The sequence below is a fragment of the Amycolatopsis sacchari genome, assembly GCF_900114035.1.
GTDB lineage: Bacteria > Actinomycetota > Actinomycetes > Mycobacteriales > Pseudonocardiaceae > Amycolatopsis_E > Amycolatopsis_E sacchari.
On the sequence record NZ_FORP01000006.1, the window covers coordinates 1 to 54,619 of the forward strand.

At 71.1% G+C, this 54,619-nt stretch carries 57 protein-coding genes (1 of these 57 cut by a window edge); 26 read left to right on the forward strand and 31 right to left on the reverse strand.

The window, feature by feature from the left end; all coding sequences use genetic code 11:
* Positions 1 to 216 precede the first annotated feature (216 nt).
* The gene (locus tag BMZ92_RS12100; RefSeq protein WP_091506275.1) at positions 217 to 1,947 is read right to left on the reverse strand and encodes an ABC transporter ATP-binding protein; all 1,731 of its coding nucleotides are present in this window, start codon (positions 1,945 to 1,947) and stop codon (positions 217 to 219) included.
* Entirely contained in the window at positions 1,938 to 3,512 is a 1,575-nt protein-coding gene (locus BMZ92_RS12105; RefSeq protein ID WP_091506277.1) for an ABC transporter transmembrane domain-containing protein, read from the reverse strand. The genes BMZ92_RS12100 and BMZ92_RS12105 overlap by 10 nt, the downstream gene beginning before the upstream one ends.
* A 66-nt stretch (positions 3,513 to 3,578) precedes the next feature.
* On the opposite strand from BMZ92_RS12105, the gene purL reads away from it, so the two are divergent.
* Positions 3,579 to 5,867 carry a phosphoribosylformylglycinamidine synthase subunit PurL gene (gene purL / locus BMZ92_RS12110; protein ID WP_245783020.1) on the forward strand — a complete coding sequence of 763 codons (2,289 nt, stop codon included), beginning with the start codon at positions 3,579 to 3,581 and terminating at the stop codon, positions 5,865 to 5,867.
* Here purL and BMZ92_RS12115 read toward each other — a convergent pair whose 3' ends face one another.
* A complete protein-coding gene (locus BMZ92_RS12115) occupies positions 5,868 to 6,398 on the reverse strand; it encodes a GNAT family N-acetyltransferase (protein WP_091506281.1) in 531 nt (176 codons plus the stop codon).
* Here BMZ92_RS12115 and BMZ92_RS12120 point away from each other — a divergent pair.
* Positions 6,397 to 6,981, forward strand: a complete 585-nt coding sequence (locus BMZ92_RS12120; protein ID WP_091506283.1) for a helix-turn-helix domain-containing protein — start codon at positions 6,397 to 6,399, stop codon at positions 6,979 to 6,981. The two genes, BMZ92_RS12115 and BMZ92_RS12120, sit on opposite strands and share 2 nt — an antisense overlap.
* On the opposite strand, the gene BMZ92_RS12125 is transcribed toward BMZ92_RS12120, so the two are convergent.
* The 4 genes from BMZ92_RS12125 to BMZ92_RS12140 form a co-directional block, all read right to left on the reverse strand.
* Positions 6,975 to 8,078, reverse strand: coding sequence for a hypothetical protein (locus BMZ92_RS12125; RefSeq protein WP_091506286.1), 1,104 nt, complete (start codon positions 8,076 to 8,078; stop codon positions 6,975 to 6,977). The two genes, BMZ92_RS12120 and BMZ92_RS12125, sit on opposite strands and share 7 nt — an antisense overlap.
* A 126-nt stretch (positions 8,079 to 8,204) precedes the next feature.
* Positions 8,205 to 9,068: a lysozyme gene (locus BMZ92_RS12130; RefSeq protein ID WP_091506289.1), complete on the reverse strand. Its 864-nt coding sequence runs from the start codon at positions 9,066 to 9,068 to the stop codon at positions 8,205 to 8,207.
* 207 nt (positions 9,069 to 9,275) lie between these two features.
* Positions 9,276 to 10,061 carry a lysozyme gene (locus BMZ92_RS12135; RefSeq protein WP_091507026.1) on the reverse strand — a complete coding sequence of 262 codons (786 nt, stop codon included), beginning with the start codon at positions 10,059 to 10,061 and terminating at the stop codon, positions 9,276 to 9,278.
* Positions 10,062 to 10,187: 126 nt separating this feature from the next.
* Positions 10,188 to 10,811 carry a type VII secretion system-associated protein gene (locus BMZ92_RS12140; RefSeq protein WP_143249854.1) on the reverse strand — a complete coding sequence of 208 codons (624 nt, stop codon included), beginning with the start codon at positions 10,809 to 10,811 and terminating at the stop codon, positions 10,188 to 10,190.
* Positions 10,812 to 10,866: 55 nt separating this feature from the next.
* Between BMZ92_RS12140 and BMZ92_RS12145 the strand changes: the two genes are divergently transcribed.
* Positions 10,867 to 11,247: a sterol carrier family protein gene (locus BMZ92_RS12145; protein WP_091506290.1), complete on the forward strand. Its 381-nt coding sequence runs from the start codon at positions 10,867 to 10,869 to the stop codon at positions 11,245 to 11,247.
* Here BMZ92_RS12145 and BMZ92_RS12150 read toward each other — a convergent pair.
* Entirely contained in the window at positions 11,244 to 12,077 is an 834-nt protein-coding gene (locus BMZ92_RS12150) for an SAM-dependent methyltransferase (protein WP_091506293.1), read from the reverse strand. The genes BMZ92_RS12145 and BMZ92_RS12150 overlap by 4 nt on opposite strands.
* A gap of 171 nt (positions 12,078 to 12,248) precedes the next feature.
* On the opposite strand from BMZ92_RS12150, the gene BMZ92_RS12155 reads away from it, so the two are divergent.
* The 6 genes from BMZ92_RS12155 to arfB all read left to right on the forward strand — a co-directional run bounded on the left by BMZ92_RS12155 (position 12,249) and on the right by arfB (position 17,124).
* Complete coding sequence (locus tag BMZ92_RS12155; RefSeq protein ID WP_091506296.1) at positions 12,249 to 13,127, forward strand: helix-turn-helix domain-containing protein; 879 nt, start codon at positions 12,249 to 12,251, stop codon at positions 13,125 to 13,127.
* Positions 13,128 to 13,363: 236 nt separating this feature from the next.
* On the forward strand, positions 13,364 to 13,603 hold the full coding sequence (locus tag BMZ92_RS12160) for a DUF397 domain-containing protein (RefSeq protein ID WP_091506298.1): 240 nt from the start codon (positions 13,364 to 13,366) through the stop codon (positions 13,601 to 13,603).
* A complete protein-coding gene (locus BMZ92_RS12165) occupies positions 13,587 to 13,964 on the forward strand; it encodes a hypothetical protein (protein WP_091506300.1) in 378 nt (125 codons plus the stop codon). Before BMZ92_RS12160 ends, BMZ92_RS12165 begins: the two co-directional genes overlap by 17 nt.
* A 92-nt stretch (positions 13,965 to 14,056) precedes the next feature.
* Positions 14,057 to 15,583 carry an amidophosphoribosyltransferase gene (purF, locus tag BMZ92_RS12170; protein ID WP_091506302.1) on the forward strand — a complete coding sequence of 509 codons (1,527 nt, stop codon included), beginning with the start codon at positions 14,057 to 14,059 and terminating at the stop codon, positions 15,581 to 15,583.
* Positions 15,584 to 15,613: 30 nt separating this feature from the next.
* Positions 15,614 to 16,684 carry a phosphoribosylformylglycinamidine cyclo-ligase gene (purM, locus tag BMZ92_RS12175; RefSeq protein ID WP_091506305.1) on the forward strand — a complete coding sequence of 357 codons (1,071 nt, stop codon included), beginning with the start codon at positions 15,614 to 15,616 and terminating at the stop codon, positions 16,682 to 16,684.
* Positions 16,685 to 16,689: 5 nt separating this feature from the next.
* Positions 16,690 to 17,124, forward strand: coding sequence for an alternative ribosome rescue aminoacyl-tRNA hydrolase ArfB (arfB, locus tag BMZ92_RS12180; RefSeq protein WP_091506308.1), 435 nt, complete (start codon positions 16,690 to 16,692; stop codon positions 17,122 to 17,124).
* A 3-nt stretch (positions 17,125 to 17,127) separates the two neighbouring features.
* Here arfB and BMZ92_RS12185 read toward each other — a convergent pair whose 3' ends face one another.
* Positions 17,128 to 18,018 (reverse strand): RNA polymerase sigma-70 factor, encoded by an 891-nt coding sequence (locus BMZ92_RS12185; protein ID WP_091506311.1) that lies wholly within the window; start codon positions 18,016 to 18,018, stop codon positions 17,128 to 17,130.
* Positions 18,019 to 18,146: 128 nt separating this feature from the next.
* Between BMZ92_RS12185 and BMZ92_RS12190 the strand changes: the two genes are divergently transcribed.
* Positions 18,147 to 18,632: a carboxymuconolactone decarboxylase family protein gene (locus BMZ92_RS12190; RefSeq protein ID WP_091506313.1), complete on the forward strand. Its 486-nt coding sequence runs from the start codon at positions 18,147 to 18,149 to the stop codon at positions 18,630 to 18,632.
* A 25-nt stretch (positions 18,633 to 18,657) separates the two neighbouring features.
* Here the strand turns inward: BMZ92_RS12190 and BMZ92_RS12195 are convergent, their stop codons facing one another.
* The 3 genes from BMZ92_RS12195 to BMZ92_RS12205 form a co-directional block, all read right to left on the reverse strand.
* Positions 18,658 to 19,548 (reverse strand): Gfo/Idh/MocA family protein, encoded by an 891-nt coding sequence (locus BMZ92_RS12195; RefSeq protein ID WP_091506315.1) that lies wholly within the window; start codon positions 19,546 to 19,548, stop codon positions 18,658 to 18,660.
* Positions 19,549 to 19,550: 2 nt separating this feature from the next.
* The gene (locus BMZ92_RS12200) at positions 19,551 to 20,411 is read right to left on the reverse strand and encodes a 3-hydroxybutyryl-CoA dehydrogenase (RefSeq protein WP_091506318.1); all 861 of its coding nucleotides are present in this window, start codon (positions 20,409 to 20,411) and stop codon (positions 19,551 to 19,553) included.
* A 132-nt stretch (positions 20,412 to 20,543) separates the two neighbouring features.
* A complete protein-coding gene (locus tag BMZ92_RS12205; protein ID WP_091506319.1) occupies positions 20,544 to 20,729 on the reverse strand; it encodes a DUF3073 domain-containing protein in 186 nt (61 codons plus the stop codon).
* 196 nt (positions 20,730 to 20,925) lie between these two features.
* On the opposite strand from BMZ92_RS12205, the gene BMZ92_RS12210 reads away from it, so the two are divergent.
* A complete protein-coding gene (locus tag BMZ92_RS12210; protein ID WP_091506322.1) occupies positions 20,926 to 21,819 on the forward strand; it encodes a DUF8083 family protein in 894 nt (297 codons plus the stop codon).
* Positions 21,820 to 21,863: 44 nt separating this feature from the next.
* Here BMZ92_RS12210 and BMZ92_RS12215 read toward each other — a convergent pair whose 3' ends face one another.
* Positions 21,864 to 22,427 carry an RsiG family protein gene (locus BMZ92_RS12215; protein WP_091507031.1) on the reverse strand — a complete coding sequence of 188 codons (564 nt, stop codon included), beginning with the start codon at positions 22,425 to 22,427 and terminating at the stop codon, positions 21,864 to 21,866.
* Positions 22,428 to 22,469: 42 nt separating this feature from the next.
* Positions 22,470 to 23,597, reverse strand: a complete 1,128-nt coding sequence (gene ygfZ, locus BMZ92_RS12220) for a CAF17-like 4Fe-4S cluster assembly/insertion protein YgfZ (protein WP_091506323.1) — start codon at positions 23,595 to 23,597, stop codon at positions 22,470 to 22,472.
* Positions 23,598 to 23,628: 31 nt separating this feature from the next.
* Between ygfZ and BMZ92_RS12225 the strand changes: the two genes are divergently transcribed.
* Positions 23,629 to 24,477 (forward strand): aminodeoxychorismate lyase, encoded by an 849-nt coding sequence (locus tag BMZ92_RS12225; protein WP_091506326.1) that lies wholly within the window; start codon positions 23,629 to 23,631, stop codon positions 24,475 to 24,477.
* Here BMZ92_RS12225 and BMZ92_RS12230 read toward each other — a convergent pair.
* The 4 genes from BMZ92_RS12230 to BMZ92_RS12245 all read right to left on the reverse strand — a co-directional run bounded on the left by BMZ92_RS12230 (position 24,468) and on the right by BMZ92_RS12245 (position 27,998).
* Positions 24,468 to 25,319 (reverse strand): 5-oxoprolinase subunit C family protein, encoded by an 852-nt coding sequence (locus tag BMZ92_RS12230; RefSeq protein WP_245783022.1) that lies wholly within the window; start codon positions 25,317 to 25,319, stop codon positions 24,468 to 24,470. The genes BMZ92_RS12225 and BMZ92_RS12230 overlap by 10 nt on opposite strands.
* Complete coding sequence (pxpB, locus tag BMZ92_RS12235; RefSeq protein ID WP_091506329.1) at positions 25,316 to 25,927, reverse strand: 5-oxoprolinase subunit PxpB; 612 nt, start codon at positions 25,925 to 25,927, stop codon at positions 25,316 to 25,318. Before pxpB ends, BMZ92_RS12230 begins: the two co-directional genes overlap by 4 nt.
* Positions 25,927 to 26,541, reverse strand: coding sequence for a heme-binding beta-barrel domain-containing protein (locus BMZ92_RS12240; protein WP_091506332.1), 615 nt, complete (start codon positions 26,539 to 26,541; stop codon positions 25,927 to 25,929). The genes pxpB and BMZ92_RS12240 overlap by 1 nt, the downstream gene beginning before the upstream one ends.
* 137 nt (positions 26,542 to 26,678) lie before the next feature.
* Entirely contained in the window at positions 26,679 to 27,998 is a 1,320-nt protein-coding gene (locus BMZ92_RS12245) for a DHA2 family efflux MFS transporter permease subunit (RefSeq protein ID WP_091506347.1), read from the reverse strand.
* A gap of 45 nt (positions 27,999 to 28,043) precedes the next feature.
* On the opposite strand from BMZ92_RS12245, the gene BMZ92_RS12250 reads away from it, so the two are divergent.
* Positions 28,044 to 28,460 (forward strand): MerR family transcriptional regulator, encoded by a 417-nt coding sequence (locus tag BMZ92_RS12250; RefSeq protein ID WP_091506349.1) that lies wholly within the window; start codon positions 28,044 to 28,046, stop codon positions 28,458 to 28,460.
* Between the two features lie 3 nt (positions 28,461 to 28,463).
* On the opposite strand, the gene BMZ92_RS12255 is transcribed toward BMZ92_RS12250, so the two are convergent.
* The 5 genes from BMZ92_RS12255 to BMZ92_RS12275 all read right to left on the reverse strand — a co-directional run bounded on the left by BMZ92_RS12255 (position 28,464) and on the right by BMZ92_RS12275 (position 31,580).
* Entirely contained in the window at positions 28,464 to 28,772 is a 309-nt protein-coding gene (locus BMZ92_RS12255; protein WP_091506352.1) for a DUF1416 domain-containing protein, read from the reverse strand.
* 2 nt (positions 28,773 to 28,774) lie between these two features.
* Positions 28,775 to 29,614 carry a sulfurtransferase gene (locus BMZ92_RS12260; RefSeq protein WP_091506354.1) on the reverse strand — a complete coding sequence of 280 codons (840 nt, stop codon included), beginning with the start codon at positions 29,612 to 29,614 and terminating at the stop codon, positions 28,775 to 28,777.
* A gap of 38 nt (positions 29,615 to 29,652) precedes the next feature.
* Positions 29,653 to 30,090, reverse strand: coding sequence for a DUF4395 domain-containing protein (locus tag BMZ92_RS12265; RefSeq protein ID WP_091506356.1), 438 nt, complete (start codon positions 30,088 to 30,090; stop codon positions 29,653 to 29,655).
* Between the two features lie 205 nt (positions 30,091 to 30,295).
* Positions 30,296 to 30,736, reverse strand: coding sequence for a TlpA family protein disulfide reductase (locus BMZ92_RS12270; RefSeq protein ID WP_091506359.1), 441 nt, complete (start codon positions 30,734 to 30,736; stop codon positions 30,296 to 30,298).
* Between the two features lie 4 nt (positions 30,737 to 30,740).
* Positions 30,741 to 31,580: an LmeA family phospholipid-binding protein gene (locus BMZ92_RS12275; RefSeq protein ID WP_245783023.1), complete on the reverse strand. Its 840-nt coding sequence runs from the start codon at positions 31,578 to 31,580 to the stop codon at positions 30,741 to 30,743.
* A gap of 210 nt (positions 31,581 to 31,790) precedes the next feature.
* Here BMZ92_RS12275 and BMZ92_RS12280 point away from each other — a divergent pair, with 210 nt between their 5' ends.
* From BMZ92_RS12280 to BMZ92_RS12315, 8 genes are all read left to right on the forward strand, one after another.
* Entirely contained in the window at positions 31,791 to 32,543 is a 753-nt protein-coding gene (locus tag BMZ92_RS12280) for a response regulator transcription factor (RefSeq protein WP_091506361.1), read from the forward strand.
* Positions 32,544 to 32,556: 13 nt separating this feature from the next.
* Entirely contained in the window at positions 32,557 to 33,456 is a 900-nt protein-coding gene (gene mshD, locus BMZ92_RS12285) for a mycothiol synthase (protein WP_091506363.1), read from the forward strand.
* 210 nt (positions 33,457 to 33,666) lie between these two features.
* Positions 33,667 to 34,794 (forward strand): phosphate ABC transporter substrate-binding protein PstS, encoded by a 1,128-nt coding sequence (pstS, locus tag BMZ92_RS12290; protein ID WP_091506365.1) that lies wholly within the window; start codon positions 33,667 to 33,669, stop codon positions 34,792 to 34,794.
* Positions 34,795 to 34,926: 132 nt separating this feature from the next.
* Entirely contained in the window at positions 34,927 to 35,871 is a 945-nt protein-coding gene (pstC, locus tag BMZ92_RS12295; RefSeq protein ID WP_091506367.1) for a phosphate ABC transporter permease subunit PstC, read from the forward strand.
* Between the two features lie 3 nt (positions 35,872 to 35,874).
* Complete coding sequence (pstA, locus tag BMZ92_RS12300) at positions 35,875 to 36,801, forward strand: phosphate ABC transporter permease PstA (protein ID WP_091506369.1); 927 nt, start codon at positions 35,875 to 35,877, stop codon at positions 36,799 to 36,801.
* Positions 36,802 to 36,812: 11 nt separating this feature from the next.
* Positions 36,813 to 37,589: a phosphate ABC transporter ATP-binding protein PstB gene (gene pstB / locus BMZ92_RS12305; protein ID WP_091506371.1), complete on the forward strand. Its 777-nt coding sequence runs from the start codon at positions 36,813 to 36,815 to the stop codon at positions 37,587 to 37,589.
* A gap of 264 nt (positions 37,590 to 37,853) precedes the next feature.
* Positions 37,854 to 38,747 (forward strand): EamA family transporter, encoded by an 894-nt coding sequence (locus BMZ92_RS12310; protein WP_245783040.1) that lies wholly within the window; start codon positions 37,854 to 37,856, stop codon positions 38,745 to 38,747.
* A complete protein-coding gene (locus BMZ92_RS12315; RefSeq protein WP_091506376.1) occupies positions 38,744 to 39,382 on the forward strand; it encodes a GTP pyrophosphokinase in 639 nt (212 codons plus the stop codon). Before BMZ92_RS12310 ends, BMZ92_RS12315 begins: the two co-directional genes overlap by 4 nt.
* Before the next feature lie 220 nt (positions 39,383 to 39,602).
* Here BMZ92_RS12315 and BMZ92_RS12320 read toward each other — a convergent pair whose 3' ends face one another.
* Positions 39,603 to 40,169 (reverse strand): TetR/AcrR family transcriptional regulator, encoded by a 567-nt coding sequence (locus BMZ92_RS12320; protein WP_177228655.1) that lies wholly within the window; start codon positions 40,167 to 40,169, stop codon positions 39,603 to 39,605.
* A gap of 110 nt (positions 40,170 to 40,279) precedes the next feature.
* Here BMZ92_RS12320 and budC point away from each other — a divergent pair, with 110 nt between their 5' ends.
* Both budC and BMZ92_RS12330 read left to right on the forward strand, forming a co-directional pair.
* Entirely contained in the window at positions 40,280 to 41,041 is a 762-nt protein-coding gene (gene budC, locus BMZ92_RS12325) for a meso-2,3-butanediol dehydrogenase (RefSeq protein ID WP_091506381.1), read from the forward strand.
* An 11-nt stretch (positions 41,042 to 41,052) separates the two neighbouring features.
* Positions 41,053 to 42,015 carry an alpha/beta hydrolase fold domain-containing protein gene (locus tag BMZ92_RS12330; RefSeq protein WP_091506384.1) on the forward strand — a complete coding sequence of 321 codons (963 nt, stop codon included), beginning with the start codon at positions 41,053 to 41,055 and terminating at the stop codon, positions 42,013 to 42,015.
* Positions 42,016 to 42,020: 5 nt separating this feature from the next.
* Here the strand turns inward: BMZ92_RS12330 and BMZ92_RS12335 are convergent, their stop codons facing one another.
* From BMZ92_RS12335 to BMZ92_RS12345, 3 genes are read right to left on the reverse strand one after another with little or no spacing between them, the layout of a single operon-like run.
* Complete coding sequence (locus BMZ92_RS12335) at positions 42,021 to 42,626, reverse strand: DAK2 domain-containing protein (RefSeq protein ID WP_091506387.1); 606 nt, start codon at positions 42,624 to 42,626, stop codon at positions 42,021 to 42,023.
* Entirely contained in the window at positions 42,626 to 43,639 is a 1,014-nt protein-coding gene (locus BMZ92_RS12340) for a dihydroxyacetone kinase subunit DhaK (protein ID WP_091506388.1), read from the reverse strand. Before BMZ92_RS12340 ends, BMZ92_RS12335 begins: the two co-directional genes overlap by 1 nt.
* On the reverse strand, positions 43,639 to 44,964 hold the full coding sequence (locus BMZ92_RS12345; RefSeq protein ID WP_091506391.1) for an MFS transporter: 1,326 nt from the start codon (positions 44,962 to 44,964) through the stop codon (positions 43,639 to 43,641). The genes BMZ92_RS12340 and BMZ92_RS12345 overlap by 1 nt, the downstream gene beginning before the upstream one ends.
* A gap of 89 nt (positions 44,965 to 45,053) precedes the next feature.
* On the opposite strand from BMZ92_RS12345, the gene BMZ92_RS12350 reads away from it, so the two are divergent.
* Genes BMZ92_RS12350 through BMZ92_RS12360 form a run of 3 tightly spaced genes read left to right on the forward strand, consistent with a single transcriptional unit; the run spans position 45,054 to position 48,029 of the window.
* On the forward strand, positions 45,054 to 45,941 hold the full coding sequence (locus BMZ92_RS12350) for a dihydrodipicolinate synthase family protein (RefSeq protein WP_091506394.1): 888 nt from the start codon (positions 45,054 to 45,056) through the stop codon (positions 45,939 to 45,941).
* Between the two features lie 24 nt (positions 45,942 to 45,965).
* Positions 45,966 to 46,640 (forward strand): GntR family transcriptional regulator, encoded by a 675-nt coding sequence (locus tag BMZ92_RS12355; protein WP_091506396.1) that lies wholly within the window; start codon positions 45,966 to 45,968, stop codon positions 46,638 to 46,640.
* 30 nt (positions 46,641 to 46,670) lie between these two features.
* Positions 46,671 to 48,029 carry an aldehyde dehydrogenase (NADP(+)) gene (locus tag BMZ92_RS12360; protein WP_091506399.1) on the forward strand — a complete coding sequence of 453 codons (1,359 nt, stop codon included), beginning with the start codon at positions 46,671 to 46,673 and terminating at the stop codon, positions 48,027 to 48,029.
* A gap of 47 nt (positions 48,030 to 48,076) precedes the next feature.
* On the opposite strand, the gene phoU is transcribed toward BMZ92_RS12360, so the two are convergent.
* The 4 genes from phoU to BMZ92_RS12385 form a co-directional block, all read right to left on the reverse strand.
* Complete coding sequence (gene phoU / locus BMZ92_RS12365; protein WP_091506402.1) at positions 48,077 to 48,742, reverse strand: phosphate signaling complex protein PhoU; 666 nt, start codon at positions 48,740 to 48,742, stop codon at positions 48,077 to 48,079.
* A 74-nt stretch (positions 48,743 to 48,816) separates the two neighbouring features.
* Entirely contained in the window at positions 48,817 to 50,931 is a 2,115-nt protein-coding gene (locus tag BMZ92_RS38660) for an LCP family protein (RefSeq protein WP_342743485.1), read from the reverse strand.
* 1,943 nt (positions 50,932 to 52,874) lie between these two features.
* Positions 52,875 to 53,612 carry a GGDEF domain-containing protein gene (locus BMZ92_RS12380; protein ID WP_091506407.1) on the reverse strand — a complete coding sequence of 246 codons (738 nt, stop codon included), beginning with the start codon at positions 53,610 to 53,612 and terminating at the stop codon, positions 52,875 to 52,877.
* Positions 53,613 to 53,898: 286 nt separating this feature from the next.
* Positions 53,899 to 54,619, reverse strand: partial view of a bifunctional metallophosphatase/5'-nucleotidase gene (locus BMZ92_RS12385; RefSeq protein ID WP_091506410.1) — the end only. The gene runs 980 nt beyond the window's last position; only the last 721 of its 1,701 coding nucleotides appear in the window; its start codon lies beyond the right edge, outside the window; it ends in the stop codon at positions 53,899 to 53,901.

The following is a 54,619-nucleotide window of genomic DNA, read 5'->3' on the forward strand; positions in this document are numbered from 1 at the left end:
GGACACTTCCTGGCCAAGCCAACCCCACACGGCGGCAGCGCCCTTGCCAGTCACCACGCAACCAAACCGGACCATAACCACCAAGCCACAGCCCACCCACACCCTCACACTGAGGCGCCCTTGACGCGGCCGCCCCGCCGTAAAACGATCAGCGACGAAGGGCGGTGAACCGGCAGCCCGCACGGCGACCGGCACCGGCCGCCCACCCGTCACCCCTCAAACATCCACAGAAGCCGCAGCCACCAGCCGAGCGTAGGCCCCGTCAGTGGAGAGAAGTTCAGCGTGCGACCCCAGCTCGCTGATCCGCCCGTCCTCCACGACAGCCACCCGATCAGCGGCCGCCGCGGTGTGCAGCCGATGCGCGATGGCGATCACTGTCCGCCCGGCCAGCACCCCGCTCAACGACCGCTCCAACTGCCGCGCCGACGACGTGTCCAACAGCGACGTCGCCTCGTCCAGCACCACCGTGTGCGGGTCGGCCAGCACGACCCGGGCCAGCGCGAGCTGCTGCGCGACCGCAGCAGGCACTGCCAGCGCCCCGGCCCCGAGCCGCGTGTCCAGCCCGTCCGGCAGCCCGTCGAACCACCCCCGCAGCCCCACGGCTTCCAGCGCCCTCACCAGGTCGGCGTCCTGCCACTCGCCCGCGGGCAGTGTCAGGTTCTCCCGCAGCGTGCCCGCGAACACGTGCTGTTCCTGCGTCAGCAGCAGCACCTCACCACGCAGCACGTCCTCCGGCAGCGTCGACACCTCCGCCCCGCCGATCGTCACCGAACCGGCTCCCGGCGCCGCCACCCCCGCGAGCAGCCTGCCGAGCGTCGACTTCCCCGCACCTGACGGCCCGACGATCGCCAGCCGCTCGCCAGGCGGTACGCGCAGGTCGATGCCGTGCAGCACCTCGCGGTCCGCGGAGTACCCGTACCGCACCCCGCGCACCACGATCTCCCGGCCGTGCGGGCGCCCGTCCCGCCGCCGCTCGTCGCTGCCGCGGACCCCGATGATCCGCCGCAGCGCGGTGCCCGACACCAGCACGTCCTCGGTCCACCACAGCAGCTCCTCCAGCGGCCCCGCGAGCGCCTGGACGTACACGACCATCGTCGTCACCACGCCCAGCCCGACGAGCCCCCGCCCGTACGCCCACGCGCCGAGCAGCAGCATCACCGCGATCGGCAGCACCTGGGACAGCTGCATCCACGGCACCCACCGCACGGACAGGCTCCGCAGCTCACGCTCGCGCCCGACCGCGTCCGCGAGCGCCCGCCTGCCCAGCGCGACGCGGCGCTCGACCAGACCCAGGGCCTCCGCCGTGCGGGCGCCGTCCGCCGTCTCGTGCAGCTGCGTCTGCACGTCGGCCCACCCGCTGAGCATCCGCTCGATCGTCCTGGGCACGCGGGTCCAGTACCACCGGCACGACAGGTACAGCACCGGCACGACGACCAGCAACGCGAGCGACAGCAGCGGCGACGTGACGACCATCGCGACCACCGTGCACGCCACGGTCACGGTGGACACGACGATCTCCGGCACCCCGTTGCGGACGGCGTGGTCCACCCGGTCGGCGTCGGTCGTCGCGCGGCTGAGCAGGTCGCCCGTGCCCGCGGCCTCCACCGTGCTCAACGGCAGCTTCAGCGCTTCGCCCACGAAGGACTCGCGCGTCTCGGCCAGCACGCGCTCACCCAGCATCCCCGCGCGCACCCTGGCGAGCCGCTTCAGCGTCGCCTGCACCACCAGCACGACGACGAACAGCAGCGCAAGCGCCTCGATGTTCGCGTGCCCCGCGACCACGGAGTCCACCAGCCTGCCCAGGATCTGCGGCCCCACGAGGCCCGCCACGGAGGCCAGGCCGAACAGCCCGATCACCCCGGCGAACGCCCCGCGGTGCGTGCGCACCGTGGTGCGCAGCCACGCCCTCGCCGCCCGCGTTGTCGCGAGCGGCAGCTTCACCGGCACGAGATCACCTCATCCGCCACGACCGTCCACAACGGACTCTCCGTGAACACCACCGTCGTCCTGCCCCTCCGCAGTTCCGCGACCCGCTCGGTGATCCGCGCCTCGGTGTGCGTGTCCACCGCCGACGTCGGTTCGTCGAGCAGCAGCACGTCCGCGTCGAGCGCGAGCGCCCGTGCGAGGCTCAGCCGCTGCCGCTGCCCGCCGGAGACCTCGCGGCCCCGCTCGCCGATCACCTCGTCCAGCCCGTCGGGGAAACCGGCCACGATGTCGCCGGCGTCGGCCGCGGCGAGCGCCGCCTCCGCCCGTTCCTCCGGCACCAGCTGCTCCCGCAACGGACCCGAGAACCACAGGTCCTGGTTGTGCGCGTAGACCACCCGCGACCGCAGCTCGCTCAGCGCCACCTGGTCGGCGGGAACTCCCGACACCAGCACGCGCTCGCCGGGCGCCGCGTCCGCGAAGCGCGCCATCCGCTCCGCGAGCTCCTCCGCCCGCTTCCCCGCGTCGATCACCGTCAACTTGCCCGCCACGGCGGTGAAGCCGGTCTCGCTGTCGTGCAGTTCCAGCGGCCCTTCCGGCAGCGCGACCGGCCGCTCCGGCTCGGCCAGCACCGGGCGCAGCGCCAGCACGCCGCAGATCTTGCGGGCCGCCACCAGCCCCGAGGTGAAGGCGTTCGCGAACTCCGTCGCCGTGCTCACCGGGACCACCAGGAACGCCGACGCGGCGTAGAACGTGACCAGCTCGCCGACCCCGATCGTGCCCGCCACGGCCAGCCGCGCACCGAGCCACGTGATCGCGACGGTCACCAGTCCGGGCAGCAGGACCTCGGCACCCACGAGCCACGAGTCGCTGCGGGCCACCCCGACCCCGGCCAGCCGCACCCGCTGGCTCGCGCCGCGGAACCGCTGCGCGAACTGCCGTTCGCCACCGATGCCCCGCAGGATCCGCAGGCCGGACACGATGTCCGAGGCGATGGAGTTCACCTCGGACAGTTCCTCCCGCTGCTCGCCCTTGCGGCGCTGGAGCGGGGCGACGAGCCGGCCCATGCCCAGCACCGCGACCGGCACCCCGACCAGTGCCACCGCACCGAGCAGCGGCGAGGAGAACAGCAGCACGACGCTGACCGTGAGGAACGCCACGACGGACCCGAACATCCTGGGCCCCACCTCGAGGACGTTGCCGATCCGGCCGATGTCGCTGGAGGAGAGGGCCATCACGTTCCCCGTCGCCGCCTGGGCACGCAGCGACGCGCCGAGGCGCGCGGTGTGGTCGGCGATCAGCCGCTGCGCGGTCGAGGAGCCGTGCAGCCAGGTCGTGTGCACCGCGAAGATCAACGCCCCGCCGAAGACCGCCTGCACCACGCCGAGGCCCGCGACGAGCACGATCTGGCCCCAGATCCGTTCACCGCGGGCGATCGCGGTGACCGTGTTTCCGATCACCAACGGCAGCAGCGCGCCCGGCAGCAACCACACCGCGCCCAGCACACAGGCGGCCACGGCCAGCAAGGGCCGGGCCCTGAGCAGGGCGCCGAGGAAGCGCAAGGGGGTGAGCCGGGACGGCAGACGCATTCTGCAAACGGTATGGAGGCCCCGTGTCCAGGTCGACCGAATTTCCCGTCAAGCTACCCTGGTCTGGTGACGGAAGCCCTGGTCATCGACACCACCGCCCGCGCCGCAGCCACTCCGGAGACCCCGCAGCCCTACCGCGAGCTCGGCCTCGCCGAGGACGAGTACGCCCGCATCCGGGAGATCCTCGGCCGCCGCCCCACGGACGCCGAGCTCGCCATGTACTCGGTGATGTGGAGCGAGCACTGCTCGTACAAGTCCTCGAAGAAGCACCTGCGCTACTTCGGCGAGACCACCACGCCCGAGATGAAGGCCAGGATGCTCGCCGGTATCGGCGAGAACGCCGGCGTCGTCGACATCGGCGACGGCTGGGCCGTCACGTTCAAGGTGGAGAGCCACAACCATCCGTCCTATGTGGAGCCCTACCAGGGCGCGGCGACGGGAGTCGGCGGCATCGTGCGCGACATCCTCGCGATGGGCGCGCGCCCGCTCGCGGTCGCCGACGCGCTGCGCTTCGGCCCCGCCGACGCGCCGGACACCCGCCGCGTGCTGCCCGGCGTGGTCGCCGGCGTCGCGGGCTACGGCAACTGCCTCGGCCTGCCGAACATCGGCGGCGAGGTCGTGTTCGACCCGAGCTACGCCGGCAACCCGCTGGTGAACGCGATGTGCGTCGGCGCAATGCGCACCGAGGACCTGCACCTCGCCTTCGCCTCCGGTACCGGCAACAAGATCATCCTCTTCGGCGCGCGGACCGGGCTCGACGGCATCGGCGGCGTGTCCGTGCTGGCGAGCGACACGTTCTCCGGCGAGGAGTCCGCCGGCGGCCGCAAGAAGCTGCCCAGCGTCCAGGTCGGCGACCCGTTCACCGAGAAGGTGCTCATCGAGTGCTGCCTCGAACTGTTCGCCGAGAAGCTCGTGGTCGGCATCCAGGACCTCGGCGGTGCCGGGCTTTCGTGCGCCACGTCGGAGCTGGCCGCGGCCGGTGACGGCGGGATGCGCATCGAGCTGGACCGCGTTCCGCTGCGCGCCACCGGGATGAGCCCGGCGGAGATCCTGTCGAGCGAGTCGCAGGAACGCATGTGCGCCGTCGTCGAACCGTCCAAAGTGGAGGAGTTCCTCGCGGTCTGCCGCAAGTGGGACGTCATCGCCACGGAGATCGGCGAGGTCACCGACGGCGACCACCTGGTGATCACCTGGCACGGCGAGACCGTCGTGGACGTGCCGCCGCGCACCGTCGCGCACCAGGGCCCGGTGTACGACCGGCCCGTCGTCCGTCCGTCCACTCAGGACACCCTGCAGGCGAGCACCACGGCGGGGCTGGCCCGCCCCAGCACCCCCGAGGAGCTGCGGGAGACCATCCTGCGCGTGATCTCGTCGCCGAACCAGGCGTCGAAGGACTGGGTCACCGAGCAGTACGACCGCTACGTGCGCGGCAACACCGTGCTCGCGCAGCCCGCCGACTCCGGCCTGATCCGGATCGACGAGAAGACCGGCCGCGGCGTGGCCGTGTCGACCGACTGCAACGCCCGCTTCGTCTACCTGGACCCGTACCTCGGCACGCAGCTCGCGCTCGCCGAGTCCTACCGCAACGTGGCGACCAGCGGCGCGACGCCGGTGGCCGTCACGAACTGCCTGAACTTCGGGGCCCCCACCGATCCCGGCGTGATGTGGCAGTTCGAGCAGGCCGTGCACGGCCTCGCCGACGGCTGCGCGCAGCTGGGCATCCCGGTCACCGGCGGCAACGTCAGCTTCTTCAACCAGACCGGCGACACGGCGATCCTGCCCACCCCGGTGGTGGGTGTGCTCGGCGTGATCGACGACGTGAAGCGCCGCATCCCGACCGGGATCGGCGCCGAGGCCGGGGAGACGCTGCTGCTGCTCGGCGAGACGCACGACGAGCTCGACGGCTCCGCGTGGGCGCAGGTGGTCCACGACCACCTCGGCGGGCGGCCGCCGAAGGTGGACCTGGAGCGCGAGCGGCTGCTCGCCGAGGTCCTGGTCGCCGGCTCGCGGGACGGCATGATCTCGGCCGCGCACGACCTGTCCGACGGCGGGCTCGCGCAGACACTGGTGGAGACCGTGCTGGTCGGCCAGTGCGGTGCCCGGATCGTCCTCGACGAGGACGTGGACCCGTTCGTGCAGCTGTTCTCCGAGTCGTCGGGCCGGGTGCTGGTGGCGGTGCCGCGGACCGAGGAGCTGCGGTTCACCGAGATGTGCACCGCGCGCGGCCTGCCGTGGCGCAAGACCGGTGTGGTCGACCCGGAGTCCGGCGCGCTGGAGATCCAGGGCGTGACGTCCTTCCCGCTCGCCGAGCTGCGTGAGGCGTGGGAGGGCACGCTGCCCAAGCTGTTCGGCTGATCAGCGCGGCACGAGGGAACGCTGCATCAGCTGGGTGTCCAGCCACTGGCCGTGCTTGTAGCCGACCGCGGTCAGCCTGCCCGCGTCGGTGAAACCCCGTCGGCGGTGCAGCGACGACGAGACGTTGCCCGGTCCCGGGGCGGCGATCACCGCGATCACCTCGCGGATGCCCGCCGCCCCGCACCGGCTGAGCAGCTCGTCGAGCAGCAGCCCGCCGAGGCCTTTGCCGACGGCGTCCGGCGCGAGGTAGATCGAGTCCTCCACCGTCTGCCGGTAGGCGGGGCGCGGCTTCCACGGCGAACAGTAGGCGTAACCGGCGACGGCGCCGTCCAGCTCGCCCACCAGGAACGGCAGGCCCGCACCGGTCACGGCCGCGAAACGGCGCTCCCACTCGGCGAGGTCCGGCGGCTCCAGCTCGAAGGTGGCCACGCTGTGCTCGACGTAGTGCGCGTAGATCTCCGCGACTGCCGGAAGGTCAGCCGCGGACGCTGATTTCACTATAGCGGAATCTGCCACTACTATAGAATACATGGATCTTGTCGCCCTCGGGGAACGCGTCCAGGCCGCCCGTCTGGAACGGGGCCTGACCCTGCAGGCTCTGGCCGAACGCTCCGAGGTGAGCGTGAGCATGCTGTCCTCAGTCGAACGAGGGGCGAAGGCTCCGACGATCGTGGTCCTCGACCGGATCGCGACGGGGCTCGGACTGCCGCTGGCGCAGCTGATCACCCAGCCGGCCCGCCGGATCCTCCGCCGCGCCGCCGAGCAGGACACCGTGCACGAACCCGGCGGCTGGCAGCGCACGGTCCTGACCCCCGTCGTGCCCGGGGTGAACTTCGAATGGATCCGTTCGACGCTGCCGCCGGACTGCGAGGCGGGCACGTACCCGCCGTACGCCACCGGTTCCCACGAGTTCATCGTCGTGCTGGACGGCACGCTGACGCTGACCATCGACGGCGAGGTGGTGATCCTCGGCGAAGGCGACTCCCTGTACCTCGCCGCCGACGTCACGCTCTCCTACGCCAACCACTCCGACGCGCCCTGCACGTACTACGTGGCGGCACTGGTCATGCGGCCGAGGACCCCCGGCCTCGGCCGCATGAAGCCGGCTCAGTAGAGGTCGAACGAGTCGATGCAGGCCTGGTCGCCGACCTCGTCGGTCGAGATGAAGCCGGTCACCTGCTGGCCGCCGACGGTGCCACGGACGCTGCCGAAGCCGATCCCCTCGATGCCCGAGACGTTCGCGGTCAGCTGCGAGCCGCCCGAGACCGCCTTGTCGACATTGGGCTGCACCTCGGAGACGTTGTCCTGGCACACCAGCGCCATCGCACCGGCGCTGTCCTTCCCGTTGACCTTGTCCACGAAGCTCTGGGTCGTCACCTTGTAGGCGTCCGAGGCGATGCTGCCGCCGCTGCTCGACGGCCGGCTGCTGCTGGTGGCGCTGCGGCGCGACGACGGCGGCGTGACCGTCCGGCTCGACGCCTTGTCGGCCTTGAGCGCCAGGTCGTGCCAGCACCACTTGCCGTTCTGCTTCTCCAGCCCGCCGGTCGCGGTGCCGGTGGTGTCGGAGGCGGTGACCGCCGCGACCACCGTCGCCTTGTCACCGTTGGTCTGCACGCTCGTGAGCTTCGCGGTGGAGACGTCCTCGACCTCGTCGATCGCGTCGTTGACGTCGGACTCCGCGTTGGCGCAGACCAGCGCCTTCAGCCCCGCCTTGTCGTGCTGGTTCAGACCATCCACAATGGACTGCGCGAGGGTCTGCGGCCCGGAGTCGCCGCCACCGCCGACGAAGAACCCCGGCTTCCAGAACCCGGTGATGCCCAGCGCCGCCAGCACCACCACGAGGCCGATGCTCAAGCCGATCCACAGCCCCTTGCGGCCCCCGCCGGACGGCGGCGGCTGCTGCCCGTACACCCCCGGCGGGTACTGCCCGGGCGGCGGCGGGTACTGACCACCGCCGGACGGGTCGTAGGCGGGGTAGGGCTGCGTGTAACCCTCGCCCCCGTACGGCTGTTGCTGCCCGTACTGCGGCTGACCGTACCCCGGCTGCTGGCCGTACCCGGGCTGCTGCCCGTACTGCGGCTGTCCCGGCTGCTGCGGGAAACCACCGGAGGACGGGTAGCCGGGCTGCTGCCCGGAGCCTTCCGGTTGCTGCCCGTACGGACCCGGCTGCTGTCCGTAGTCCGGCTGGCCCGGCTGCGGTGGGTAGGTCATCGGCTTCGCCTTTCGCAAGTCACTTCGCCCGCTCGGACGTGCCTGCCCCGGGCCTGGTTCCCGGAAAATACGCGAAAGGGGCTTCTGGTCCGTGTGACCGGAAGCCCCTGTCGACCGAAACGTTGCTCAGTCGGAATTCGTCGCCAGCACCACCAGCCGGTCGTAGGCGCCGTTGAAGACGTCCTGGTCGACGGGGCTGGAGCTGTACTGCCAGAACGTGTAGAAGCCCCAGTTGTAGGGCAGGGTCCCCACGCTGGAGGAGTACCGGGCGACCCACAGCGGGTTGGTCGAGCTGAAGTCGCCGTCCACGCACTGGCCCCACCAGCTCGTGGACGTGTAGATGGTGGGGTACTTGTTCGTGCGCGCGTGGTAGGTGTCGCTGAAGTCCTTGATCCACGCCGTCATGGCGCTCTTCGACTTGCCGTAGCAGGTCGAACCGTAGGGGTTGTACTCCATGTCGAGCGCACCGGGCAGCGTCCGGCCGTCGGGCGACCAGCCGCCGCCGTGGTCCACGAAGTAGTTGGCCTGCGCCGCGCCGGACGAGGTGTCCGGGGTGGCGAAGTGGTAGGCCCCGCGGATCATCCCGACGCCGTACGAGCCGTTGTACTGCTGCGCGAAGTACGGGTTGGTGTAGTCGACGCTCTCGGTGGCCTTGACGTAGGCGAACCGGATCCCCTGGTTCCAGTAGCTCGCCCAGTCGACGTTGCCCTGGTGACCGCTGACGTCGATGCCCGACACGGTCGCGGTGGCGACGACGCCGTCGACGTTCACCCCCTGCGGCCGCCGTGCCGCCGCCTTCGTGTCCGGAGTGGACTGATCACCTTCGACGCGCCGGATCTGCGAGCCCATCTCGTGGTCGTGCTGCGCGACGTACTCGTTCGTCGAGTCCATCGCCTCAGCCTGGGGAGCGAGCAGTCCCGGCACAAGGGCGGCAATCGCCGCCGCGCAGGAGAGCGCGCTGAGCCGCCGTCTTCTCCCGGAAATCGGCATGGTCGTGTCCCTTTCGGTTGCCCTCGCGATGCGGGCGGCCTGGTGCAGGGAGGCCGCCCGAGCGGATTCTTTATGACGACATGCCGACTTGTCACTCACTTCCGGGAAATTCCTGGGTCAGGTCAGGAATTTACGCACGTCGCGACCGTGAGAGCCGACTTTCGTCGTCCTCCCGTTGGTCTAGAGCACGGCTGAGCAGGGCTTCCGTCACAGCCCGAGCGCGAAGTCCCGGAGCCGGTCGGCGCTGCCGTCGAAGAGGTTCTGGTCGCCGGGCAGCGTGCCGCGGTCGGCGAACTGCCAGATCGCCTGCCGGGGCCAGCCGGACGGCAGCGCGCCCAGCTCGGCGTTGTACCGGGCCACCCACAGCGGGTTCGCGCCGAAGCCCGTGTTGCCGCCGGTGCACTGGTTCCACCAGCGGGTCGACGTGTAGATCGTCGGCAGCCTGCCGGTGCGCGTGCGGTAGGTGGCCGAGAAGTCGGCGATCCACGCGCTCATCGCGGCCGCGTCCTTGCCGTAGCACGCGTCGCCGTACGGGTTGTACTCCACGTCGAGCGCGCCGGGCAGGGTCCGGCCGTCGGCCGACCAGCCGCCGCCGTGGTCGAGGAAGTAGTCGGCTTGCGCGGCGCCGGAGGACAGGTCGGGCCTCGCGAAGTGGTACGCCCCGCGGGTCATGCCGACCGCGTACGAGCCGTTGTACTGCTGGGCGAACTGCGGGTTGACGTACCCCGTGCCTTCGGTGGCCTTGACGTAGACGAACCGGCCGCCCGCCTGCCACGCACCGCCCCAGTCGACGGCGCCCTGGTGGCCGCTGACGTCGTGCCCGAGCGTGCCGCCCAGCTGCTGGTACGCGGGGGCGGCCCCCACGCCCTCGACGCGGGCGATCTGCGAGCCGGCGGACGTGGTGCCCGCCTTGCTGTAGTCGGCCGCGGCGGCTTCGGGGGCGAACCCGGTGGTCAGGGCACCGGTCAGGCACAGGGCCGCACCCCAGCGCAGCCGTGTCTTCCAGGAACGCACGGCAACTCCCCTCTCCCTCAGGGAGCAACCATGCCTCTATCGAGCACAGTATGCGAATCGGATGTCACTCATCGGAGTGACGACCGGCGTGTCCTGCTGCGCGCGTTACCGCTGACCCTCACGCGCCAGCGCCTGAACGAGGTGTTCGGCAGGCACCACGGCGGTGACGACGTCGTGGGGGTTGATCGTCACCGGGTGGCCGGCGAGCAGCGGCACGATGTCCCGGCCCAGCACCGCCCGCGCGTGCGGCCACTCCCGCGGCACCAGCGACTTGGACGTGTAGGCGGGCACCATGACCCGGCCGTCGGTGTTGTGGAACCCGATGACCGTGCGCTGCAACGGCGACATCGCGTACACGAACAGCGTGGCGTCGAGGATCACCGGCGGCAGGTCCTCCGCCGGGCGGTGGTTGGTGCGGACCAGCTGCAGCAGCCGCTCGAGCTCGTTGGCGGGCTCGGGGAAGCCGAGCGCCTTGGGCGAGGGGCGGTACCGGTCGTTGGGGTGGAAGTCCTCGACGATCATGCCGCGGCCGTTCACCGGGTACGCGCCGACGACGGCCCAGGAGGGCACGGGACCGTTGGGGTCGAAGGCCTCGTCGATCACGTAGAGCCAGCTGTTCGGGTTGGCCCTGGCGTTGGCGCGCATCTCCTCGGTGATCTTCGGCTTGCCGAGCCTGGCGGTGGTCTGGGGATTCGGTACGAGCCGGTCTGCTTCGTCCCGCTGCGCCATGTTCAACCCCACGTTTCGCGTGCCTTCGTACTGGCCATCACTCTACTGTTCCCCCATGCCCACTTCGCGTTCGGTCGACCCCGCAGAGTTACGTGCCGCGGTGACGGCGATGTCCGCCTGGTTGAGCGGGAAGGAGGAGAAACCGCTGCGGCCCGCGCTGGCCGCCGCGGTGCGGCTCAGCCTACGCGCACTCGCCGAGGACGCGCCGGGAAAAAGCGTGGAGGTCCGCGTGCCGCCGTTCGCCGCCGTGCAGTGCGTCGAGGGCCCCCGGCACACCAGGGGCACCCCGCCGAACGTGGTGGAGACCGATCCACGCACGTGGCTGGAGCTCGCCACCGGCCGTCTCAAGTGGACGGACGCGGTCGAGGCCGGCCGGGTCACCGCCTCCGGCACCCGGGCCGACCTTTCGCACTGGTTACCGATCGTCCCCGCTTAAGGCTTGCGGCCGACGCCGCCGACGATGCACTGGCGGACGGCGTTCAACGGCTGGATCCGCGGGCCGTCCGGCCACCAGTCGTCGCACAGCACCAGGCCCGGCTCGACCATCTCGAGCCCGGGGAACATCGCCTGGATCTCGGCCCTGGTGCGGAACCGGCCGCTGCCCATGGGGCTGTGCACGAACTTCTCCTCCATCTGCCGCGCCAGCTCGCTGAGCTCGGGCTTCTCGGGGTCGAAGAAGTGCGCGATGGCCACGTACGAGCCCGAGGGCAGCGCGTCGACGTAGGCACGCATCAGCTCGGCGGTGTCGTCGCCCAGGTAGTGGTGCAGCGTGCCGATCTGGAACAACGCGATGGGCCGCGAGAAGTCCAGCTCCTTGCGGACCAGCTCGTGCTCCAGCACCCGCGGTGGGTCGAAGATGTCGGCCTCGACGAGGTGGGTCTGCGCGTTCTCCTCCAGCAGCGCGCGGCCGTGCGCCAGCACCACCGGGTCGTTGTCGGCGTAGACGACGCGGGCCTCGGGGTTGACGCGCTGCACGACCTGGTGGGTGTTCTCGGCCGTCGGCAGGCCGGAGCCGAGGTCGAGGAACTGGTCGATGCCCGCCTGCATGGCGAGGAACCGGCAGGACCGGATGAGGAAGTCCCGGTTGGCCCACGCGAGGTCGTTGACCTGGGGCGCGACGGTGCGGACCTGCGCGAGGACCTGGCGGTCGATCTCGTAGTTGTCCTTGCCGTTGAGCGCCGCGTCGTAGACCCGGGCGATGCTCGCGCGGTTCGGGTCGACCCCGACGGGAACCGAACTGGGGTATGGGGCGGTGGCACCGGACATGGGACACACTCCCGGGCGGTCGAGTTTCGTGCTGGCGGCCTGGTCGGATCCACGTAGCGTAATCGGGCAAGTCGCGCTGGTAAATCCTGCTGCGCACTTGACCGCGTCCGGCCGCGGTGTACCTTCGGATGCTGGGTGTTTTCTCCCGCTCCCCGAATTCAGGAAGGTCCTATGGCTCCGGTCGACGCTTCCGGCTTCGAGCCGGGTACCGGCCCCACGGCACGGCGGATGATCCTGGGCACCCAGCTGCGCAGGCTGCGGGAGGCCGCCGGGGTCACGCGGGCGCAGGCGGCGTGGGAGATCCGCGCCTCCGAGTCGAAGATCTCCCGGATGGAGCTGGGCCGCGTCGGCTGCAAGGAACGCGACGTGGTCGACCTGCTCACCATGTACGGCGTGCACGACCCCGCCGAGCGCGAGTGGGCCGTGGAGATGGTCAAGCAGGCCAACAAGCCCGGCTGGTGGCGGAGCTTCAACGACACGCTGCCCAACTGGTTCGACAACTACATCGGCCTCGAAGAAGCCGCGACGCGGATCCGCACGTACGAGCTGATGTTCGTGCCCGGCCTGCTGCAGACCGAGTCCTACGCCCGCGCGGTGATCTCCCGCGGCAACCCCGACACCGCGGACCCGGGTGTCGAAGGCCGGGTCGCGATCCGCATGCGGCGGCAGAAACTGCTCACCGGCCCGAAACCGCCGCGGTTGTGGGCCGTGCTCGACGAAGCGGTGCTGTACCGGCCGGTCGGCGGGATGGCGGTGCTCAAGGAGCAGCTGGAGCACCTGCTCGAAGTCATCAAGCTGCCCACCATCTCGCTGCAGATCGTGCCCTTCGACATGAGCGGGTACGCGGTCGAAAGCGCTTTCTCGCTGCTGCAGTTCGCCGAGCCCGAACTGCCGAACATCGCCTACCTCGAGCACCTCAACGGGGCCAGCTACCTGGAGAAGCCCGACGAGCTCGAACTGTACGGCCGCGCCTTCGACCGGCTCACCGTCGACGCGGAAACACCCGATCGAAGCAGGCAGATGCTGATCAAGCGGATCGCGGAGATCTAGTCACCCTTTTCGTGACATTCGGTTAGATCTCTTCGCCGCTGACTGCCGATTTCTTCACCCATCCGAGTGGGTATCGAACGGCCTAACCCGGCGGTGGTACGCAGGCCGTATCCACTTCTGCACGTGCATCGACTCGTGCATTTACCCGTGCACCCATTGACTGGTAGCTTCGCCTTCACGTTCAGATGCACGTGCATCTGCACTACCAGACCAGTCGATCGGGGAGGCTGCGGACGATGGCGAAGCGATACGCGAACGGCATGCCGGCGACCGACATCGCCGGTGTCAGCTGGCGCAAGAGCAAGCGCAGCGGTGCGATGGGCAACTGCGTCGAGGTGGCCGAGCTCGGCTCCGGCGAGATCGCCGTCCGCAACTCGCGCTTCCCGGACGGCCCCGCCCTCGTCTACACCCGCGCCGAGATCGCCGCGTTCGTCGCGGGCGCGAAGGACGGCGAGTTCGATGACGTACTCCGCTGAGCAGACCTCCGTCGAGGCGCGGTTGCTGGACCTCATCGACCGCGGCTACAAGTTCCTCCACCCCTGTGACGCGGACGGCAACGTGGTCACCGTCGTCGGGATCCGCGCGCACGGCTGCGTGATCGACGTCATCCGGCTCGACGCCGAGGACGACGCCGTCGCGACCCGCCTGCCCGGCGACGAGCAGGACGTCCTCGCGCCCCGCAAGCTGCTGTGGCGCTGCCGCGGCTCCGCCCACGACGTGCTCGACGAGCTGCTCGCGCTGGCCGACGACTACGGCGCCGACCGGGCGAAGCCCATCCCCGGCTGCTGGGTTCCCGGGGAGCACGGCCGCGCGAAGTGGCTCGCCGCGTCCTCGTGAGGGAGCCGAAGGTCACGTCGGCCGTGATCTCGGCGGGGGCGGGATCCACCTACACTTGAGTCGGCCTGCCCTCGTCTCCAGGGAGCACATTCGTGGTTTCCTCCGACCACAGTCCGATCGACCAGCCCGAGAACGAACCCAGGGAAGAATGCGGCGTCTTCGGGGTCTGGGCACCCGGTGAAGAAGTCGCGAAGATGGCCTACTACGGGCTGTACGCGCTCCAGCACCGCGGCCAGGAAGCCGCGGGCATCTCGGTGTCGGACGGCAAGCAGATCGTGGTCTTCAAGGACCTGGGCCTGGTCAGCCAGGTCTTCGACGAGCAGGTGCTGTCCTCGCTGCAGGGCCACATCGCCGTCGGGCACTGCCGGTACTCCACCACCGGCTCTTCCACGTGGGAGAACGCCCAGCCGATGTTCCGCACGACGGCTACCGGCAGCGGGCTGTCCTTCGCCCACAACGGGAACCTCGTCAACACCGCGGAGCTGCGTGACCGCACCCGCGAGCTGGGGGTCAAACCCCACGCCGGGCTGACCGGTTCGTCGAGCGACTCCGACCTGGTCTGCGGGCTGCTGGCACAGGCCGCCGCGGACAAGGGCATCGAGGCCGCCGCGCTGGAGCTGCTGCCCACGCTGCGCGGCGCGTTCTGCCTGGTGTTCTCCGACGAGGAGACCCTCTATGCCGCCCGCGACCCGCACGGCGTGCGCCCGCTGGTGCTGGGCAGGCTCGAACGCGGCTGGGTCGTCGCGAGCGAGACCGCCGCACTGGACATCATCGGCGCCTCGTTCGTCCGCGAGGTCGAGCCGGGCGAGCTGATCGCGATCGACGCGGAGGGCCTGCGGTCCTCGCGTTTCGCCACCCCCGAGCCCAAGGGCTGCATCTTCGAGTACGTCTACCTCGCGCGGCCGGACACCTCGATCGCCGGGCGCAGCGTGCACGCCACCCGCGTCGACATCGGCAGGCGCCTGGCGCAGGAGAACCCGGTCGACGCGGACCTCGTCATCCCGGTGCCCGAATCCGGCACCCCGGCGGCGATCGGGTACGCGCAGGAGTCCGGCATCCCGTACGGGCAGGGCCTGGTCAAGAACGCCTACGTCGGCCGCACGTTCATCCAGCCGTCGCAGACCATCCGGCAGCTGGGCATCCGGCTCAAGCTGAACCCGCTGCGCGACGTGATCCGCGGCAAGCGGCTGGTCGTGGTGGACGATTCGATCGTCCGCGGCAACACCCAGCGCGCGCTGGTGCGGATGCTCCGCGAGGCCGGCGCGCTGGAGGTCCACGTGCGGATCGCGTCGCCGCCGGTGCGCTGGCCGTGCTTCTACGGCATCGACTTCGCGTCGCGGGCGGAACTGGTCGCCAACGGCGCGGACCTCGACGGCATCCGCCGCCTGATCGGCGCCGACTCGCTGGGCTACGTGTCGCTGGACGGGCTGATCGCCGCGTCGGAGCAGCCGAAGTCACGGCTGTGCACGGCGTGCTTCAGCGGCCAGTACCCGATCCCGCTGCCCGATGACGCGCTCATCGGCAAGCACCTCCTCGAAAGCCTCGAAGGGACCGATGGTCCGGCCCGGCCCGTCACCCAGGCCGGGTACGGTGCTGGGGATGCCGTCCGGCGTCCCTGAGCCGAAAACCGAGTCTGGAGTCCGCTTGCCGTGAGCGAGTCCACGAACGCCACGTACGCCGCCGCCGGTGTCGACATCGAAGCCGGTGACGAAGCCGTCGAGCTGCTGAAACCGCACGCCGAGCGGGCGAGCAGGCCGGAGGTCCTCGGTGGGGTCGGCGGGTTCGCCGGGTTGTTCTCGCTGAAGCTCGACCGGTGGAAGGAGCCCGTGCTGGCGTCCTCGACCGACGGCGTGGGCACCAAGATCGCGGTGGCGCAGGCGCTGGACAAGCACGACACGGTGGGCATCGACCTGGTGGCGATGGTGGTCGACGACCTCGTCGTCACCGGCGCCGAACCGCTGTTCCTGCAGGACTACATCGCCGTCGGCAAGGTGGTGCCGAAGCGGATCGAGGCGCTGGTCGGCGGTATCGCCGAGGGCTGCGTGCAGGCGGGCTGCGCCCTGCTGGGCGGGGAGACCGCCGAGCACCCCGGCCTGATGGGCGAGCACGACTACGACCTGTCGGCCACCGGCGTCGGCGTGGTCGAGGCCGCCGACCTGCTCGGCCCGGACCGGGTCCGGCCGGGTGACGTCGTCGTCGCGATGGGCTCGTCCGGGCTGCACTCCAACGGCTACTCGCTGGCCAGGCACGTGCTGCTGGAGATCGCGCGGATGCCGCTGGAGGGCCACGTCGAGGAGTTCGGCCGCACCCTCGGCGAGGAGCTGCTGGAGCCGACCCGGATCTACGCCAAGGACTGCCTCGCGCTCGCCGCGGAGGCGGAGGTGCGGACGTTCGCGCACGTCACCGGCGGTGGCCTGGAGGCGAACCTCGCGCGCGTGATCCCGCGCGGGCTGGTCGCCCAGCTCTCGCGCGACACGTGGACCCCGGCGCCGGTGTTCGCGCTCGTCGCGCAGCGCGGCAAGGTCGAGCGCGCCGAGATGGAGAAGACGTTCAACATGGGCGTCGGCATGGTCGCGGTGCTCGACGCCGAGGACGCCGACCGCGCGCTCGCCGTGCTCACCGCGCGCCACGTGCCGGCGTGGGTGCTGGGCGAGGTGCGGGCCGCCGAGGACAGCGACGGCCCGCGTGCCGTGCTGTCCGGGGACCACCCCCGCTTCTGACCGCCGTGCCGCTCGACGCCGATCTCGTGGTCACCCGGCGGTTCGTGATCCCGCCGGGTGAGCTGGGTGAACGCTTCTCGCGGTCCTCGGGGCCGGGCGGGCAGGGCGTCAACACCACCGATTCGCGGGTCGAGCTGTCGTTCGACGTCGCGCGGTCGCCGTCGGTCCCGGAGGACCTGCGCTCGCGGCTGCTCGCCCGGCTCGCGTCCCGGCTGACCGACGGCGTGCTGACGATCGCGGCCAGCGAGCAGCGGGCGCAGCTGGCGAACCGCGAGGCTGCCCGGCTGCGGCTGGTCGCGGTCCTGCGGGACGCGGCCGCCCCGCCGCCCCCGAAACGCCGCCCCACCAAGCCGACGCGCGGCTCGAAGGAGCGGCGGATCGCCGAGAAGAAGCGCCGCGGCGAGGTCAAACGCGGGCGGCGCGGCCGGTTCGACGACTGACGGTCAGCGGCGCAGCGCGGTCTCGCGGTCCATGTGCGACAGCTTGTCGGGGTTGCGCACGGCGTAGAGCCCCGTGACCTTCCCGTCGTCGATGCGCACCGCCAGCACGGTGTCGACCTCGCCGTCCTGCTGGAAGACGAGTGCGGGATAGCCGTTGACCTGGGCAGGCCGCAGCGTCCCCAGTTCCGCGAGCCGCGGCAGCCCGGCGACGAGCAGGCGCGCCACCTTGTCGGCCCCGACGACGGGCCGCGGCACGGCCTGCTTGATCCCGCCGCCGTCGCCGAGGAACACGACGTCGGGCGCGAGGACGTCGAGCAGCCCGCGCAGGTCCCCCGTCTCGGTCGCCCGCTGGAACGCTTCGAGGGCGCTGCGGGCTTGAGCTGCCGAGACGTCACCGCGCGGCCGCCGCGCCGCGACGTGTTCCCTCGCCCGGTGGGCGATCTGGCGGACCGCGGCCTGGCTCTTGTCGACGGCTCCGGCGATCTCGTCGTAGTCCAGCGCGAACACCTCACGCAGCACGAACACCGCGCGTTCGGTCGGCGTGAGCGTCTCCAGCACCAGCAGCATCGCCATCGAGACGTGGTCGGCCAGCTCGACGTCCTCGGCGACGTCCGGCGCGGTGAGCAGCGGTTCGGGGAGCCAGGTCCCGACGTAGGACTCCTTGCGGCGGCCCAGCGTCCGCAACCGGCCCAACGCCTGGCGGGTGGTGATCTGGACCAGGTACGCGCGCTGGTCCCGCACGGTCTCCTGGTCGACCCCGGTCCACCGCAGCCACGTCTCCTGCAGCACGTCCTCCGCGTCGGCGGCGGAGGAGAGCATCTCGTAGGCGACGGTGAACAGCAGGTTCCGGTGGGCCAGGAACGCCTCGGTGGCGGGGTTCGCGCGCTCGTCCATACCCACCAGATACCGGTCCCCGCCTTCCTGTGACACCGGTTCGCTGTGGCGCCCGTCACTGTCACACCCGATCCGCGGCCGGCATCTGGTGGTCGTCCGGAACGGAACACGAAGTGAGGACGGAAGCGATGGAACCCCGGTTCGACCTGTTCAGCAACGAGATCGCCGGCAAGTTCACCAAGCGGTTCGCCAACACCGGCTTGGTGCTGCACAACTCGACGCTGCCGCGCGCCACGCAGGAGCTGGTTTCGCTGCGGGCCAGCCAGATCAACGGCTGCGGCTGGTGCGCCGACATGCACACCAAGGAGGCCGCGGCCGCCGGCGAGACCGCGGTCCGGCTCAGCCTCGTCGCCACCTGGCGCGAGTCGACCGTGTTCACCGAGGCCGAGCGCGCCGCGCTCGCACTGGCCGAGGAGGGCACCCGCCTGGCCGACGCGTCGCCCGGCGTGTCGGACGAGACCTGGGCGCAGGTGCGCAAGCACTACGACGACGACCAGGTCGCCGCGCTGGTGTGCCTGGTCGCGCTGATCAACGCGGCCAACCGGCTCGCCGTGATCGTGCACCAGCAGGGCGGTTCCTACGAGGTCGGCGCCTTCGCCGCCGCGGTGAGCTGACCGCCCCGCTCCGGGTCGCCGCGGCTCAGGCCCCGGCGACCTGGAGCACGCGGTGCAGGATGCGCTGGACGTGCAGACCCCGGCGGACGTCGCAGGGGTGCGTGGTGGTGCCGGTGGCGATCATCGCGGCGAAGTCGTCGAGCAGCGCGGTGAAGCGCTCCACGCCGGGCACCGGGCGCCGCTGCAGCGCGCGGTAGCCGTGCTCGCCGTAGACCGCGATCTCGGTGACCGAAGGCTCGATCGGCAGGTTCATCGACAGGGTCGCGGTGCTCGTCGCCCCGCCCTCGTGCGCGAACACGAGCTGCCACAGGTCCTGCGGCGACCGGTGCGCGGCCAGGACGTCGGTGATCGGGCCCAGTGCCGCGTCGAGCAGATCGACGACGTGCGGGCCGACGTCCGCCAGCGCACCGCTGTCGTGCCGCCACGGCGACGCGCTGTACGGCCCGGCCAGCAGCGCACCCGACAGCCAGCGCGCGCCGCCGCCGGTCCAACCGCCGACGGCCGCCAGGTCTTCGAGCCATTCGCGTGTCTCCACCGCGTACCGCAGCGTGAACACGACCAGGCTCGCCACCCCGGCGGACACCACGGCGTCGGTGAGCTGTTCCGCCGCGGCCAGGTCCGGCGCGATCGGCTTCTCCAGGATCACGTGCTTGCCCGCCTTGGCGGCTTCGAGCGCCAGCTCGGCCTGCACGGCGGGTGGCACCGCGAACGCGACCGCGTCCACCTGGCCCAGCAGCTCCTCCAGCGTCGAGGACACCGAAGCGCCGTGGCTTTCGGCGAGTTCGCGGGCGGCGTCGGGACGGCGGGCCCAGACCGTGGTCAGCGTCGTTCCCGGGTGGTCGGCGATGCCCGGCGCGTGCACCCCGTGGGCCCACGGCCCGGCGCCGACGAGACCGATGCGCAGCTGCTCGTCCATGCTCACTCGTAGCTGTAGAAGCCGCGGCCGCTCTTCTTGCCGAGCAGCCCCGCGTCCACCATGCGCAGCAGCAGCGGCGGCGCCGCGTACAGCGGCTCCTTGAACTCCTCGTACATCGAGTCGGCGATAAACTTGACCGTGTCGAGGCCGATCAGGTCGGACAGCCGCAGCGGGCCCATCGGGTGCGCGGTGCCCTTCTCCATGCCGCGGTCGATGTCCTCGGCGGTGGCGAAGCCGGACTCGACCATCCGGATGGCGGAGAGCAGGTACGGCACCAGCAGGGCGTTGACGATGAAGCCGGCGCGGTCCTGCGCGCGGATCACGGTCTTGCCGAGCATGGCGGTGGCGTGCTCCTCGGCGCGCTTGACCGTTTCCTCGCTGGTCAGCAGCGACGGCACCAGCTCGACGAGCGGCAGCACGGGCACCGGGTTGAAGAAGTGGATGCCGAGGACCTGTGCGGGCCGCTCGGTGGCGCGCGCCAGCTTCACGATGGGGATCGACGACGTGTTGGAGGCGAGGATCGCGTCCGGCCGCCGCACCACCTTGTCCAGCGAGCGGAAGATGTCGACCTTCGCGGCCTCGTTCTCCACGACGGCTTCCACGACGAGGTCACGGTCGGCGAAGGACTCCAGTTCCGTGGTGAACCGCAGCCTGCCCAGGACGGCTTCGAGGTCGGACTCGGCGAGCTTGCCGCTGCGGACGGCACGCTGGAGCGACTTCTCGATGCGCCCACGACCGGCGTCCAGCGCTGCCTGGCTGACCTCGGTGACGACGACGTCGGCACCCGCTCGCGCGTGCACCTCCGCGATCCCCGAGCCCATGAGCCCGGCGCCGACCACACCGACGCGCTGGATGTCCGCCACGAAAACCTCCTTGTTCAGGTGGCCTCGCAGCGAGGTGTCCGCGAGGCGCCGGTCAACCGACCCAGGGCACCACGAGGAACGAGGGCGGGTTCCGGAAGCTCCCCGGAGCCCACCCTCGTGCCTCGTCGGACGTCAACGACGGTAGTCGTCGTACTCGTCCGCGTACGGGTCCTCGTACTTGTCGTCCTCGTCGTGGGAGTTCTGAGAGGATTTACCTGACAGCTCGCGCTGCAAAGCATCGAAGTCCGTGTCGTGAGTGCTGTATTTGAGCTCCCGCGCCACCTTCGTCTGCTTGGCCTTAGCCCGGCCGCGCCCCATGGCTCGACCCCCTCGCACAGGGACGGGGCGGCCGGGGGAAACGGCGGCCCCGTATCGTTCGACAACTATTTCCTGTCCACACCGTACCTTGTCAGAGGGGGAGAATGCGACGTGGCATCTCCTCTCGTGGCGAGTGTCTCTCCGGGTTCGCGTGGTCGGTGCACCGGGAAGTCCGCCGACGTGCCACGATTCAACCGTGCTCCGACCGATCGTGGCCTACCTGAGGGTGTACGAGCCCCTGTCCGCCTTCGGCGAACCCCCTTCTGAGCAGCTGGAGAAGGCGGTCGAGGCGGCGACGCTGTCGCGGGCCACGGTGGGCGAGCGCGAGCAGTGCATGTGGCTCAAATCACAGGTGGCCGTGCCGGTGCGGCTGTTGCCCGCCGAGCTGGCCAACGGCAAGCCCGCGCCCAGCACCGGAACCGACGTCCTGGTGCTCGACCCGGAAGACGTGCCCGGCGAGGTCGGCCCGGGTCCGCTGGTGTGCCCGCTGGAACTGCGGGCCCGCTCGGCGGCCGCGCTGGTCGGCTTCCTGGGGGACGCGCCACCCGCGCTCGCCGCGACGGTCCTCGACGCGAGCGGGGTGACGCCGGAGAAGGTGCGCTCCAGGACGACGGCGGCGCTGGGCGGCCTGCCGAAGGCCGCGGTGCACGTCCTGTCGACGACGTGGACGGTGCCGCTGCCGTGGTTCGCACTCGTCGACCCGGCGGAGCGCAGGCTGAACCTCGGCACCGGCCAGGACGACCCGGCACGCGAGTTGTCGTGGCGCGTCTCGATGTCCGACGCGCTGACCCGCGCGGCGGAGGCGAGGGAACTGGTCGAGAACACCCTCGGCGATTCGGGTCCGGCGAGGATCCTGGAGGAGACCGAGCGCTGGCTGACGAACTTCGACCCGCGCTCAGCGGTCGAGCTCGACTACGGCGGCCTCGTGCAGCTGATCGCCGACCCGATCCTCGAGTCGGACACCTCGGCCGAAGAGGTGCACAGCATCCTGGACGCCCTGCGCACCGGCAACGTCGAGCAACTGGCAGAGCTGTTCAACGACCTCCGCGAGTACTGGAGCGAGCTGGCAGCACGGGAACACTTCAACTAGCAGCACGACGCGAGCAGGGTGGCCCCCAAGCAGGGCCCCAGGATTCAATCCTCGTCGCGGGCTCGTTCCGCGGCCAGCAGGTCGTCCACCGAGGCCACCCGGTCGCGGTACCGCGTGGCGATCTCCGAGTTGAACAGGTCGACCACCGCCTGCACCTCACGGCGGCGGGCCGACACCGAGGACTCCTCCTCGCCGTACACGCGCAGGGTCTCGGCCAGCTTCTCGTCCGACAGCGCGCCCACGTCGGTCAGGTCCGAGTTGCCGACCAGCGCCTCCGCCTGCCGCCGGTGCTCGCCGGCCCGCGACGGCTCCAGCGGCTGGTGCCGCCCCGAACCCCGTGGCCGCAGCGCGTTGTCGGACAGGATGGTGGCCAGCTGGTCCACGATGCTGCTCTGCCCGCCGGTGCTGCGCCGCCGCTGCTCGGCCTTCACGATGTCGATGCGGGCGTGCAGGAGCCGGCGCAGGTACGACAGGTCCGTCTCCTCCTGCGCGGCCTCGTCCCGCCGCTCCCGCAGCTCCTCCAGCGAGAGCGCGCCGGGGTCGCGCACGTAGGCGGGGTCCAGGACGCGGTCGATGCGACGACGTCCACCCGGCCGGACTTCGATCACGCGCACATCCTGCTCCATCGGGCGGCGTGACGCCAGGGCGGGTCAGCCCCGCAGCCGCGCCGCGGCCTCCCGGCCCGCACCCACGTGTTCGACCGGTACCGAGTCCGGGTCGATGGCAGCCTGCACCACCCTGTCCTCGTCGCCAGCCAGCAGTTCAGCTTCCATCGGCGTCGACCGCTTGAGCAGCGCCAACGCCACCGGGCCCAGCTCGTGGTGCTGCGCCACGCTGCCGACGCGGCCCACCACCCGCTCGCCGAGGCGCACCGGGTCCCCGGTCTCCGGGTAGACCTCGGGCGAACCGTCGAGGTGCAGCAGCACCATCAGGCGCGGGGGACGGCCGACGTTGAAGACCTTCGCCACCGTCTCCTGCCCCCGGTAGCAGCCCTTCGCGACGTGCGCGGCCGAGCCGATCCAGCCGACCTCGTGCGGGATGGTGCGCTCGTCGGTGTCCACGCCCATTCGGGGCCGCAGCGACTCGACGCGCAGCGCGTCGAACGCCCAGCTGCCCGCCGGGCGCGCGCCCGCGTCGGTGATCCGCCGCCACCAGCCGGCCAGCTCAGCCCTCGGCACCACGAGGTCCACGCTCGACCGCCCCGGCCACGGCATCCGCCGGGCGAACCCGCCCTCCAGCGGCGACACCGCGTACGGCTCCGCGCCCAGCGAAATGTCCAAAGCGGACAGCACGCGGTCGGTCTCCGGGCCCAGCAGGGTCAGCACCGCGAGCTCACCCGTGACGTCGGAGATCTCGACCTTCGACCAGAACTTCATGGCCTCCAGGTACTCGCGCAGCGTCTGCGGCCCGCCCTTCGGCAACGCGCTCGTCGCCTTCGCGCCCGGGTCGGAGTCGAGGTACACGGCCTCGCCGACGTGGGCGAGGACCATGTGCGTGTCGATGTGGCCCTGGCTGTCGAGCACCAGCGCCTCGGTGCCGCTGCCCTCGGCGAGTTCCGTGACGTGCTGCGAGATCACCAGGTGCAGCCACGACAACCGCTCCGGCCCCGCCACCTTCAGCACCTCGCGGTGCGAGCGGTCCACGACGGCGACACCGCGGGTGGCGGTGCGCTGCTCGGCGAACGGGTCACCCCAGTGCCAGGGCACCCCCTGTTCCGGGTTGCCGTCCGGGGCGGCGACCGCGCCAGGAGCCTCGAGGAGCGGCGACAAGTACGTCATGCCTCCGATGTTAGGTGAGTACGGTGACCCCATGCGCGTACTCGCTTTCCTCGACGGAACCCTCGCGAACCCGGAGGACCCGCACATCCGGGTCGACGACCTGAGCGTCCAGCGCGGCGACGGCATCTTCGAGACCGTGCTCGCCGTCGGCGGGCAGCCGCGGGAGCTGCGGCCGCACCTCGACCGGCTGGCCCGCTCCGCGTCGATGCTCGACCTGCCGGAGCCGGACGACGCGGCGTTCGAGCGCACGGTCCGGCTGGTGTTGGACAACTGGACCGGCGGGGACGAGTGCGCGATCAAGCTGGTCTACAGCCGCGGTGTCGACGGTGATCCCGAGACCAAACCCACCGCGTTCGTGCTGGCCATCCCGATCGGCGAGAAGATCAAACAGGCCCGCGCCGAGGGTGTTTCCGTCGTGACGCTGGAGCGCGGCATCGACCCGGGGCTGGCCGAGCGCGCGCCGTGGTTGCTGCTGGGCGCGAAGTCCCTGTCCTACGCGGTCAACATGGCCGCCGGGCGCGAGGCGGCCCGCCGTGGCGCGGACGACGTGGTGTTCCTGGCGACGGACGGGTCGGTGCTCGAAGGCCCGACGTCGAACGTGATCATCGCGCGTGGCCGCACGCTGTACACGCCGCCGGCGACGATCGGCATCCTGCCCGGCACGACACAGGCCGCGGTGTTCCGCGGCGCCGAACGGGCGGGCTGGACGACCAAGATCGAACCCCTGACGGCGGAGGACCTGCGGGACAACGACGGGCTGTTCCTGGCGTCGTCCGTGCGGAAGCTGACCAGGGTGCACACGCTCGACGGCGAGCGACTGCCGGACTCCGGCGCGGTGCACGCGGAGCTGGCGAAGGCGTACGAGGACGTCTACGCCTGAGCCCGGAAGCGCACGGTGGTGCCGGGGCGCGCCTGCGCGAGGGCGGGCAGCGCCCCCGGCGCCACGACCCCGATGACCGGGTACCCCCCGGTCGTCGGGTGATCGGCGAGGAACACGACGGGCAGTCCGCTGGGCGGCACCTGGATCGCACCGGTGATCAGGCCTTCGCTCGGCAGCTCGCCCTCACGCGCACGCCGCAGCGGGGCGCCGTCGAGACGCAGGCCCACCCGGTTTGACTCCGGCGTGACGGTCCACGGCACGGCCAGCTGTGCTGCCGGTTCGGGGAACCAGTCGTCGCGCGGGCCCAGGTGCACGGGCACCACCAGCTCCTCCGGCGGCCGCAGCGCGGCCAGCTCGTCCTCGCCGGTGGGGATGCCCCGCGCTTCGCCCAGCGGCAGCACGTCCCCGGCCTTCAGCGGCTCGGGTCCGATGCCCGACAGCACGTCACGGGAACGGCTGCCCAGCTCGGGTTCGACCGCGATACCGCCGGAAACCGCCAGGTAGCACCGAAGTCCGGCGGAGAGCGGCGAAACTTCCAGCCGCTGCCCGGCGGTCAGGTGCACAGGCGTGTGGGAACCGACCTCACGGCCGTCGACGGCCACCCGCACCGGCGGGCCGGTCACCGCGACCGTGCACGAGGAACCCGCGCGCACGACCAGCCCGCCGAGCAGCGACTCGATCCCGGCGCAGCCCTCGTCGTTGCCGACCAGCCGGTTCGCCAGCCGCAGCGCGGGCACGTCGAGCGCGCCGGACGGCGGCACGCCGAGGTGTGCGTGGCCCGGCCTGCCGAGGTCCTCGACGAGCGCGGCGGGGCCCGGCTCGACGATCTCGATCGTCCTCACGACGCGCTCCGGAAGCGCACGCGGTCGCCGGGCGCGAGCAACGCGGGGCGCTCCGCACGCGGGTCGAACAACACGGTTTCGGTGTGCCCCAGCAATCGCCAGCCCCCGGGGGACGAGCGCGGGTAGACCCCGGTGAACTCGCCCGCCAGACCCACGGATCCGGCGGGCACCTTCGTCCTCGGAGTGTCCAAACGCGACTGCCGCAGGGGCTCGGGCAGCCCGGTGAGGTACGCGAAACCCGGCGCGAAACCCGTGAACGCCACGGTGTACTCGGCGCTCGTGTGCAGGCGGACGACCTCCTCGACGGAGATGCCAGCGGTTTCGGCGACCAGCGGCAGGTCCTCGCCCTCGTAGTGCACGACCAGCTCGACCTCACGCGGGTCGGCGCTCGGCGGGTGCGCCAGGTCCGCGGCCTCGACCGCCTGCCGCGCCTCCTGCAGCGCCCCGGTCCCCGGTCGCGCGACGACCAGCACCGAGCGGGCGCCCGGCACGATCTCGACGACGTCCGGCAGCCGCGCGGCGGCGACGGTCGCCCTGACCGCGCTCATCTCGCTCAGCGAACCGCACTCGACGAGCGCGGCGTGCGGCCCGTAGGGCAGCCAGCGCACTAGCCGACCACGCGCCGCAGGTAGGCGGAAACGTGCGGCTGCATCGGCTCGCCCACCATGGCCCGCTCCTCGACGTACCCGAGGTCGCCGTTGTTGACCAGGCCGTACAGCCGCTGCGCGCCGGTGACCTCCTTGGCGCTGGCCGTGCGGACCACCGCGTCGGTGCCCAGCTCCCACGAGGTCTGGTTGCGCGGCTTGCCGTAGAAGATCTCCATGATGCCGCTGGAGTGCGTGAGCAGCAGCTCGATCGTGTCGTCGGCCTGCGGGCGCCACCAGCCGACCTCGCGGGCGGCGGGACGGATCACCGCGCCCTCGTCGTCGAGCAGCCACGAGCGCGATTCGTGGTAGAGGAACGGCCTGCCGTCGTGCGCGATCGTGAGCTGCTGGGCGAAGCGGACCGGCTTCTCCATCGTGGAGTAGTTGATCTCGCCCTCGCCGCGCCACACGCCGACCAGCGGCAGCAGCGCGAGGCAGGCGTCGTTGAGGTTCGGGCCCTGGCGCAGGTTCGCGGTGTCACCGGGGATCGGCAGGTCCTCGAACTGGGGCAGGTTGCGGTCGCGGGTACTCGCCGCCCGCTCCTCGGCGGCTTGGATCGCTTCGTCGCCGCTGCTCATGGCCTCGTCTCAGCGCTGGTCGGCGTACAGCCGGTAGATGACGTAGATCGTGAACCACACGACGGCGACACCGGCGAGCACCAGCAGGGTCGTAAAGAGAGCTTCCACGTCGAGCAGAATAACCCGCTGCCTTTCGCTCAGCCTGCCCGCACCGTGGTGGCGAGCGCCACGGTGACGATCGCGCTCGCCACGCCGGCGATCACGAACCCGGCGGCGAAGTCCGCGGTCGCCGACGCCACGGTGCCGAGGACCGCGATGCCGAGCGCGGTCCCCGTCTGCCGGGCCGTGTTCACGGTCGCCGACGCGATCCCCGACCGCTCACGCGGCGCCGCCCCGATCGCGGCGAGGTTGGTGGGCGGCAGCGCGAGCCCCATCCCCGCGCCGAGCAGGACGAACAGGACCACGAGCACCGGGTACGACGTCGAGGCGTCCAGCACCGGCAGCACCAGCAGCGCCACCGTGCACAGCGCGTACCCGCCCAGCAGGCTCACCCGGTGCGGCAGGCGCCCGGTGAGGACCGAGGCCAGCGCCGTCGCCGACATCATCGGCAGGAACCACAGCCCCGCCTCGGTGGCCGACACGCCCCGCACGGTCTGCAGGTAGAGCGAGAGCAGGAAATATCCGCCGTAGGACGCCGCGCCGAGCACGAAGGAAGCGACGTTGACGACCGAGAAGGCCGCACGGCGGAACAACGCGACCGGCAGCATCGGCCGCGGCGACCGCCGTTCCACCGCGACGAACGCGGCGAGGCAGAGCAGCCCGGCGGCCAGGCAGCACAGCACCGTGGCATCCGCCCAGCCCGCGTGCCCCGCTTCGATCACGGCGTAGACGACCAGCCCCGTCCACGCGACGGCGAGCACCTGCCCCGCCGGGTCCAGCGCCGTGTGCTCGGGGTCGGCCGACTCCTCGATGGCCCGGCGGCCGGCGACGAGCGCGACGACGCCCAACGGCAGGTTGAGCAGGAAGATGCTGCGCCAGCCGAACGCGTCGGTCAGCGGGCCGCCCAGCAGCGGTCCGACGACGAACCCGAGGCCACCGACCAGACCGCCGATCCCGAGCATCCGGGCCCGCTCACGGGGATCCGGGAACGCCTGCGCGATGAGGGAGAGCCCGCCGGGCACGAGCACCGAGGCACCCGCGCCCTGCAGCACCCGTGCGGCGACGAGCCAGCCCGTGTCCGGGGCGAGCGCGCAACCCGCCGAGGCGAGCGTGAACACCACCAGGCCGGCGAGGAACGCCTTCTTGCGGCCGTAGCGGTCGCCCAGCGCGCCGCCGGTGAGCATGACCGTCGCGAGCGCCACCACGTACCCGTCGAGCACCCACTGGAGGCCGGCCAGCGAGCCGCCGATCGAGGGCAGTGCGAGCGTGACGACGCTCGCGTCCAGCATGGCCATGAACGTCGCGAGCAGGACGGCGACGAGCATCGCCTTCTTGGTAACGGTTTTCGTTCCAGTCATGCCGACAGCCTGGAGGCTCAAGCCGGCTTGAGGTCAACTGGACGCATGTGGTCCATCGGTGAGGTTGCCGCGAAGCTCGGGCTCGCGGTGTCGGCCCTGCGCTACTGGGACGAGCGCGGCCTCGTGCGCCCGGTCGGACGCCGGGCGGGCAAACGCGTCTACGGCGAGCCGGAGCTGCACCGGCTCGCCGTCGCGAAGCTGTTGCAGGACACGGGTTTGCTGAGCCTGGACGAGATCTCCGCGCTCCTGCACGGGCCCGGCCGCGGCGAGGACTGGCGCGCCGCCGTCCGGGGGCGCCTCGACACGGTCCGCGAGCAGCAGGCCGTCCTCGACCGGGCGGCGGACTTCCTCGAGCACTTCCTGGACTGCCCCCGCGAGGACCCGGTGGCCTCGTGCCCGGAACTGCGGGCGCTCACGGAAAAAGGCCACCGGCGCCGCGGCGCCGGTGGCCTTTCCCGATGATCGTCAGGCGACCGAGATGGCCACCTGGTGCAGGCCGGGACCCTCCGCCGTCACGGAGGCCTCACCGTTGCCCGCGCGGTGCAGCGCACGCACCTTCCAGTCGCCGGGCGCGGCGTAGAACCGGAAGTCGCCCTCCGGGGAGGCCTGGACCTCGCCCGCGAAGTCGCCGTCACCGTTGAGCAGGCGCACGTACGCGCCGCCCAGCGGGCCGTCGTTGCCGATCACCTTGCCGGCCACCACGACCTGGCCCTGGGTGTCGATGTCCGCGGGCGTCGCCGTCTGGACCGGCGCGCCGCAACCGTCAGCACTCATCGTCACTTCCCCGTTCCGGTCTCGATCGGCACGCCGACGAGCGAGCCGTACTCCGTCCACGAACCGTCGTAGTTCTTCACGTCCGGCAGGCCCAGCAGCTCGTGCAGCGCGAACCAGGTGTGGCTGGAGCGCTCGCCGATGCGGCAGTAGGCGATGGTCGCCTTGGACGTGTCCAGCCCCGCCTCGCTGTACAGCTCCTTCAGCTCCTCGGCGGACTTGAAGGTGCCGTCCTCGTTGGCGGTCTTGGCCCACGGCACGTTCAGCGCCGACGGGATGTGGCCGCCGCGCTGCGCCGACTCCTGCGGCAGGTGCGCCGGGGCCAGCAGCTTGCCGGAGAACTCGTCGGGCGAGCGCACGTCGACCAGGTTCTTCGTGCCGATCGCGTCGACGACCTCGTCGCGGAAGGCGCGGATCGAGGTGTCCGGCTCCTTCGCGGTGTACGTGGTGCGCTCGCGCTTGACCTCGTCGGTGGTCAGCTCGCGGCCGTCGAGCTCCCACTTCTTGCGGCCGCCGTCGAGCAGCTTGACCTTGTCGTGGCCGTAGAGCTTGAAGTACCAGTACGCGTACGCGGCGAACCAGTTGTTGTTGCCGCCGTACAGGACCACCAGGTCGTCGTTCGAGATGCCCTTCTCGGACAGCAGCGCCTCGAAACCGGCGCGGTCCACGAAGTCGCGGCGCACCGGGTCCTGCAGCTCGGTCTTCCAGTCGATCTTGACGGCACCGCGGATGTGGCCACCGTCGTAGGCGGTCGTGTCCTCGTCCACCTCGGCGAAGACCACGCCGGGGGTGTCCAGGTTCTCCTCGGCCCACTGCGTCGTGACCAGGACGTCTTCACGGCTCATTTGAGCGGACTCTCTTTCTTCTTCTCTTGGGTGGACTGTTAGGACGCTTGACGGGCCGACGGGGCGACCCGCCGGAACAGCAGGTACACCTCGCAGCCGAGGCAGAAGTTGAACGCCGCGTTCAGGAACGCCGCGAGCAGGGCGAACGCCGTCGCGACGATGCCCAGCACGGTCACCCCCGACGCGTAACCGATCGTGCCGACCAGCGCGAACACGAACCCGACGGTCTGCGCGAACCGCAGCGGCGCCGCGTCCTCGCGCTCGCTCGTCGGAGCCAGCCGCGGCGCGACGAGGTAGCGGTAGAGGACCGAGTACGGCGCGGGTTTGAGGCCGACGAACGCACCGATCGCGAACACGACCGTCTGCGCCGCGAGCAGCGGCCACCAGCCGGTGACCAGCACGACGGCGAGGACGACGGTGGTGACGGCGGCGGCGAACCGCGGACCGCGGGGATCGACTGCTGGGCCTGCTGACATCGGACCTCCCGGACGAGCGCGCACGCGCGCGAGTGGAACGGACTGCGGAACCGGGGGTGGACGAGCCGCTTCAGGCGGGACTCGTCGTCAGAAGTGACACAGGCTGCTGCGCACGCGGCAGAGGTCCACCGCGCGACGTTGCGTCAGCAGGGTCGTCGTCACGCCGTTCAGAGTACCCAGCGCGTCCTCCTGCTGGGAACCACGTTCACTGGGTGGGACGGCTTGACGCGGCGGGAAGGTGCTCTTCCAGGGCTTCCAGCACCGCGGGGCCCTTGGGCACCCCGCTGATGCGGAGCAGCTCCTTCCCAGCGGGTGAGAAGGCGAGCGTGGTCGGGGTGCGCAGCACGCCGAGCGCCTGCGCGACCTCCGGCTGGTCCGTCACGTCCAGCTCGACGTGACGCAGGCCGTCCGTGCGCTCCGCGAGCGGCTCCAGCACGGCCTTCGTGTGGCGGCACGGCGCGCAGAACGTGGTGGAGATCTGCACGAGGGTGACCGCGGCGTCCGGGTCGAGCGCGTCCGCGACCGGGCCGGGCAGCGCCCGCTCGGTCTCCTTCGCGGCCCCGATCCGGCCGTTGCGCGCCTTGAGCACCGCCCCGGCGACCCCGCCGAGCACCAGTACCCCCAGCACGACCCAGACGCCGACCATCAGCTCACCTTCCCGCCGTGGCCCCGCTGAACTTCACGTTCTTCGCCTCGCCCTTGATCGTCACCGAACCGCTGTTCACCTGGACCGCCGTCGGGGTCACCTCGAACGGCAGGCTGCCGGTGTCGATGCTCGCCTTGAACTCGGGCAGCAGAGCCTTCTGCACTGACTGGGGAACGACCGTCGTCTCCTTGTCATTCCCGTACTGCAGCCGTTCCGGCACGATGTCGATCTGCGTGCCGTGCAGCTCGATGAGCGCGAAGCAGAAGATCTCCAGCTCCTGCCCGGCGATCTGGACGGTGCCGGAGACCCGGATGCCCGCCCTCGACTTGTCCTGCTCCTCGGCCTGCCGCGTCTCCTGGTCGGTGCTGTCCTGCCCGGTGCGCACGTACTCGATGCTCGACGGTTCGATGCGCAGGTCCTGGATCTTGGTCAGCGGGTCGATCCGCGCCAGGTCGCTGGCCTTGATCGTGACCTGCGCCTCCAGCTGCCCGATGGTGATCGCGTCGGTGTTGCCGTTCACCAGGTCCGACAGCGGCGCGGCGACGTCCCTGAGCTCGGCGTTGACGCCGACGTCCTGCAGGTCCTTGATCGGCACGCCGGACGCGGACAGCGAGATGTGGCGGTAGTCCCCGCCCAGCGCCTGCGTGGTGAAGGGGAACCCGTGGATCGTCACGGACGGGTCGTCGGTCAGCTGCAGCTGCTCGCGCGCCTTCTGCGACACCGTGTGCTCCGCGAACGCCGCGAGCCCGAAGTCGGCCCCGACCAGCAGTGCGGCCAGCACGACGAGGCTGATGACGATCCGGCGCGCCCGCCGGCCGCGGCGGTTGCCCGCGGCCGGTGACACGGTGCGATCCTGGGTTCCAGGCCTGCTCACTCTACGTATCCGATCTGTCGGAAGACTGCTCTTCGCGCCACTCGACGATATGGGTCCCCAGTGTGACGTCAGTGTGACGAGCACGGCAGGGGGGAGGTGTTCCGGCTGTTCGCCGGTTACTCTTGTCGAACACCGACCGGGGGCGCCCAAGGCTACGATCTATCAGAAGGCGGTGCGGCGATGAGCCTGGACCTGCTCGTTCTCACTCCGGAGGCGGACGCCACCTCAGTGCTGCCGGCCCTGGACCTGCTGCCCCACACCGTACGCGTGCGGGCACCGGAAGTCACAGCACTCCTGGATGCCGGGCACCGCGACGTGATCCTGCTGGACGCGCGCACCGATCTCGCCTCGGCCAAGAGCCTGTGCCGGCTGCTCAAGGGCACCGGCGAGGAGGAGGCGGGCACCCCGATCATCGCCGTCGTCGGCGAGGGCGGGCTGGTCGCGGTCAGCGCCGAGTGGCGCACCGACGACATCCTGCTGCCCACCGCGGGCCCCGCCGAGGTGGACGCCCGGCTGCGGCTGGCCACCACGCGGGACGGCGGGGCGACCCAGGTCGACGCCGAGCTGCGGGTCGGCGAGCTGGTCATCGACGAGGCGACCTACACCGCGCGGCTGCGCCGGCGCACGCTCGAACTGACCTACAAGGAGTTCGAGCTGCTCAAGTACCTCGCCCAGCACGCGGGCCGCGTGTTCACGCGCGCCCAGCTGCTGCAGGAGGTCTGGGGCTACGACTTCTTCGGTGGCACGCGGACGGTCGACGTGCACGTCCGGCGGCTGCGCGCGAAGCTCGGCCCCGAGCACGAGCAGATGATCGGCACCGTACGCAACGTCGGCTACAAGTTCGAGCGGCCCGCGAAGGGCGCGCCGAAGCCGGGTGTCGCGTCGCTGTCGTTCGACGCCACGGACCTGCCGAGCGAGGTCTCCGCGCAGTAGTAGCGTCGGACCCGTGCTGAACCTGGTGTGGGCCGACGAACTCGACGAAACCGCCGTGCGCGAGGTGCGTGAGCTGCTGCTCGCCGCCCGCCGGGCCGACGGGCGCCCGGAGGTCGACGCCGAGGGCCCGCTGCCCGGCGAGTTCTCCGGTGGTCTGCACCTGCTGGGCCGTCTCGACGGCCGGCTGGCGGGCTACGCGCACCTCGACACCGCGGGCGACTCGTTCGGCCGCCAGGTGGCGGAGCTGATCGTCCACCCGGAGCTGCGGCGGCGCGGCGTGGGCACCCGGCTGACCGAAGCGCTCGTCGCCAAGGCGGGCACGGCGGAGCTGCGCGTGTGGGCGCACGGCGACCACCCGGCGGCGGCCAGGATCGCCGGGCACGTGGGCCTGCGCCGGGCACGTGAACTGCTGGTGCTGCACACCGAGGTCCGCGACTGGCCGGAACCGTCGTTGCCCGGAGGCGTCGCGTTGCGCACGTTCGTGCCGGGGCAGGACGAGCAGGCCGTCATCGACGTCAACGCCCGCGCCTTCGACTGGCACCCCGAGCAGGGCGCGCTGACCGTCGCCGAGCTGCGCGCCACCGAGGCCGAGGACTGGTTCGACCCGGCCGGTTTCTTCCTCGCCGAGCGTGACGGGCGGGTCATCGGCTTCCACTGGACGAAGGTGCACCCGGCCGATCCGAACCAGTTCGACGGCGAGCCCGTCGGGGAGGTCTACGTCGTCGGTGTCGACCCGGCGGCGCAGGGCGGTGGACTGGGCAAGGCGCTGACGCTGGCCGGGCTGCGCCACCTGAGGGACCGCGGGCTCAAGCACGTCATCCTCTACGTCGAAGGTGACAATGCGCCAGCACTCGCGGTGTACCAGCGGCTCGGGTTCACCCGGTTCGCTGTAGATGTCCAATACGGACGGTGACCGCATCGCGGAGCGGGTTAACGCCACGCCAACGAGCCGTCACGGTCGGCAAACCCGCTGGTCACAGCTAGGACACGAGAGCCCAGCGGTGGTGCACACCACGCGGTTCCGGCCCCCTTGTTCACTTTGCATTCACCTGTTCACGGCCACCCGGCCACCCTGTCTGCCTAGTGTCCGTTTCGGAATGCTCAGACAGCGGAGGACATGACAGTGAAGATTCTGCGGCCCATGGGCGCCGTCGGCATCGTGGCGAGTGCGGCCCTCGTCCTCGCGGCGTGCGGCTCTGACCCGGCGGCGAACAACAGCGGCGCCCAGACCTCCGGCGCGGCCACCGCCCCGACCGGCACCGCGCAGGTGGCCTGCGGCGGCAAGACCCCCCTCTCCGGAGAGGGCTCGACCGCCCAGAAGACCGCGATGGACGTCTTCGCCCAGCAGTACGCCAAGGCGTGCTCGGGCCAGGTCGTCAACTACAACGCGACCGGCTCCGGCGCCGGCGTGCGGCAGTTCAACGCCAAACAGGTCGACTTCGGCGGTTCGGACTCGGCGCTGTCGGGCGCCGACGTGGACGCGGCGAAGACCCGCTGCGACGGCAACCCGGCGTGGAACCTGCCGATGGTCGTCGGCCCGATCGCGATCGCCTACAAGCTGGACGGCGTCCCCTCGCTGACCCTGACCGGCGAGCTCGCCGCCAAGATCTTCAACGGTCAGATCAAGACCTGGGACGATCCCGCGCTCAAGGCGGCCAACCCCGGCGTGAACCTGCCCAGCAAGCCGATCCAGGTGGTCTCGCGCTCGGACGAGTCGGGCACGACCGACAACTTCCAGCACTACCTGGCCGCCGCCGGCAAGGGCGCGTGGACCCAGGGCACCGGCAAGGCCTTCAAGGGCGGCGTCGGCAACGGTGCGGCCCAGTCGAACGGCGTGGCTTCGGCCGTCCGCGCGGCCGACGGCGCGATCGGCTACGTCGAGTCCTCCTACGTCAAGGACGGCCTGACCGCGGCGAAGATCGACAGTGGCTCCGGCGCGGTCGAGCTGACCCCGTCCAACGTCGGCAAGGCGCTCGACGCGGCCGTGTTCAAGGCGCCCGGCACCAACGACCTGGCGATGGACCTCGACAAGATCTACGCCGCCAACACCCCGGGTGCGTACCCGCTGCTGCTGGCGACCTACGAGATCGTCTGCTCGAAGGGCTACGACGCCGAGACCACCAAGGCGCTCAAGGCGTTCCTGACGGTCGCGGCCACCACGGCGCAGCAGCCGATCGCGGACAAGGGCTTCGTGCCGCTGCCGCAGAGCCTGCAGGACAAGGTGCTGACCGCGGTCAACGCCATCTCCTGAGGTACTCCGGCCACCAGGACCGAAGAAAAACTCGATGAGCGAGGCAATCGCGACGCGGACGCCCACCGGTGACCCCGGTGGGCGTCCATCGTCGTCCCTAGACCCCCGGAGGCCACGATTTCGGCGCAACCAGTGACTCAGAGCCGGACCAAGGTCCGGCCGGGCGATCGCATCTTCAAGAACCTGACCACGGGCGCCGGCGTCCTCGTCGTGGCGCTGATCGGGCTGATCGGCATCTTCCTGCTGGTGCAGGCCATCCCCGCGCTGTCCGCGGACAACGTCAACTTCCTGACCGCGCGCGTCTGGGAGACCGGTGACCCGAGCAACCTGCGGTTCGGCATCCTGGACCTGCTGCTGGTCACGATCTACAGCTCGATCGTGGCGCTGGTGTTCGCGATGCCGATCTCGCTGGGCATCGCGTTGTTCCTGACGCAGTACGCGCCGCGCCGGCTCGCCCGGCCCTTCGCGTACATCATCGACCTGCTCGCCGCGGTGCCGTCGATCATCTTCGGTCTGTGGGGGATCCTCGTGCTCGCGCCGGTGCTCTCGCCGGTCTCCCAGTGGATCAACGACGTCTTCGGGTTCATCCCCATCTTCGGCACCGGCAACGTGTACCCGAACTTCTCGGGCACGATCTTCACCGCGGGCATCGTGCTCGCGGTGATGCTGCTGCCGATCATCACGTCGCTGTCCCGCGAGGTGTTCGAGCGCACCCCGGTCGCGCACATCGAGGGCGCGCTGGCGCTCGGCGCGACCCGGTGGGAGGTCATCCGCACCACGGTGCTGCCGTTCGGCAAGGCCGGGTACATCGGCGCCTCGATGCTGGGCCTCGGCCGTGCGCTCGGCGAGACCATCGCCGTCACGGTGATCCTGTTCATCCCGCGGGGCGGGCACTTCGACTGGTCGATCTTCGACGGTGGCGCGACGTTCGCCTCGCAGATCGCCACCAACGCGAGCGAGTTCAACAACCCGACGTCGGCGGGGGCGTACATCGCGTCCGGTCTGGTGTTGTTCGTGCTCACCTTCGCGGTGAACTTCGCCGCGCGGGCGATCATCGGCGACAAGAAGGGCGACTGAGGCATGACGAGCACGCTCTCCGAGACCGAGCGGCCGGCACTGTCCCCGGCCTTCCAGCAGATCAGCCTCGGGCGGAAGGTCCGCAACGGCCTGGCCACGGTGCTGGTCTGGCTGTCGTTCCTGATCGCCGTGGTACCGCTCGTGTGGGTGCTCTACACGGTGATCGCGAACGGCATCAAGCGCATCCCCTACTCGAACTGGTGGTCCCAGGACTTCGGCTCGGTCCTGTCCGACGAGGTCGGCGGCGGCGTGCTGCACGCCATCATCGGCACGCTGGAACAGGGACTGGTGTGCGCGGTCATCGCGGTCCCGCTCGGCCTGCTGGTCGCGATCTACCTGGTCGAGTACGGCCGGGGCGGCAGGCTGGCCAAGATCACCACGTTCATGGTCGACATCCTCTCCGGTGTCCCGTCGATCGTGGCCGCGCTGTTCATCTACGCGCTGTGGATCACCACGCTGGGCCTGCCGCGCAGCGGGTTCGCCGTGTCGCTGGCGCTGGTGCTGCTGATGATCCCGGTGGTCGTGCGGTCGGCGGAGGAGATGCTCCGCATCGTCCCCGACGACCTGCGTGAGGCCTCGTACGCGCTGGGCGTGCCGAAGTGGAAGACGATCATGAAGATCGTGCTGCCCACGGCGTTGTCCGGCATCATCTCCGGCATCATGATGGCGCTCGCCAGGGTCATGGGCGAGACCGCTCCGCTGCTGGTGCTGGTGGGGTACTCGGCCTACGTGAACTGGGACCTGTTCAACCACGAGCAGGCCGCCCTGCCGCTGCTGATGAACAACGAGCGGGCGACCAACAGCATGGAACCCGGCAGCGTCGGGTTCGACCGCATCTGGGGTGCCGCGCTGACGCTGGTCCTCATCATCGCCCTGATCAACCTCGTCGCCACGGTGGTCTCCCGCCTGGTCGCACCGAAGAAGAAGTGAGCTGATCCGCCATGGCAAAGCGAATCGACGTCAAGGATCTGAACATCTACTACGGCAAGTTCCACGCCGTGGACAACGTCACGCTGTCGGTGCCGCCGCGGAGCGTCACGGCGTTCATCGGTCCGTCGGGCTGCGGCAAGTCGACCGTGCTGCGCACGCTCAACCGGATGCACGAGGTGATCCCCGGCGCCCGGGTGGACGGCGAGGTCCTGCTGGACGGGGAGAACATCTACGCGGCGAACGTGGACCCGGTGCAGGTGCGCCGCACGATCGGCATGGTGTTCCAGCGCCCCAACCCGTTCCCCACGATGTCCATCCGGGACAACGTGGTGGCGGGGCTGAAGCTCGCCGGCACGAAGAACCGCAAGCAGCTCGACGAGATCGCCGAGCGGGCGCTGCGGGGCGCGAACCTGTGGAACGAGGTCAAGGACCGGCTGAACAAGCCGGGCGGCGGCCTGTCCGGCGGGCAGCAGCAGCGCCTGTGCATCGCCCGCGCCATCGCCGTGCGGCCGGACGTGCTGCTGATGGACGAGCCGTGCTCGGCGCTGGACCCGATCTCGACGCTCGCGATCGAGGACCTGATCGGTGAGCTGAAGAAGGACTACACGATCGTCATCGTCACGCACAACATGCAGCAGGCCGCTCGCGTGAGCGACCAGACGGCGTTCTTCAACCTCGCCGGCATCGGCCAGCCCGGGCGGCTGGTCGAGCTGAACGACACGGAGAAGATCTTCTCCAACCCCAACGAGAAGGCCACCGAGGACTACATCTCGGGCCGCTTCGGCTGAGCCGATGGGAAAGGCCCCTGGAACCGTTGGGCACTCACGGTTCCAGGGGCCTTTTCACGTTCGGTGGCCGGTACGGCGGTCGCCTCTCGGCGAAAGGTCCGAACAGGGCTCCAGCCGGGCTGGTATTCCCTGACGGCGAAATGGTGAGGCCCGGGGGACACGGACCGCACCGACCGCCTCGTACAACCACGGGTGCGGGAGGGATATTCCGGTGCGGGAACTGTCGTACCCCCCGGCTACCGTCGTGGTGTGGTTTCGGTGAACGTGAACGAATTCGGCAATCCAGTGCCGCGGGCGCGGCCGCTCGCGATCGCGGCCCGGGCGCTGGGCGCGGTACCGCCGCCGCTGCAGATCCTGGTGGGGATCGTCAGCGTGCAGGTGGGCGCGTCGCTGGCGAAACAGCTCTTCACGGTCGCCGGTGCCGCGGGCACCGTCGCCCTGCGGTTGTTCTTCGCCGCGCTGGTGCTGCTGCTCGTGTGGCGGCCCGCGGTGCGGCTCGGCCGCCGCGGGTGGCCGGTGGTGCTCGCGTACGGCGTCGTGCTCGGGTTGATGAACCTCAGCTTCTACCAGGCGCTCGCCCGCATCCCGCAGGGCATCGCGGTCACCATCGAGTTCCTCGGCCCGCTCGCGGTGGCGCTGGCCGGGTCCCGCCGCCTGGTCGACGCGCTGTGGGCGTTGCTCGCCGCGGGTGGGGTGGTGCTGCTCGCCGAGACGCGGGGCGACCTGTCGCTGGCCGGCCTGCTGTTCGCGCTCGCGGCCGGCGCGTGCTGGGGCCTGTACATCCTGCTCAGCGCGGCGCTCGGGAAGCGCACGACGGAGGGCAACGGGCTCGCGCTCGGCATGGCCGTCGCCGCGATGGTCGCGATGCCGGTCGGTGTCGTGGAGACGGGCGCGAAACTGCTGTCGCCGTGGATCCTGGTCATCGGGCTCGCGGTGGCGCTGCTGTCGTCGGTGATCCCGTACTCGCTGGAGCTGGAGGCGCTGCGCCGCATCCCGCCGCGGGTGTTCGGCGTGCTGATGAGCCTCGAACCGGCGGTCGCCGCGCTGGCCGGGCTCGTCGTGCTCGGCGAATCCCTGCACCCGCCGCAGTGGGTCGCGTTGTGCTGCGTCGTCGCCGCCTCGATAGGGGCCACGCGCTCGCATAAGCTGGCGGGGTGACCGTCCTCGACGACCTCGACCAACCCCATGCCGCCGCGGTGCTGCGTGACCTGCGCCGGGAGCTGATGGTCTACAAGTTTGCGGTCGACGAGCTGATGACGAAGCTGCGCATCCTGTCCGAGGAGTTCGACTTCGCCCACCAGCACGACCCGATCGAGCACATCACCAGCCGGGTCAAGCAGCCCGAGGCGATCCTGCGCAAGCTCCAGCGCAAGGGGCACGCACCGGGCATCGAAGCGATCCGCGAGCACATCGAGGACGTCGCCGGGATCCGCGTGGTGTGCCCGTTCGTGCCGGACGTGTACATGGTCGCGCGGATGCTCGGGCAGCAGGACGACGTGGAGATCGTCCGCACGAAGGACTACATCGCCGAGCCGAAGCCCAACGGGTACCGCAGCCTCCACCTGATCGTGCGCATCCCGGTGTTCCTGTCCGACCGGGTCGAGAAGGTCAAGGTCGAGATCCAGATGCGCACGATCGCGATGGACTTCTGGGCCGCCGTGGAGCACGAGCTGTTCTACAAGTACGACGGCGAAGCCCCTGACGACTTCGCCGAGGAACTCCGCGCCGCCGCGGTCACGGCCGCCGATCTCGATAGCCGGATGACCGCGCTCCACCAGCGCATCCGCCGGTAGCGCGTGGGTTGTGCCCCAGTCGCGCACCGCCCGGCGGAGCAGCTTCTCGGTCAGGTATCCATTCGACGATGATTCCTGCCGCTCGTCTTTCGGCATCGCCGTAGCCGCCTGAGGTACGTCCGAGAGACGACCGGCTCCAGCGGGCCGACCAGCGAACGTCGGGAGTTCAGTCGGGGTAGAACTCCAACAGTCAGTGTCGAACCGTTGGGCATGCGGCCCGTCACTTCAGCGCGTTCGCGGCCAGCCGCAGGTCGGTGAAGGCGCGGTCGAGGTGGGTGTGCAGGTCGTCGGTGCGGTCGGCGCCCCAGCGGCGGACGGCGATCGCGTACGTGTCCATGCCCACCTGGGCGCACAGGGCCGCGAGCGGACCGGCGACGCCGCGGGCCACGAGTGCGTCGGTGAGGGCCGCGACCAGTGCCGCGGTCTTGGCCAGCGCCCGTTCCTGCAGGGCTGGGGTGGCGGCGATGACCGGCGCGCGCCGTTCGGTGACGGGGAGGTTGCGTTCGATCAGCGGCACGGCCTGGTGGAACGCGGCGCGCAGGGTGGGCAGCGGTTTGGTGCCGGCGGGCACCGCCGCGACCGCGCCGGTGAGCAGGTCCCGCAGCTCCGCCTCACCGTCGAAGAAGACCTCGCGCTTGTCGGCGAAGTGGCGGAAGAACGTTCGCTCGGTGACCCCGGCGCGGGCCGCGATGTCCCCCGCGGTGGTCTTGTCGTAGCCGCGCTCCAGGTACAGCTCGAGCGCCGCCTCCTGGAGCCGCAGCCGCACTTCTTCCCCGTTCCGTGGCACGGTTCCGACCCTACCTCAGCGACAGTCGCTGTCACTACCTTGCGTCAGTGACTGTCGATCTGTACCGTCAGTTTCTGACAGTTCTGAGTCAGTAACTGACAGGGGAATCCATGGAACAACGCTTCACCGGCAGGACGGTCGTCGTCACCGGCGCCAGCTCCGGCATCGGCGCCGGGATCGCCCGCCGGTTCGCGGCCGAAGGGGCCAACCTCGTCCTTGCCGCACGGCGCGAGGACCGGCTGAAGGCGCTCGCCGCCGAAATCGGGGCCGACCGCGCGCTCCCGGTCGCCACCGACGTGACCAGCCAGGACGACGTCCAGGCGATGATCGACGCCGGTGCGGGCCGCTTCGGCGGCATCGACGTCCTGGTGTCCAACGCCGGGTTCGGCCTCGCGAAGGACTTCGAGGAGACCACGCCCGCGGACTGGCGGCTGATCATGGTCACCGACGTCGACAGCTGCTTCTTCGGCGCGCAGGCGGCGCTGCCGCACCTGAAGGAGAGCCGCGGCAGCATCGTCCAGATCGCCTCCGCGTCCGGCCTCGGCGGCGACCGGCGCCTCACCGCCTACAACACGGCCAAGGGTGCGGTCGTCAACCTCACCCGCGGGCTCGCGTTCGACCTCGGCCGGTTCGGGATCCGCGTGAACACCGTCGCCCCGGCGCTGACACTCGAAGAGGGCGTGGCGGCGGAGTACGCGGGGCTGGTCGAAGCCTTCAACCAGCGCCGGGCGCTCACCGGTTTCAGCACCCCGGCCGACGTCGCCGCCGCGGTCGCCTTCCTGGCCTCGCCCGACGCCCGGTTCGTCACCGGCACCACCCTGCCCGTGGACGGCGGCATCACCGCCGGCAGCGGGCAGCCCTCCGTCTTCTGAAAGGACCTCCCATGCCCGGCGCCCACGACGCGCTCGACCCCGAACTCGCCACCGCGTTCGCCGCACTGCCCAAGGCCGCGAACGGCACCCTGCTCCAACTCTCCGACATCGCCGGCCTGCGCGCGCAGCACCGTGCGGCACTCGCCCAGCGGCCGCCGACCCCACCCGACCCGCGGATCACGATCGAAAGCCTGCGGATCCCCAGGGACGACCGGACCGAGCTGGAGGTGGTCCTGTACCGCCCGTCCGGCGCCGAAGGCATCCTCCCGGCGCTGGTCTGGTTCCACGCCGGCGCCCAGGTCCTGGGCGACAACGCCCGCGACGACGACGCCTACCACACGACGCTGGCGCTGGAGCTCGACTGCGTCCTGGCCGCCGTCGTCTACCGGCTCGCGCCGGAAACGCAGGCTCCCGGCGCCGCCGAGGACGGCTACCTGGCCTACACCCACCTCGTCGAGCACGCCGCCGAACACCGGATCGACCCGCGGCGGATCGCGCTCGCCGGGGCCAGTGGCGGCGGAGCGCCCGCGGCCGCCACCGCGCTCATGGTGCGCGACCGGGGCGCCCAGCCGCCGTGCTCGCTGTCGCTGCTCTACCCGATGCTCGACGACCGCCTCGAAGCGCCGTCGATCTCCGAGGCCGGCTCCGAAGTGGTCTTCGCCCGCCCGGACATCGGGCTCGCCTGGGCCGCGGTCCTGGGCGAGCGGTTCGGCACGGACGACGTGCACCCGTACTCAGCCCCCGGCCGGGCCACCGACCTCACGGGCCTGCCGGACACCTTCGTCGCGCTCGCCCAGTTCGACCTGCTGCGGGACGAAGGCCTCGACTTCGCCCGCGGGCTGATCGCCGCCGGGGTACCGGTGGACCTGCACGTCTACGCCCGTGCCTTCCACGCCTGGGACCGCTTCGCACCGGCGTCGGCGCTGACCCGCTCCTTCGAACGGACCTGGCACACGTTCCTCCGCCGCTGGTAAGGGTTTCAGCCCAGCGGGGAGGGGAGGTCGGCGTCCGGCTCCGCCACCGTCGCGACCGCCCAGAACAGCAGGGCGATCCCCACAGCGCCCGGGTCCGGCTCGCCCTTGACCCGCTCGCCGACGTAGCTCGCCCGGCCCATCCGCGCCCGCAGTTCACCGGTGCGGGCCGCGCCTTCGGCCGCCGCCTTCGCCGCCGTGGCGAAGCCCCCGGACTCGAGGGCCTCGACGGCCGGGGCGAGCGCGTCGACCAGCGTCCGGTCGCCGACCTGCGCCTCCCCGACCCGCTGGATCGCGGCGAGCCCGGCGGCGGCGCCCGCCCGGAACGCCGCCACCGGCTCGGCCTCGCGGTCCAGTGCGTGCGCCAGCTCGGTGAACAACAGGCCCAGCAACGGGCCGCTGGTGCCGCCGACCTCGTCGAGGAACACCTCCCCGAGCGCGCCGAACGCGCTGCTCCCGCCGGCGTCGAACCGCGCGACGGCCTCGCGGACGCCACCGCGCAGGTTGTCACCGAAGTCGCCGTCCCCGCTGCGCTGGTCGAGCCTGGTCAGCTCGCCGTGTGCGTCCTCCACCACCTGCGCGAACCGGCGCAGCACGCTCTCCTGGTCGAACATCACGCGGTCTCCTCGGTCGTCCTTGGGAAGGCCGGGGTGATCGCCGGCGCCGCCCACCACTGCCGCCATTCCGGCTGGAGCCTGGTCAGGGTCAGCGAAAACCCGGCCATGTCGAGCGCCGGGACGAACGTGCCGACAAGCCCACCCGCCTGGCGCAGCCCACGTCGTTCAAGGCCTGCGGCGACGAGGTCCTGCAGCACGTACAGCTCCAGCAACGTGGTCCCGCCCAGCCCGTTGACCACGACGACCACGTCGTCCGGCCCCTCGGGCAGGCCCGCCACGAGCTGGTCCAGCAGCTGCTCGACCAGCTCCTCCAGCGGCGGCCGGGGCACCGTCTTCTGCGCCCGCTCGCCGTGGATGCCCACGCCGAACTCCAGCTCACCGGCGTCGAGCGCGAAGGACGGTTCACCGGTGTGCGGCGAGGTTTGCGCCCGCGAAGCGACGGCGAGACTGCGCGACGCCGCCGCGAACTCCGCACCCAGCGAGGCCAGTTCGTCCAGCCCGAGCCCGGTGTCGGCGGCCGCCCCGAGCAGTTTCTCCACGACGACCGTCGCACCCGTGCCACGCCGCCCGGTGGCGGTCTCGGCCGACTCCGTGGCGAGGTCGTCGTCCACCAGCACGCGGCGGACCTCGATGCCTTCCAGGCGCAGCCGCTCCGCCGCGATGCCGAAGTTGATCCGGTCGCCCGTGTAGTTCTTCACCACGTGGATCACGCCGTCGGGCCCCGCGGCCTTGCGACTGGCCTCCAGCACCTGCTTGTTGTGCGGCGAGGCGAAGATCTTGCCCGGCGCCACCGCGTCGAGCATCCCGCGGCCGAGGAACCCGGCGTGCAGCGGCTCGTGCCCGGACCCGCCGCCCGACACGAGCCCGACGCGGCGGCCCGGGTTCCGGTGCCGCGCCACGAGGTGCGCCGGCTTCTCGTGCAGCTCCACGAGGTCCGCGTGCGCGCGGGCGAACCCGCGCAGCGCCGCCGGGACGGGATCACCGTCGGCGGGGTGGAAGGGCAGGGGCATCAGACGTTCTCCTTGGACAGGTTCTCCGCCGTGGGCGAGTACCGCGCTTCTCCCCACTTCAGGCGGCTCGCGGCGAGCGAGGACAACACGGCGATCCCGATCGCGTAGACCACCAGCCAGGTCCAGTGCCCGCCGCCCGCGGCGAGCAGCGCCGTACCGAGCAGCGGGGCGAGCCCGCCGCCGAGCGTCGCGCCGACCTGCTGCGTGACCGAGAGGCCGGTGTAGCGCACCGCGACGGGGTACAGGTTGGCGAACAGCGCGGCCTGCGCGCCGTACATCGCCCCGTGCCCGATCCCCAGGCCGAGGGTCGTGGCCAGGATCATCAGCGGCAGGTTACCCGTGGCGATCATGAGGAAGAACGGAATCGCCAGTACCACCTGGAAGAGTGCACCGCCGATGTAGACCTTGCGCCGCCCGATCCGGTCCGACAGCGCCCCGAACAGCGGCAACGTCAGGCATTCCACGGCACACGCGACGAGCACGGCCAGCAGCGCCGGACCGCGCGGGTGACCCAGTTCCGTGGTGACGTAGGCGATCGCGACCACGTAGTAGACGTTGAACAGCCCGCTCTCGGCGATCTTCGCGATGATCGACAGGACGACGCGCCCGGCGTGGTTGCCGAACAGCTCCTTCACCGGCAGCGTGCGCACCTCGCGCTCGGCCCGCGCCTTGACGAACTCCGGGCTTTCGCTGACCCGCGTGCGGATGTACACGCCGAGCAGGATCAGCACGATGCTGGCCAGGAACGGCAGCCGCCACGCCCACGACTCGTACGCGCCCTCGGGCAACGCGGCGTCGAGCAGCGTCACGAGGCCGACGGGCAGCAGCACCCCGGCGGGCGTTCCGATGTGGACCAGCGACGTGTAGAACCCCTGCTTCTTCGCGGGGCTGTATTCGAGCGCCATCAGCACGCCGCCGCCGTACTCGCCGCCCATGCCGACGCCTTGCAGGAGGCGGATCACGACGAGCAGGATCGGCGCCCAGATCCCGATGGTCTCGTAGGAGGGCAGCAGGCCGACGGCGAACGTGCCACCGCCCATCAGGATCATCGTGGTGATCAGGACGGTCTTGCGGCCCAGCTTGTCGCCGTAGTGGCCGAAGACCAGCCCGCCGAGCGGGCGCGCGAGGTACCCGACGAAGAACGTGGCGAACGCGGCGAGCGTGCCGACGATCGCGTTCCCGGCGGGGAAGAAGATCTTGTTGAACACGAGCGCGGCGGTCGTCGCGTACAGCGTGAAGTCGTAGTACTCGACCGTCGTGCCCAGGGCGCTGGCCCACACGACTCTCTTGACGGGGGTCCCGTCCGCTTTCCCTGGAGCAGTCATCGGCACTTCCTCGTACCCGGTGGTCATCTGGCTGACGAGGCGCTAATGTATCAGATACTAGATTTCAAACAAGCCTCAGAAGGGAAGCCATGAAGGACGTGGCGTTGCACGGGATGATCTCGACGGTCGTCACCCCGTTCGATGAGAACGACCAGGTCGACCTCGGCCTGCTGCGTGGCGAGGTCAAGTACCTGCTCGACCAGGGCGTCACGGCGATCTGCGCGTGTGGCAGCACCGGGGAGGGGCAGACGCTCTCGCTGGAGGAGAGCAAGGCGATCTGCGAGGTCGTCGTCGACGAGGTCGCGGGCCGCGTCCCGGTCATCGGCGGCGTCATCCAGAACTCCACCGCGCAGGCGATCCGGTACTCCCTCGCGCTGAAGGAGGCCGGGGTCGACGCGCTGCAGGTGACGCCCGTGCACTACGTCTTCGCGCCCTCGGCCGAGGAGACCGTGGAGCACTACCGCCTCGTCGGCGAGGCCACCGACCTGCCGATCGTGCTGTACAACGTCGTGCCGTGGGCGCTCGTCCCCGTCGACGTCATCGAGAAGCTGGCGGCCGTGCCCCAGGTCGTCGCCGTCAAGCAGTCCGGTGGCGACATGCACCTGCTCGTCGACCTGCTGGCGCGGGTGCGGGACCGGTTCACGATCCTCGCGGCGCTGGACGACCTGCACTACCCGGCGTTCGTGCTGGGCGCGCACGGGGCGCTCGCCGCGATCCCGACCGTGACGCCGAAGCTGTCGGTGGAGCTGTGGGACGCGGTGCAGGCCGGCGACCACAAGACCGCGCTGGAGCTGCACGAGCGCATCCTCACCGTGTGGCGCGCGATCGACGGCCCCAACCTGCCCGCGACGCTCAAGGCCGCGCTCCAGCTGCAGGGCCGCGACGGCGGGCTGCCGCGCAAGCCGTTCGCCCCGGCCACCGAGGAGGACCGGGAGCGTATCGCCGCCGCCCTCCGCTCGGCTAACCTGATCGACTAGACGTCACACATCTGTGGGGAAGCCGTGGCCGGAAAATCCGCACTCGTCGTCGAATCACTCGCCGACCAGCTCTACCGCATCCTGTGCGACCGGATCGTCACCGGCGTGTTCGCCCCGGGTTCGCGGCTCGACCCGCAGGTCATCGCGCAGGAGTTCGGCGTCTCGCGGACCCCGGTGCGGGACGCGCTGGCCCGGCTCGAACACGACCAGCTGATCGAGACGCGGCCGCGCTCCGGCACGTTCGTGGCGCGGCCCGGGGTGCAGGACGTGCGGGAAGTCTGCCAGCTGCGCAAGGGAATCGAGTGGGTCGCGACCGGGCTCGCCACGGAACTCATGCCGGACTCGCTGATCGCCGACCTGCGCGCCGAGGCCGTGGAAGCGCTTTCCGCGTTGGACAAAGGGGATTTCGAGCCCTTCTTCGCCAGCGACTTCCGCATCCACCGGGAGATCGTGGCGGCCACCGGCAACGAACGGCTCGTGCGCGCCCGCGGGTCCGTCGAGCCGTTCGTCGCGTGGCTGCGGATCCTCGGCGCGACCGGACCGCACCGGGCCCGCGGCTCCACGGAACGGCACCTGCAGATCCTCGACGCCATGGCGGCGCGGAACGCCGCCGCCGCACAGGAAGCGGCCGCGGTCCACCTCGACGAGGTCGAGGAGTGGACCGTGGCCGACATGAACTCGCACGCGATCTCGACCTGAGCAGCCGAGGTCGCGGAGAAAGGACGTCCCGTGACCGACGCACTGGAAACCGCTCTCGCCGGAGCCGCGGCCGCCGCCCGTCCCGTCGCCAGGACCACCCGCGCCGAACGCGCCGCCTGGCTGCGTGCGGCGGCGGACGCGCTCGACGCGGCGGCCGCGGAACTCGTGCCGATCGCGATGGCCGAGACGCACCTGCCCGAAGCGCGGTTGACCGGTGAACTGGGGCGCACGACGTTCCAGGCCCGCCTGTTCGCCGAGCGGCTGGAGCAGGGGCGGCTGCACGACGTGCGGATCGACCACGCCGACCCGGACTGGCCGATGGGCCCGCGCCCCGACATCCGCCGCACGCAGGTGCCGATCGGGCCGGTGCTGGTGTTCGCGGCGAGCAACTTCCCGTTCGCGTTCTCGGTGTTCGGCGGTGACACGACGAGCGCGCTCGCGGCGGGCTGCCCCGTCGTCGTGAAGGCGCATCCCGGGCACCCCGAGCTGTCCCGGCGTACGGCCGCCGTCGTGTCCGCGGCGTTGAGCGGCGCCCCGGCGGGCACGTTCGCGTTGATCGAAGGCGAAGCCGAGGGCGCTCAGGCGGTGCGGGATCCCCGGATCAAGGCGGTGGGTTTCACGGGTTCGACGCGGGGCGGGCGTGCCCTGTTCGACCTCGCGGTGTCCCGCCCCGACCCGATCCCGTTCTACGGCGAGCTGGGTTCGACGAACCCGGTGGTCGTGACGCCGGCGGGCTGGGCCTCGCGTGCCACGGAGATCGCCACTGGTTTCGCCGGTTCGGCCGTGCTCGGCTCGGGGCAGTTCTGCACCAAGCCCGGGATCGTCCTGGTGCCGGACGCGGACGCGTTCCTCGCGGCGGTCCCGGAGCTGTCGGCCGGACCGTTGCTGAACGAGCACATCGAGCGTGGTTTCCGTGCTGCCGCTGCGGAAATGGCGTCGGCCGTGACGGTGGCGCGTGGCTCACTCGACGACGACCTCGCCCCGATCCTCTTCCGCGCCAACGCATCCGATGTGCTGAAGCAGCCGGATCTGTTGGAACTGGAGGTGTTCGGCCCGGCCGCGTTGATCGTCGAGTACACCGATGTGCCGGAAGTGCTGTCGGTGCTCGACGTGATGCCCGGCCAGCTGACCGGCACGGTGCAGGGCGCCGACGACGACCCGGACGGCCCGGAACTCGTGGCACGGCTGGCCGAACACGCAGGGCGGGTGCTGTGGAACCAGTGGCCGACCGGCGTCACGGTCAGCGACGCGCAGCAACACGGCGGCCCGTACCCGGCGACGACCGCCCCGCTGACGACGTCGGTGGGCACCGCCGCGGCGCAGCGTTTCCTGCGGCCGGTGGCGTTCCAGAACGTGCCCACCGCGGCACTGCCGGCAGAACTGTCCTAAGTGGACGAGGGTGGCCGGGCCGCGCAGGGGGCGGCCCGGTCGCCCGCTTAGACGTCCTCGTCGGAGCCGTAACCCGGCATCTTGCCGGTGGCGACGAACACCATCCGCTTCGCCACGGAGACGGCGTGGTCGGCGTAGCGCTCGTAGAACCGGCCGAGCAGGGTGACGTCCACCGCGGCCGGCACGCCGAACTCCCAGTCCTTGGCCATGATCACGCTGAACAGGTGGCGGTGGATCTCGTCGACCCTGTCGTCCTCGGCCTCCAGCGACCGGGCCGCCTCGACGTCCTTGGACTTGATGACCTCTTCGGTGCGCAGCGCCAGCTTCACGACCGCCTCGCCCATCTCCTGGAAGTACGGGCGGACCGGGTCGGGCAACGCGTGTTCCGGGTGGCGGCGGCGGGCCGCCTTCGCGACGTGCAGTGCGAGGTCGCCCATCCGCTCCAGGCTCTCCGCCGCGTGGATGACCGCGAGCACGGTGCGCAGGTCGGTGGCGACCGGGGCCTGCAGCGCCAGCAGGGCGTACGCCTGCTCCTCGCACTCCGCACGGAGGTCGTCGATCTTGGCGTCGTCCCCGATCACCTGTTCGGCCAGGCCGAGGTCCGCATCCAGCAGGGCCTTGGTGGCCTTCTCCATGGCGTTCGCGACCTGGACCGACATGTTCGCCAGATTGCCGGCCAGCTCTTCGAGTTCGACGTGGTAAGCCTCGCGCATGGCCACACCTTACGGCGTGAGCAGGGCGAATGCCGCATCGCTGGATGAACCGGTGGTGAACCCGGGCTAACGAATCACTGGTCGGCGGCGTTCTTGCCCGCGCCGGCGGTCTGCTTGTCGGCGGGTGGCGACGGCGGGGCGCTGCCCGGTAACGCGGTGTTGTTGATGAGCGCCTGGAAGACCGCCTTGGCCTTGCTCTCCAGCAGGACCTCGTTGTTGCGCGAGTTCGGCTCGCCGACGGTCGGCACGGTCATGAAGTTGACCTTCGACGGGTCGAGGCCCTTCATCGACTGCGCGAGGGTGAGCATCTGGTCGACGCCGATGTTGTCGCCGAACGTGGCCTTCGCGAAGGCGGTCACGAAGTCGGACAGCTGGGTCGGGTTCGTGAGCACGCCGTGGGACATGACCTTCGCCATGAGCGCGCCGATGAACTCCTGCTGCCGCTTGATGCGGCCGTAGTCGGACGTGGGGTCGCCGACCACGTGCCGGGCGCGCACGAAGCTCAGGGCCTGGTCGCCGGAGATCGTCACGTCGCCGGTCTGCGAGATCACCATGCCCAGCGTCGTGTCGTTGATCGGCCTGTCCACGTGGACGGTGACGCCGCCGACCGCGTTGACCATGTCCTTGAAGCCGCTGAAGTCGATGCCGACGAAGTGGTTGATCTTCATGCCGGTGAGCTGCTGCATCCACTTGATGAGGCAGCGCGGCCCGCCGACGGCGTAGGCGGTGTTGAGCTTGACCTTGCTCGCGGCCGGGACGATTTCGCTGGTGTAGTCGTTCTTCGCGACGTCGAAGCGCTCGCACGGGGGCCGCGTGATCTCCAGGTCGCGCGGGAAGGAGATGACGACCGCGCGCTTCCGGTCGGCGGGGATGTGGGCGAGCATCACGGTGTCGGAGCGGGCGCCCTCGACCTCGTCGGCGCTGCCCACGTTCTCGTCCGCCGTGGCACCGGCGCGCGTGTCGGAGCCCGCGATGAGGAAGTTCTCGTCACCGAGCTGGGCGGGGGCGTCCTGGATGTCGGATGAGTTCTCGTCGAGCGCGGCGATCTGCGTGAACTGGCTGTTGAACCAGGTTTTGGTGCCCCACAGCGCACCGGTACCGAGGAAGACGAGCACCGCCAGCACGACGACGGAGATACGTCCGATGAGGACGGTCCGCTCGTTGTGGCGTTTTTTCTTCTCCTGCAAGCGGGTCTGGGGTGCGACCTCGTTCTCGTCCGGCGCGCCCTTCGCGGCGACCGGGGCGACGACGCGCTGCAGCTTGGTGCGCGTGTGCTCGAGCAGCTGCACGGGCCGCGCGGCGAGCTTTTCCAGGCGCTGCTTGCGTTTGGCTTCCTCGGCCTCGAGCTCGTCGTGGGCGGCGGAGAACCGGGCGAGGGTGTGGTCGATCTTGCGCCGCACCATGGTGCTGTCGTCGATCGGCTCCAGCTCGTCCGTCATGGTGAGCCGGTCCTCGGGCGGCACCGTCCGGTTGCGACCCGGGGAAGCGCTTTCAGCCGCGGCGCCACGCGGCTCGTCGGCTGCGGTGGCGTTGGCGGCGGACGGCTGGGGAGCGGCTTGCTCGGTGGCGTTGCGGCCGGGGGGAGCTGGGGTGTTCTGGCCCGGGGCGGGTTGGTCCGGAGTGCGGCCGGGGGTGGGCTGCTGCGGCGGACGGCCTGGGGCGAGTTCGGCGGCGTTGCGACCCGGCATGGGCTGATCCGCCGGGTTGCGGCCGGGGGCGGCTTGCTCCGGCGCGAGGTCAGCGGCGTTACGGCCGGGCACGGCCTGCTCCGGCGCGCGGCCAGGCGCGAGATCCGCGGGGTCGCGGCGCGGGGCGGGCTGAGCCGTGGCGTTGCGACCGGGCCCGGCCTGGTCCGGAGTGCGGCCAGGCGCGAGGTCGGCGGGGTCGCGGCGCGGGATGGGCTGAGCCGTGGCGTTGCGACCGGGCGCGCCTTGCTCCGGCGCGAGGCCACCGGCGTTGCGGCCGGGCACGGCTTGGTCTGGCGCGCGATCCGCGGGGTCGCGGCGCGGGGCGGGCTGGTCGGCGAGCGGGCGAGCGGGCACCGGACGGCGTACGGCGGTGCGGTCGTCGAGGCCTCCGGCGGGGGCTTCGGTCTCGGCAGCGGGCCGGACGGCTTCCCCCACCGCGCGGCGGATCCGCGTGGGCTCGGCTGTCGAGGGCGGCGGTGCGATGCCGTTGCGGGGCGGCATCGGTTGCGAGGTTTCCGGCGCCGCGAACAGCGCGCGGCCTGCCAGGTTCTCTCCCGCGGGCCGGGCCCCGGACTCGGCGGCCCGCCGTGCGGCCGGCGACTGCGCTTCCGGGGCGCCGGGGACAGGGGGTCGCGTCGCGGGAGGTTCGGCCGGAGCCTCGGCGAAACCGGAACGGTGCGGATCCGGCGCGGGACGTCGAGGGGCGACAGGCCCCTCCGGAGCGGGCGCGGGACGTCGGACGCCCGGTACGGAACGCGTGGGCTCCTCGGGGGCGGAGTGCCGGCCAGGCTCCACGACACCACCGCGCGGCGATCCCGAAGCGGAGTGACGCGTCTGCAGGGGCTCGGCCGCCGCGGCTTCAGGCCCCACCTGTCGCGAGGCGGGGTGATCCGCTTCGCGATGGCGTGACGGGAGCTGCCCGGCCTCGACACCTTGCGGCGACGGGGCTACCTCCCCGCGCCGCGGCGGAAGCCCCGGCTCGGCACGGTGCGGCGGGAACGGCTCCGGCTCGGCGACCGGTCCGGGACGCCTTCCCGGGGCGTCATCCACCCCGGGAAGGTGCGCGGCCGACTCGGCACGGCGGGACGGGAGTTGGCCCGCCGTCGGGCCCATCGGCTGAATGTCGCCAACGTCGGGAAGCTGCCCCGGCTCGGGGCGCCGTGACGGAAGCGAACCCGCTTCGGGGCGCGACGAGGGGAACGCGCCTGACGCGGGGCCCCGCGCGGGAGGCTGGTTCGCATCGAGGCGCTGCGGCTCCGGACGGCGTGACGCGAGTTCGCCCGCCTCGGCGCCCTGCGGCCACGGCGATTCGGGACGTCGCGACGGGGCCTGAGTCAGCTCGGGGCTGCGTGACGGGGGCTCTTCCGCCGACCGCCGCAGTGGGAGTGGGGCGGGCTCCGGCTGCCGACCAGCGGATGCTGGCTCCGGCTGGCGACCGAGAGACCCTGCCGACTCCGACCGCCGCGGAGGGAGTGGGGCGGGCTCCGGCTGCCGATCGACGGGCGCGGCCAGCCCCGGGCGCCGACCGGGGGGCCCCACCGACTCCGACTGCCGACCAGGGGACACCGACTCCGGCTGCCGCCCAGGGGACGCGACCGCCTCAGATCGTCGCCCGGCAGGTGTGGCCGCCTCCGGGGGCACCGGCTCGGCACCTCGCACCGGGACCGGTTCCGCATGCCGGCCCACCGGGCCGGGCTCAGGCGCTTGCGGCGGACGTGGACCCGCCGACTGCGCCTCCGGGTCCGCGGACGGCCGCGTGGCTGCCCGCGGCGCCTGTCTCTTCGGCAGGTCCTCCGGCGCGCCCTGGTCCTCCGGCCGGCCGCGATCGCCCGTGTGGCGGCCCGCCTCCGGGGCGTCCGCCGGCTGCCGGTGCCGCGCCGGCGACTCCGGCGCGGCGTGCCGTGATTCGGCCTGCTCGTCCGGGGCCGCGTGCCGGGCTTCGGGCGCCGCGTGGCGGGCTTCGAGCGGGGGCACCGGACGGCGGGCCTGGCGGCTCACCGGCGGTGGCGTCAGCGGCCGCCGCTGGACCGGGGGCTCGGCGGGCGCCGCACGGCGGCCTCCCGGCGGTACGGCGTCCTTCGGCTTCGGCCCTTCGAAGGTCGGGCGGACTCCGGTGGCCTGCGCCAGCACGTCGGACACGCTGATCCCGCCGTGCGTGTCGATCGAGCGGCGGCGGCGGGCCCTGGCGGACCCTTCCGTACCGCGGGAGCCGGGGCCTGCGGCATGGTCGTCTGGCACCCGGGCTCCTTCCAAGTCTGCTAGCAGGCGAAATACGGCTTCAAACATTGATCGCCCGAACGGCGAGCATCGTTATCGTACGGATACTCGCCGATCCTGACGACACCCTCCCGCGAGTTTTTTCACATAGAGTGCGAGAAGAAGCGCCAGGTGCGACAAACCGGGTGAACCGAGGGAGCTTCAAATAGGGAAATAAGCTCCGGAAACTACGGACAGTACTCGATCACCTGGGTACCGACGCGGTCCCGGTACGCGACCCTGTTGCGGCCCGCGTGCTTGGCGGCGTAGAGGAGATCGTCCGCCTCCAGCACCTGCCTGCGGTTCGCACTCGCCTCACCCGACTCGTACGCGAGTCCGACGCTGATGGTGACCGAAAGCCCCTCGCACAACGTGGACCAGGGGTGTTCCGCGACCCGCGCCCGTGCCAGCTCGGCGATCCGGACCGCGGCATCCGGTTGCACCGCGGGCAGCACCAGCATGAACTCCTCGCCACCGTAGCGTGCGCAGAACGCGTGCGACGGAAGGCCTTCCCGCAACAGCGCGGCGACCCGCTGCAGCACCTGGTCACCCACGACGTGACCGAACGTGTCGTTGACGTTCTTGAACAGGTCGATGTCGACCAGTGCGACAGCAAGCGGTTTCCTGGCGTCGGCGAGCAGATCGTCGAGCCGCTGGTCGAGGTAGCGCCGGTTGTAGACGGCGGTGAGCGCGTCGCGCAGGCTCTCCTCGCGGGCCTGTGCGCGCTCGCGGCGGAGGCGGTCCACCTCGCGGCGCAACTGCTCGGGGATCGTCGGTTCCGCGCGCGCCAGCTCGAACGCGACCTTCAGGTGCTCGTACGCACGACGCCAGTCGCCCTGCGACGCGAGGGCGCCCGCGATCGACTCGTGCAGGCTTGCCTCGTCCGGCACGACCTGCTTCGGCGTCACCGTCTCCACCTCCGTCACGCAGTTACTGTCGTCTACTCAGAGGCGCGTCTTGAGCGGCACGGACGAGCAAACGCGAATATCGCTCAACCGGACGACGAGTTCGTGGCTCTGCGTGTCCGGTACTGCGACAGACGAGGAGGTGGGCGACGGCCGGCCGAGCAGCACTGCCCGACCGGGAAAAACCGTTGCCCTGAAAGGAAAGTAACGAGATCCGCGGACATCGTGGGAAATTCCGGCGAAAATCGCCGCGTGCCGGAACCGGACGCGGTGTGTGACCGAGAAACGGTTCCGGCTCGGCGGGGAACTACGGCACGACGGTGATGCGGTCCGCCGGTGGTGGGGCGATACCCGGGTGCGCACCGAGGTAGGCGGTCAGCGCGTCGAGGTCGACCGGACCACCCGTGAGGTCGGTGCCCTTGGTGAACTCGGTGAACCCGTCACCGCCCGCGGCGAGGAAGTTGTTCACCGACACCCGGTAGGTGGCGTTCGGGTCGACCGGCGTGCCACCGACGGTGATGTTCGAGACGCGGGAACCGATCGGCGCGGACGCGGAGTACGTGTAGTGCAGCGTCGACGAGATCTGCAGGATCCGCGTCGTGGTCGCGGTCCACTGCTGCTCCAGCACGTTCTTCAGGTTCGCGCCGGTCAACGTGATGGTCTGCATGATGTTCGAGAACGGCTGCACGGTGAACGCCTCGCCGTAGGTGACGACACCGTCGCCTTCACCCGCGGGCGACGACGCGTACGTGAGGTCCGCGCGGATGCCGCCGGGGTTGGTGATGGCGATCTGTGCGTTGTTGCCCGCGGTGGCTTCGAGCTGCGCGTCCGCGATCACGTCGCCCAGTGCCGACTCGCCGGAGGCCGCGCCGGCCGCTTTGAGGTCGGCGGTGATGGTGCCGACCTGCCGGTTGGCGATGGGCGCCGATTCGGTCTTCGCCTTGTCGACGAGTTTCTGCACCGCCGGGTCCGGGGTGACGTCACGGGTGACGATTTCGTTGTGCGCCTTGGTCGCCGAGCGCACCACG

What these genes read in the sequence shown, in the direction of transcription:
- BMZ92_RS12120 (WP_091506283.1), top strand. Translation starts at nt 6,397, where the DNA reads ATGGATCTTGTCGCCCTCGGGGAACGCGTCCAGGCCGCCCGTCTGGAA.
- BMZ92_RS12345 (WP_091506391.1), bottom strand. Translation starts at nt 44,964, where the DNA reads ATGACTGCTCCAGGGAAAGCGGACGGGACCCCCGTCAAGAGAGTCGTG.
- BMZ92_RS12265 (WP_091506356.1), bottom strand. Translation starts at nt 30,090, where the DNA reads ATGTCAGCAGGCCCAGCAGTCGATCCCCGCGGTCCGCGGTTCGCCGCC.
- budC (WP_091506381.1), top strand. Translation starts at nt 40,280, where the DNA reads ATGGAACAACGCTTCACCGGCAGGACGGTCGTCGTCACCGGCGCCAGC.
- BMZ92_RS12205 (WP_091506319.1), bottom strand. Translation starts at nt 20,729, where the DNA reads ATGGGGCGCGGCCGGGCTAAGGCCAAGCAGACGAAGGTGGCGCGGGAG.
- BMZ92_RS12190 (WP_091506313.1), top strand. Translation starts at nt 18,147, where the DNA reads ATGGAACCCCGGTTCGACCTGTTCAGCAACGAGATCGCCGGCAAGTTC.
- BMZ92_RS12270 (WP_091506359.1), bottom strand. Translation starts at nt 30,736, where the DNA reads ATGGTCGGCGTCTGGGTCGTGCTGGGGGTACTGGTGCTCGGCGGGGTC.
- BMZ92_RS12195 (WP_091506315.1), bottom strand. Translation starts at nt 19,548, where the DNA reads ATGGACGAGCAGCTGCGCATCGGTCTCGTCGGCGCCGGGCCGTGGGCC.
- pstA (WP_091506369.1), top strand. Translation starts at nt 35,875, where the DNA reads ATGACGAGCACGCTCTCCGAGACCGAGCGGCCGGCACTGTCCCCGGCC.
- pstB (WP_091506371.1), top strand. Translation starts at nt 36,813, where the DNA reads ATGGCAAAGCGAATCGACGTCAAGGATCTGAACATCTACTACGGCAAG.
- BMZ92_RS12340 (WP_091506388.1), bottom strand. Translation starts at nt 43,639, where the DNA reads ATGCCCCTGCCCTTCCACCCCGCCGACGGTGATCCCGTCCCGGCGGCG.
- BMZ92_RS12185 (WP_091506311.1), bottom strand. Translation starts at nt 18,018, where the DNA reads ATGGACGAGCGCGCGAACCCCGCCACCGAGGCGTTCCTGGCCCACCGG.
- BMZ92_RS12335 (WP_091506387.1), bottom strand. Translation starts at nt 42,626, where the DNA reads ATGTTCGACCAGGAGAGCGTGCTGCGCCGGTTCGCGCAGGTGGTGGAG.
- BMZ92_RS12140 (WP_143249854.1), bottom strand. Translation starts at nt 10,811, where the DNA reads ATGGCGCAGCGGGACGAAGCAGACCGGCTCGTACCGAATCCCCAGACC.
- BMZ92_RS38660 (WP_342743485.1), bottom strand. Translation starts at nt 50,931, where the DNA reads ATGCCGCCCCGCAACGGCATCGCACCGCCGCCCTCGACAGCCGAGCCC.
- BMZ92_RS12250 (WP_091506349.1), top strand. Translation starts at nt 28,044, where the DNA reads ATGTGGTCCATCGGTGAGGTTGCCGCGAAGCTCGGGCTCGCGGTGTCG.
- BMZ92_RS12130 (WP_091506289.1), bottom strand. Translation starts at nt 9,068, where the DNA reads ATGCCGATTTCCGGGAGAAGACGGCGGCTCAGCGCGCTCTCCTGCGCG.
- BMZ92_RS12260 (WP_091506354.1), bottom strand. Translation starts at nt 29,614, where the DNA reads ATGAGCCGTGAAGACGTCCTGGTCACGACGCAGTGGGCCGAGGAGAAC.
- BMZ92_RS12115 (WP_091506281.1), bottom strand. Translation starts at nt 6,398, where the DNA reads ATGTATTCTATAGTAGTGGCAGATTCCGCTATAGTGAAATCAGCGTCC.
- BMZ92_RS12225 (WP_091506326.1), top strand. Translation starts at nt 23,629, where the DNA reads ATGCGCGTACTCGCTTTCCTCGACGGAACCCTCGCGAACCCGGAGGAC.
- ygfZ (WP_091506323.1), bottom strand. Translation starts at nt 23,597, where the DNA reads ATGACGTACTTGTCGCCGCTCCTCGAGGCTCCTGGCGCGGTCGCCGCC.
- BMZ92_RS12350 (WP_091506394.1), top strand. Translation starts at nt 45,054, where the DNA reads ATGAAGGACGTGGCGTTGCACGGGATGATCTCGACGGTCGTCACCCCG.
- BMZ92_RS12245 (WP_091506347.1), bottom strand. Translation starts at nt 27,998, where the DNA reads ATGACTGGAACGAAAACCGTTACCAAGAAGGCGATGCTCGTCGCCGTC.
- BMZ92_RS12165 (WP_091506300.1), top strand. Translation starts at nt 13,587, where the DNA reads ATGACGTACTCCGCTGAGCAGACCTCCGTCGAGGCGCGGTTGCTGGAC.
- BMZ92_RS12145 (WP_091506290.1), top strand. Translation starts at nt 10,867, where the DNA reads ATGCCCACTTCGCGTTCGGTCGACCCCGCAGAGTTACGTGCCGCGGTG.
- BMZ92_RS12160 (WP_091506298.1), top strand. Translation starts at nt 13,364, where the DNA reads ATGGCGAAGCGATACGCGAACGGCATGCCGGCGACCGACATCGCCGGT.
- BMZ92_RS12105 (WP_091506277.1), bottom strand. Translation starts at nt 3,512, where the DNA reads ATGCGTCTGCCGTCCCGGCTCACCCCCTTGCGCTTCCTCGGCGCCCTG.
- BMZ92_RS12125 (WP_091506286.1), bottom strand. Translation starts at nt 8,078, where the DNA reads ATGACCTACCCACCGCAGCCGGGCCAGCCGGACTACGGACAGCAGCCG.
- BMZ92_RS12240 (WP_091506332.1), bottom strand. Translation starts at nt 26,541, where the DNA reads ATGAGCAGCGGCGACGAAGCGATCCAAGCCGCCGAGGAGCGGGCGGCG.
- BMZ92_RS12330 (WP_091506384.1), top strand. Translation starts at nt 41,053, where the DNA reads ATGCCCGGCGCCCACGACGCGCTCGACCCCGAACTCGCCACCGCGTTC.
- BMZ92_RS12255 (WP_091506352.1), bottom strand. Translation starts at nt 28,772, where the DNA reads ATGAGTGCTGACGGTTGCGGCGCGCCGGTCCAGACGGCGACGCCCGCG.
- BMZ92_RS12150 (WP_091506293.1), bottom strand. Translation starts at nt 12,077, where the DNA reads ATGTCCGGTGCCACCGCCCCATACCCCAGTTCGGTTCCCGTCGGGGTC.
- phoU (WP_091506402.1), bottom strand. Translation starts at nt 48,742, where the DNA reads ATGCGCGAGGCTTACCACGTCGAACTCGAAGAGCTGGCCGGCAATCTG.
- BMZ92_RS12280 (WP_091506361.1), top strand. Translation starts at nt 31,791, where the DNA reads ATGAGCCTGGACCTGCTCGTTCTCACTCCGGAGGCGGACGCCACCTCA.
- BMZ92_RS12155 (WP_091506296.1), top strand. Translation starts at nt 12,249, where the DNA reads ATGGCTCCGGTCGACGCTTCCGGCTTCGAGCCGGGTACCGGCCCCACG.